Origin of the sequence: Pseudomonas sp. NPDC087346 (genome assembly GCF_044744235.1) — a bacterium.
In the GTDB taxonomy this organism is placed as follows: Bacteria; Pseudomonadota; Gammaproteobacteria; order Pseudomonadales; family Pseudomonadaceae; genus Aquipseudomonas.
In genome coordinates, this window is sequence record NZ_JBIUXX010000005.1 from 1 (window position 1) to 56,199 (window position 56,199).

55 protein-coding genes (1 of these 55 only partly in view) are annotated in these 56,199 nt (G+C 59.3%); 19 read left to right on the forward strand and 36 right to left on the reverse strand.

Annotated elements, in window-relative coordinates:
- The 7 genes from ACIOZM_RS04550 to ACIOZM_RS04580 form a co-directional block, all read right to left on the reverse strand.
- Positions 1-392 (reverse strand): Hcp family type VI secretion system effector (locus ACIOZM_RS04550; protein ID WP_401209928.1); only part of this gene is annotated, 392 nt, incomplete at its 3' end.
- A gap of 335 nt (positions 393-727) precedes the next feature.
- The gene (locus tag ACIOZM_RS04555) at positions 728-2,110 is read right to left on the reverse strand and encodes a VOC family protein (RefSeq protein WP_401209931.1); all 1,383 of its coding nucleotides are present in this window, start codon (positions 2,108-2,110) and stop codon (positions 728-730) included.
- 88 nt (positions 2,111-2,198) lie between these two features.
- A complete protein-coding gene (gene glcF, locus ACIOZM_RS04560; RefSeq protein ID WP_401209934.1) occupies positions 2,199-3,419 on the reverse strand; it encodes a glycolate oxidase subunit GlcF in 1,221 nt (406 codons plus the stop codon).
- 2 nt (positions 3,420-3,421) lie between these two features.
- On the reverse strand, positions 3,422-4,471 hold the full coding sequence (gene glcE / locus ACIOZM_RS04565) for a glycolate oxidase subunit GlcE (RefSeq protein WP_401209937.1): 1,050 nt from the start codon (positions 4,469-4,471) through the stop codon (positions 3,422-3,424).
- Positions 4,471-5,970, reverse strand: coding sequence for a glycolate oxidase subunit GlcD (glcD, locus tag ACIOZM_RS04570; protein ID WP_401209939.1), 1,500 nt, complete (start codon positions 5,968-5,970; stop codon positions 4,471-4,473). The genes glcE and glcD overlap by 1 nt, the downstream gene beginning before the upstream one ends.
- Before the next feature lie 187 nt (positions 5,971-6,157).
- Positions 6,158-7,084 (reverse strand): alpha/beta fold hydrolase, encoded by a 927-nt coding sequence (locus ACIOZM_RS04575; protein ID WP_401209942.1) that lies wholly within the window; start codon positions 7,082-7,084, stop codon positions 6,158-6,160.
- Positions 7,085-7,105: 21 nt separating this feature from the next.
- Complete coding sequence (locus ACIOZM_RS04580; RefSeq protein ID WP_401209945.1) at positions 7,106-8,560, reverse strand: flavin-containing monooxygenase; 1,455 nt, start codon at positions 8,558-8,560, stop codon at positions 7,106-7,108.
- Positions 8,561-8,751: 191 nt separating this feature from the next.
- On the opposite strand from ACIOZM_RS04580, the gene ACIOZM_RS04585 reads away from it, so the two are divergent.
- Positions 8,752-9,822: a diguanylate cyclase gene (locus tag ACIOZM_RS04585; RefSeq protein ID WP_401210412.1), complete on the forward strand. Its 1,071-nt coding sequence runs from the start codon at positions 8,752-8,754 to the stop codon at positions 9,820-9,822.
- 211 nt (positions 9,823-10,033) lie between these two features.
- On the forward strand, positions 10,034-11,266 hold the full coding sequence (locus tag ACIOZM_RS04590; RefSeq protein WP_401209948.1) for a M20/M25/M40 family metallo-hydrolase: 1,233 nt from the start codon (positions 10,034-10,036) through the stop codon (positions 11,264-11,266).
- 154 nt (positions 11,267-11,420) lie between these two features.
- Here the strand turns inward: ACIOZM_RS04590 and ACIOZM_RS04595 are convergent, their stop codons facing one another.
- The 8 genes from ACIOZM_RS04595 to ACIOZM_RS04630 form a co-directional block, all read right to left on the reverse strand.
- Entirely contained in the window at positions 11,421-12,290 is an 870-nt protein-coding gene (locus ACIOZM_RS04595) for an oxaloacetate decarboxylase (RefSeq protein WP_401209951.1), read from the reverse strand.
- A 161-nt stretch (positions 12,291-12,451) separates the two neighbouring features.
- The gene (astA, locus tag ACIOZM_RS04600; protein WP_401209953.1) at positions 12,452-13,486 is read right to left on the reverse strand and encodes an arginine N-succinyltransferase; all 1,035 of its coding nucleotides are present in this window, start codon (positions 13,484-13,486) and stop codon (positions 12,452-12,454) included.
- Positions 13,487-13,508: 22 nt separating this feature from the next.
- On the reverse strand, positions 13,509-14,525 hold the full coding sequence (locus ACIOZM_RS04605) for an arginine N-succinyltransferase (protein ID WP_401209956.1): 1,017 nt from the start codon (positions 14,523-14,525) through the stop codon (positions 13,509-13,511).
- Between the two features lie 118 nt (positions 14,526-14,643).
- On the reverse strand, positions 14,644-15,993 hold the full coding sequence (locus ACIOZM_RS04610) for an APC family permease (RefSeq protein ID WP_401209959.1): 1,350 nt from the start codon (positions 15,991-15,993) through the stop codon (positions 14,644-14,646).
- A 99-nt stretch (positions 15,994-16,092) separates the two neighbouring features.
- Positions 16,093-16,845: an N-formylglutamate amidohydrolase gene (locus tag ACIOZM_RS04615; RefSeq protein ID WP_401209962.1), complete on the reverse strand. Its 753-nt coding sequence runs from the start codon at positions 16,843-16,845 to the stop codon at positions 16,093-16,095.
- A complete protein-coding gene (locus ACIOZM_RS04620) occupies positions 16,829-18,160 on the reverse strand; it encodes a glutamine synthetase (RefSeq protein WP_401209965.1) in 1,332 nt (443 codons plus the stop codon). Before ACIOZM_RS04620 ends, ACIOZM_RS04615 begins: the two co-directional genes overlap by 17 nt.
- Complete coding sequence (locus tag ACIOZM_RS04625; RefSeq protein ID WP_401209968.1) at positions 18,157-18,801, reverse strand: isochorismatase family cysteine hydrolase; 645 nt, start codon at positions 18,799-18,801, stop codon at positions 18,157-18,159. Before ACIOZM_RS04625 ends, ACIOZM_RS04620 begins: the two co-directional genes overlap by 4 nt.
- Positions 18,802-18,803: 2 nt before the next feature.
- Positions 18,804-19,658, reverse strand: coding sequence for a MurR/RpiR family transcriptional regulator (locus tag ACIOZM_RS04630; RefSeq protein ID WP_401209970.1), 855 nt, complete (start codon positions 19,656-19,658; stop codon positions 18,804-18,806).
- 329 nt (positions 19,659-19,987) lie between these two features.
- Here ACIOZM_RS04630 and ACIOZM_RS04635 point away from each other — a divergent pair, with 329 nt between their 5' ends.
- Positions 19,988-20,557, forward strand: coding sequence for a histidine phosphatase family protein (locus tag ACIOZM_RS04635; RefSeq protein WP_401209973.1), 570 nt, complete (start codon positions 19,988-19,990; stop codon positions 20,555-20,557).
- On the forward strand, positions 20,557-21,312 hold the full coding sequence (cobF, locus tag ACIOZM_RS04640) for a precorrin-6A synthase (deacetylating) (protein ID WP_401209976.1): 756 nt from the start codon (positions 20,557-20,559) through the stop codon (positions 21,310-21,312). The genes ACIOZM_RS04635 and cobF overlap by 1 nt, the downstream gene beginning before the upstream one ends.
- Positions 21,313-21,446: 134 nt before the next feature.
- Here the strand turns inward: cobF and ftrA are convergent, their stop codons facing one another.
- Positions 21,447-22,421 carry a transcriptional regulator FtrA gene (ftrA, locus tag ACIOZM_RS04645; protein ID WP_401209979.1) on the reverse strand — a complete coding sequence of 325 codons (975 nt, stop codon included), beginning with the start codon at positions 22,419-22,421 and terminating at the stop codon, positions 21,447-21,449.
- A 102-nt stretch (positions 22,422-22,523) separates the two neighbouring features.
- Here ftrA and ACIOZM_RS04650 point away from each other — a divergent pair, with 102 nt between their 5' ends.
- The 4 genes from ACIOZM_RS04650 (at position 22,524) to ACIOZM_RS04665 (ending at position 26,422) form a co-directional block, all read left to right on the forward strand.
- Positions 22,524-22,952: a rhodanese-like domain-containing protein gene (locus ACIOZM_RS04650; RefSeq protein WP_401209982.1), complete on the forward strand. Its 429-nt coding sequence runs from the start codon at positions 22,524-22,526 to the stop codon at positions 22,950-22,952.
- 331 nt (positions 22,953-23,283) lie between these two features.
- Positions 23,284-24,063, forward strand: coding sequence for an ABC transporter substrate-binding protein (locus tag ACIOZM_RS04655; protein ID WP_401209985.1), 780 nt, complete (start codon positions 23,284-23,286; stop codon positions 24,061-24,063).
- 198 nt (positions 24,064-24,261) lie between these two features.
- Positions 24,262-25,374, forward strand: coding sequence for a succinylglutamate desuccinylase/aspartoacylase family protein (locus tag ACIOZM_RS04660; RefSeq protein WP_401209988.1), 1,113 nt, complete (start codon positions 24,262-24,264; stop codon positions 25,372-25,374).
- Between the two features lie 331 nt (positions 25,375-25,705).
- On the forward strand, positions 25,706-26,422 hold the full coding sequence (locus tag ACIOZM_RS04665) for an alpha/beta hydrolase (RefSeq protein ID WP_401209991.1): 717 nt from the start codon (positions 25,706-25,708) through the stop codon (positions 26,420-26,422).
- Positions 26,423-26,425: 3 nt separating this feature from the next.
- Here the strand turns inward: ACIOZM_RS04665 and ACIOZM_RS04670 are convergent, their stop codons facing one another.
- Both ACIOZM_RS04670 and ACIOZM_RS04675 read right to left on the reverse strand, forming a co-directional pair.
- On the reverse strand, positions 26,426-26,992 hold the full coding sequence (locus tag ACIOZM_RS04670; RefSeq protein ID WP_401209994.1) for a hypothetical protein: 567 nt from the start codon (positions 26,990-26,992) through the stop codon (positions 26,426-26,428).
- Between the two features lie 113 nt (positions 26,993-27,105).
- Complete coding sequence (locus ACIOZM_RS04675) at positions 27,106-27,888, reverse strand: hypothetical protein (protein ID WP_401209997.1); 783 nt, start codon at positions 27,886-27,888, stop codon at positions 27,106-27,108.
- A 149-nt stretch (positions 27,889-28,037) separates the two neighbouring features.
- On the opposite strand from ACIOZM_RS04675, the gene ACIOZM_RS04680 reads away from it, so the two are divergent.
- Together ACIOZM_RS04680 and ACIOZM_RS04685 are read left to right on the forward strand one after the other, a co-directional pair.
- Entirely contained in the window at positions 28,038-28,574 is a 537-nt protein-coding gene (locus tag ACIOZM_RS04680; protein WP_401209999.1) for a chalcone isomerase family protein, read from the forward strand.
- A 193-nt stretch (positions 28,575-28,767) separates the two neighbouring features.
- Entirely contained in the window at positions 28,768-30,087 is a 1,320-nt protein-coding gene (locus ACIOZM_RS04685; RefSeq protein WP_401210002.1) for an Nramp family divalent metal transporter, read from the forward strand.
- A 248-nt stretch (positions 30,088-30,335) separates the two neighbouring features.
- On the opposite strand, the gene ACIOZM_RS04690 is transcribed toward ACIOZM_RS04685, so the two are convergent.
- The 3 genes from ACIOZM_RS04690 to ACIOZM_RS04700 are packed head-to-tail and all read right to left on the reverse strand — an operon-like array spanning position 30,336 to position 32,917.
- Positions 30,336-31,517, reverse strand: coding sequence for an acetyl-CoA C-acetyltransferase (locus ACIOZM_RS04690; RefSeq protein ID WP_401210005.1), 1,182 nt, complete (start codon positions 31,515-31,517; stop codon positions 30,336-30,338).
- 11 nt (positions 31,518-31,528) lie between these two features.
- Positions 31,529-32,194, reverse strand: coding sequence for a CoA transferase subunit B (locus ACIOZM_RS04695; protein ID WP_401210007.1), 666 nt, complete (start codon positions 32,192-32,194; stop codon positions 31,529-31,531).
- Positions 32,195-32,218: 24 nt separating this feature from the next.
- Entirely contained in the window at positions 32,219-32,917 is a 699-nt protein-coding gene (locus ACIOZM_RS04700) for a CoA transferase subunit A (protein ID WP_047300578.1), read from the reverse strand.
- A gap of 232 nt (positions 32,918-33,149) precedes the next feature.
- On the opposite strand from ACIOZM_RS04700, the gene ACIOZM_RS04705 reads away from it, so the two are divergent.
- Positions 33,150-34,028: a LysR substrate-binding domain-containing protein gene (locus ACIOZM_RS04705; protein WP_401210010.1), complete on the forward strand. Its 879-nt coding sequence runs from the start codon at positions 33,150-33,152 to the stop codon at positions 34,026-34,028.
- 55 nt (positions 34,029-34,083) lie between these two features.
- On the opposite strand, the gene ACIOZM_RS04710 is transcribed toward ACIOZM_RS04705, so the two are convergent.
- The 3 genes from ACIOZM_RS04710 to ACIOZM_RS04720 all read right to left on the reverse strand — a co-directional run bounded on the left by ACIOZM_RS04710 (position 34,084) and on the right by ACIOZM_RS04720 (position 36,802).
- On the reverse strand, positions 34,084-34,926 hold the full coding sequence (locus ACIOZM_RS04710; protein ID WP_401210013.1) for an NAD-dependent protein deacetylase: 843 nt from the start codon (positions 34,924-34,926) through the stop codon (positions 34,084-34,086).
- A gap of 189 nt (positions 34,927-35,115) precedes the next feature.
- Entirely contained in the window at positions 35,116-36,162 is a 1,047-nt protein-coding gene (locus ACIOZM_RS04715; RefSeq protein WP_401210016.1) for a class I SAM-dependent methyltransferase, read from the reverse strand.
- Positions 36,163-36,340: 178 nt separating this feature from the next.
- Positions 36,341-36,802 carry a GNAT family N-acetyltransferase gene (locus ACIOZM_RS04720; RefSeq protein WP_401210019.1) on the reverse strand — a complete coding sequence of 154 codons (462 nt, stop codon included), beginning with the start codon at positions 36,800-36,802 and terminating at the stop codon, positions 36,341-36,343.
- Positions 36,803-37,028: 226 nt separating this feature from the next.
- Here ACIOZM_RS04720 and ACIOZM_RS04725 point away from each other — a divergent pair, with 226 nt between their 5' ends.
- Complete coding sequence (locus ACIOZM_RS04725; protein ID WP_401210022.1) at positions 37,029-37,841, forward strand: class I SAM-dependent methyltransferase; 813 nt, start codon at positions 37,029-37,031, stop codon at positions 37,839-37,841.
- A 145-nt stretch (positions 37,842-37,986) separates the two neighbouring features.
- On the opposite strand, the gene pcsA is transcribed toward ACIOZM_RS04725, so the two are convergent.
- On the reverse strand, positions 37,987-38,709 hold the full coding sequence (gene pcsA / locus ACIOZM_RS04730; RefSeq protein ID WP_401210025.1) for a phosphatidylcholine synthase: 723 nt from the start codon (positions 38,707-38,709) through the stop codon (positions 37,987-37,989).
- A 271-nt stretch (positions 38,710-38,980) separates the two neighbouring features.
- On the opposite strand from pcsA, the gene ACIOZM_RS04735 reads away from it, so the two are divergent.
- Positions 38,981-39,739 carry a tellurite resistance TerB family protein gene (locus ACIOZM_RS04735; RefSeq protein WP_401210027.1) on the forward strand — a complete coding sequence of 253 codons (759 nt, stop codon included), beginning with the start codon at positions 38,981-38,983 and terminating at the stop codon, positions 39,737-39,739.
- 86 nt (positions 39,740-39,825) lie between these two features.
- Here ACIOZM_RS04735 and ACIOZM_RS04740 read toward each other — a convergent pair whose 3' ends face one another.
- Positions 39,826-40,284, reverse strand: coding sequence for an REP-associated tyrosine transposase (locus ACIOZM_RS04740; RefSeq protein ID WP_401210030.1), 459 nt, complete (start codon positions 40,282-40,284; stop codon positions 39,826-39,828).
- Positions 40,285-40,526: 242 nt separating this feature from the next.
- On the opposite strand from ACIOZM_RS04740, the gene ligD reads away from it, so the two are divergent.
- Positions 40,527-43,106, forward strand: a complete 2,580-nt coding sequence (gene ligD, locus ACIOZM_RS04745; RefSeq protein WP_401210033.1) for a DNA ligase D — start codon at positions 40,527-40,529, stop codon at positions 43,104-43,106.
- Here the strand turns inward: ligD and ACIOZM_RS04750 are convergent, their stop codons facing one another.
- The 4 genes from ACIOZM_RS04750 to ACIOZM_RS04765 form a co-directional block, all read right to left on the reverse strand.
- Complete coding sequence (locus tag ACIOZM_RS04750) at positions 43,107-43,508, reverse strand: hypothetical protein (protein ID WP_401210036.1); 402 nt, start codon at positions 43,506-43,508, stop codon at positions 43,107-43,109.
- An 80-nt stretch (positions 43,509-43,588) separates the two neighbouring features.
- Complete coding sequence (locus ACIOZM_RS04755) at positions 43,589-43,903, reverse strand: DUF2388 domain-containing protein (protein WP_401210039.1); 315 nt, start codon at positions 43,901-43,903, stop codon at positions 43,589-43,591.
- 246 nt (positions 43,904-44,149) lie between these two features.
- Positions 44,150-44,581, reverse strand: a complete 432-nt coding sequence (locus tag ACIOZM_RS04760) for a nuclear transport factor 2 family protein (protein ID WP_401210042.1) — start codon at positions 44,579-44,581, stop codon at positions 44,150-44,152.
- Positions 44,582-44,900: 319 nt separating this feature from the next.
- Complete coding sequence (locus ACIOZM_RS04765) at positions 44,901-45,125, reverse strand: hypothetical protein (protein WP_401210429.1); 225 nt, start codon at positions 45,123-45,125, stop codon at positions 44,901-44,903.
- Here ACIOZM_RS04765 and mqo point away from each other — a divergent pair.
- A complete protein-coding gene (gene mqo, locus ACIOZM_RS04770; RefSeq protein WP_401210414.1) occupies positions 45,055-46,659 on the forward strand; it encodes a malate dehydrogenase (quinone) in 1,605 nt (534 codons plus the stop codon). The genes ACIOZM_RS04765 and mqo overlap by 71 nt on opposite strands.
- A gap of 175 nt (positions 46,660-46,834) precedes the next feature.
- On the opposite strand, the gene ACIOZM_RS04775 is transcribed toward mqo, so the two are convergent.
- Positions 46,835-47,263 (reverse strand): nuclear transport factor 2 family protein, encoded by a 429-nt coding sequence (locus tag ACIOZM_RS04775; protein ID WP_401210044.1) that lies wholly within the window; start codon positions 47,261-47,263, stop codon positions 46,835-46,837.
- A 453-nt stretch (positions 47,264-47,716) separates the two neighbouring features.
- Between ACIOZM_RS04775 and ACIOZM_RS04780 the strand changes: the two genes are divergently transcribed.
- Positions 47,717-48,163, forward strand: coding sequence for an NUDIX hydrolase (locus ACIOZM_RS04780; RefSeq protein ID WP_401210047.1), 447 nt, complete (start codon positions 47,717-47,719; stop codon positions 48,161-48,163).
- A 7-nt stretch (positions 48,164-48,170) separates the two neighbouring features.
- Here the strand turns inward: ACIOZM_RS04780 and ACIOZM_RS04785 are convergent, their stop codons facing one another.
- Positions 48,171-48,749, reverse strand: coding sequence for a DUF4123 domain-containing protein (locus ACIOZM_RS04785; protein ID WP_401210050.1), 579 nt, complete (start codon positions 48,747-48,749; stop codon positions 48,171-48,173).
- Positions 48,746-50,878 (reverse strand): type VI secretion system tip protein VgrG, encoded by a 2,133-nt coding sequence (locus tag ACIOZM_RS04790; protein WP_401210052.1) that lies wholly within the window; start codon positions 50,876-50,878, stop codon positions 48,746-48,748. The genes ACIOZM_RS04785 and ACIOZM_RS04790 overlap by 4 nt, the downstream gene beginning before the upstream one ends.
- 141 nt (positions 50,879-51,019) lie before the next feature.
- Here ACIOZM_RS04790 and ACIOZM_RS04795 point away from each other — a divergent pair, with 141 nt between their 5' ends.
- Together ACIOZM_RS04795 and ACIOZM_RS04800 are read left to right on the forward strand one after the other, a co-directional pair.
- Positions 51,020-52,231 carry a helix-turn-helix domain-containing protein gene (locus tag ACIOZM_RS04795; protein ID WP_401210055.1) on the forward strand — a complete coding sequence of 404 codons (1,212 nt, stop codon included), beginning with the start codon at positions 51,020-51,022 and terminating at the stop codon, positions 52,229-52,231.
- 31 nt (positions 52,232-52,262) lie between these two features.
- Positions 52,263-52,895: a PQQ-binding-like beta-propeller repeat protein gene (locus ACIOZM_RS04800; protein ID WP_401210057.1), complete on the forward strand. Its 633-nt coding sequence runs from the start codon at positions 52,263-52,265 to the stop codon at positions 52,893-52,895.
- Positions 52,896-53,050: 155 nt separating this feature from the next.
- On the opposite strand, the gene ACIOZM_RS04805 is transcribed toward ACIOZM_RS04800, so the two are convergent.
- Positions 53,051-53,917, reverse strand: coding sequence for a CAP domain-containing protein (locus ACIOZM_RS04805; RefSeq protein WP_401210060.1), 867 nt, complete (start codon positions 53,915-53,917; stop codon positions 53,051-53,053).
- A gap of 300 nt (positions 53,918-54,217) precedes the next feature.
- Positions 54,218-54,982, reverse strand: coding sequence for an alpha/beta hydrolase (locus ACIOZM_RS04810; RefSeq protein WP_401210062.1), 765 nt, complete (start codon positions 54,980-54,982; stop codon positions 54,218-54,220).
- 112 nt (positions 54,983-55,094) lie between these two features.
- Here ACIOZM_RS04810 and ACIOZM_RS04815 point away from each other — a divergent pair, with 112 nt between their 5' ends.
- Positions 55,095-56,039 (forward strand): aldo/keto reductase, encoded by a 945-nt coding sequence (locus ACIOZM_RS04815; RefSeq protein ID WP_401210065.1) that lies wholly within the window; start codon positions 55,095-55,097, stop codon positions 56,037-56,039.
- Here ACIOZM_RS04815 and ACIOZM_RS04820 read toward each other — a convergent pair.
- A protein-coding gene (locus ACIOZM_RS04820; protein ID WP_401210068.1) for a LysR family transcriptional regulator crosses the window boundary here: on the reverse strand, positions 56,036-56,199 show its end. The gene runs 733 nt beyond the window's last position; 164 of the gene's 897 nt are visible here — the last part of the coding sequence; its start codon lies beyond the right edge, outside the window; the stop codon is at positions 56,036-56,038. The genes ACIOZM_RS04815 and ACIOZM_RS04820 overlap by 4 nt on opposite strands.

Below are 56,199 nucleotides of genomic sequence, written 5' to 3' on the forward strand. Positions count from 1 at the left end.
TGGCAGTTGTGCATTTTGTTGTTGATGGCGACGATGATCGAGTCTTCCAGTTTGGTGGTGTAGTAGTGCTCTTGGGTACCTTGAGCAGAAGTGCGATACCACTGGATAACGATTTCGCTCATGCGCTCGCCCGAGGTCAGAGCAGCTTGCAGCAGAGGCGAGGCTTTGTCGTAGACCTTGGTGATGATGACCGGCTTGTGAACGCGCTGGCCGGTTGGCTGACCGGATTGCGGGTCACGCGGGATGATCACGTCGTGCTGGAATGCCTGAACCATGACCTGGTCTTCATGACCTTCCTGGTAGGTGTTGCCAACGGAGTCGGCGGTGAACGCGCCGGCAGTGATCAGGCCTTGTTTTTCGCCGGTGACGGACATGTACGCTGGTGTTGCCATGAGGGTGCTCTCCTTGCTGACTGATTTAGGGTGCCCGGGAGGCGAAATCGCCCGGTGGGTACCTGAATCGTTATCAAGGAATGTGCCAACAGAATGGGCCTCCATAGGAAACAAAGAGTTACCGATTCAGTGCGGTTCACGGGACGAAAATACCGAGAGAATCAGGCCTGAAGTGCGCAAGAAGTTGCGCAGTACTGCGCAACTTCTTGCGCACTTGGCTGCAGGCCGCGTCAATCATGGCCTGTAGCGGTTTTGATGAGGTTTTTCGCGAAACAAGTGCGCAACTTCTTGCGCAGTAAGGCCTGGTGCCATCATTGGCTGGAAAAGCAAAAAATCTACCGATGCGAGAGCAGCGCCAGACACTCATCAATCGAACGCTGCTGTGTCTCGGCATACAACCCCAACTCATCAATCGTCGAACGCCCCAGTGCCTGCTCGAATGCCTGCCGATTCGAGTGTTCACCATAGTGGGTCTGCGCCGCATCCCCGAGGTTCGACTGAAAAATCCCCGCCGCACTGACCGGCAGGAAATCTTCGTACACCAATGGCTCCGCTTTCACATGGCCTTCGCGCAGATGTTCCTGCAGTGACGCACCCGCAACGCCCTGCGCGGCGTGGCCTTTTTCCGTGACGACATAGCGAAAGTACGCCAGATCCTGTTCACGCATGCCTTCGATGCTGTCAGGGAATTCGCCAAAGTGCCGGCTCATCAGTGCGTTGTAGCGGGCGGCATTGGCTTCGTTGGGGAATTCGCCGAGTTCATCGCGGGCAGCGTTCAGCAGGCGGTCATACAACGCACGGCCCTTGGGTGTCAGCGCCGCGCCGCGTTGTTCGATCTCGCCGAAACGCGCGCTGTGGCTGCCCCGGCTGTCGCTCTGGTCGGTAAACGCAATCGGTTCGTCGAGCGCCTTGAAACTGGTCTGGCGCAGCAGGATCGGGCATTGCCGGCGCGGCGGGCCTTCGACCACGGCTTTGGGCGTGATGCCATGCGCCGGCATTTGCGCCTGCACGATGTCGATGTCCAGCGTACGCGGGGTCAGGTGGTTGATGTGCGGGCCTTTGAATGCCACAACATCGGCGATCAAACGGTGCTGGGCGCTGAGCGTCTGGTATTGCGCGGCGGTGACGGTAGCGCTGTGATGCCAGCGAAAGGTTTCCAGTGCCTGCAAGACAAACTCTGCGGCCTCAACCTCGTCCAGTCCGCCCGCCGATTCCGCCTGCGCGATCAAACGCAAGGCCGTCGGGGTGAAGATCGACCGCTGATCCAGCACTGACTGCGCGAACGCCCGCAGCTCGGAGTCTTCGATCAATTCCAGGCGCAACAACGAGGTAAATACCCGAAACGGGCTGACTTGCAGCGCCGTTTCATGCACGGCGCGAAACGCCGTCGAATGCACCGGCACGCCCGCCGGGGTCAGGTCGTAATAACCTACCGGTTGCATGCCCATCACCGCAAACAGGCGGGCGAGGGTGGCCAGTTCCTGCGCGGTGCCAACGCGAATGGCGCCGTGGCGTTCCATGTCCAGGCGTTGGATTTCGCCAGTGCTGTCGAGTTGCCGGGCGATGTCCGGTTCACGCGCGAGCACGTCGCGATTGGTCTGTTCCACCAGTCCCATCAGCGCGCCGTACAGCGGCACTTCTTCGCGGTACATGTCGGACATCGCTTTGGAAAAGCGTTGGCGGATCAGGTCGGGGCTGACGAAACGCTGCTCGGTCATGAAAAAAATTCCTGCCACGGTCATATAGAGGATGGAGGAAAAGATCGCAGCCTTCGCTGACGTCGGCAAACGAAGAATCCTACGGACTTCATTCTGCCAACGACTGATCCACCAGTTCGATCCAGTGTTTAACCGGCGTGCGTCCGGCGCTGGCGAGGTGGCTTTGGCAACCGACGTTGGAAGTGACGATCAGTTCCGGGTGACCGCTTTCCAAGGCATTGAGGCGGCTGTCGCGCAACTGCCGCGCGAGCGTCGGCTGGGTCAGTGAATAGGTGCCCGCCGAACCGCAGCATAAATGCCCGTCCGGCACTGCCGTCAGATTGAAACCCAGTCGAGAAAGCACTGCTTCCACCGCGCCACCGAGTTTCAATGCGTGTTGCAGGGTGCACGGGCAATGCACGGCGATTCGTCGCTCAGTCGCCGCGCAGACCTGCTCCAAAGGTTCTTGCGCAAGTATTTGCACCAGATCCAGCGTCAGTTCGCTGACTCGCCGCGCCTTGTCGGCATAGCGCGGATCATGCTGCAGCAAATGCCCGTAATCCTTGATGAACGCGCCGCAGCCACTGGCGGTCTGCACGATGGCTTCGGCGCCGTTTTGCAGATGCGGCCACCATGCGTCGATGTTCTGTCGGGCACGGTTGAGGCCTTTCTCCTGGGCGTCGAGGTGATAGTCCAACGCGCCGCAGCAACCGGCCTCGCTGACCGCAGTCACGCTGATACCCAATCGGTCCAGGACCCGCGCCGTCGCATCATTGGTATTCGGTGAAAGCCCAGGTTGCACGCAGCCTTCGAGCAACAGCACACGTCGCGCATGGCGTGACACAGGGCGCAGGCCTGATGTCGGCAGATGCTGCGGCAGTTTGCTTTCAAGCATCCGTGGCAGCAGCGGACGAAACGTCGTACCGACCCGCAGCAAGCCTTTGAACAGTGCAGGATTCGGCGCCAACGCACGCAACCCTTCACGCAGCAAACGCTGGGCTGCCGGACGTGGCACGGCCGCATCGACCACTGCCCGGCCGATGTCCAGCAGGTTGTGATAATCGACGCCGGAGGGGCAGGTGGTTTCGCAGTTGCGACACGACAGGCAGCGATCCAGATGCAGTTGAGTCTGCGCGGTGGCCGGTGCGCCTTCGAGCACTTGCTTGATCAGATAGATTCGCCCGCGTGGGCCGTCGAGTTCATCGCCGAGCAGTTGATAGGTCGGACAGGTGGCGTTGCAGAAACCGCAATGCACGCAACTGCGCAGAATCTTTTCTGCCTCGGCGGCGCGGGGCAGGCGTCGGGATTGTTCGCTGAGAGTGGTTTGCATGCCTAGAGCTCCGGGTACATCCGGCCGGGGTTGAACAGTCGCTGCGGGTCGAGTTGCGTCTTCAGTTGCCGGTGATAACGCATCAGCGTCGGGGCCAATGGCTGGAACGGCTGATCGCTGGCGCCGTGGGTAAAACAGGTGGCGTGCCCACCGAGTTCCTGAGCGAGAACCTGAATGTGCTCCGCGTCAGATTTCAACCAGCGTTGCGCACCGGCCCAGTCGATCAGTTGTGCGCCCGGCAGTTCCGCTGGCCCGAGGTTGTTGGGCAATGACAGGCGCCACAGCGGCAGGCCCTCGTCGAAAAAACTCAGACGGTGTTCATTCAGATCGCGCCAGAACGTCGAGTCCAGCGGTTCACCGCCGAGTCGTTGATGCGCGGCAGTCACCGAACCTTCGCCACCCTCCAGACGCAGATACAGACTGTTGCCATCGTGACACGCGGCACTGATCGGCAGCGGTTGCTGGCCCCACTCGGCAAGCTTGGTCAGCGCTCGCGGGCAATCGATATCGAGGCGAATGCTCAAGCATTGCCGAGGTTTGGGCAGCACTTTCAATGAGACTTCGGTGAGCACGCCGAGGCAGCCGAAACTGCCGGCCAACAGCCGCGAGAAATCGTAGCCCGCGACGTTTTTCATCACTTCACCGCCGAAGCGCAGATGCTCGCCATGACCGCTGATGACGCGTGTGCCGAGGACAAAATCCCGCACCGAGCCTGACCATGGCCGCCGAGGCCCCGACAATCCGGTCGCGATCATCCCGCCGACCGTGGCGACTTCGCCGAATGAGGGCGGTTCGCACGGCAGCATTTGCCCGGCGTCATCCAGTGTCGCGAGCAGCTCGGACAACGGTGTGCCGGCGCGTACGCTGACCACCAGTTCGGTCGGCTCATAACTGACGATACCGCGATGGACACGCGTGTCGAGCACTTCACCGGCGACTTCGCGACCAAGAAACGCCTTGCTGTTGCCGCCCTGAATTCTCAGCGGTGTGCCGTTGGCGCGTGCCTGATTGACCTGATCGAGAAGCGCATCGGCGGCATCGAAGTCAGCCATCAGAAACGCTCCAGCTCGGGAAACGGCAGTTGTCCGGCATGAATGTGCATCGCTCCGAACTCGGCGCAACGGTGCAGCGTCGGGATATTTTTCCCCGGATTGAGCAGACCGTGCGGATCGAAAGCGGCTTTGACCGCGTGAAACAGACTCAGCTCCTGGTTGTTGAATTGCGCGCACATCTGATTGATTTTTTCCCGGCCGACGCCGTGTTCGCCGGTGATGCTGCCGCCGACTTTCACACACAGTTCGAGAATCTTGCCGCCCAGTGCTTCGGCGCGCTCCAGTTCGCCGGGGACGTTGGCGTCGAACAGAATCAGCGGATGCATGTTGCCGTCACCGGCATGGAACACGTTGGCCACGCGTAAACCGTATTCCGCGCTGAGGCGGGCGATGCCTTGCAGCACGCCGGGCAATTCGCGGCGGGGGATGGTGCCGTCCATGCAGTAATAATCCGGTGATAAACGGCCAATGGCCGGGAACGCATTTTTGCGCCCGGCCCAGAACCGCACGCGTTCGGCCTCGTCGCGAGCCTGACGGACTTCGCTGGCGCCCGCCTTGGACATGACGTCGCGGACGCGTTGGCAATCGTCATGAACATCGGCTTCGACACCGTCCAGTTCGCACAGCAGGATCGCTTCGGCATCCACCGGGTAGCCGGCGTGAATGAAGTCTTCGGCGGCGCGAATCGCCAAGTTGTCCATCATCTCCAGGCCACCGGGAATGATCCCTGCCGCGATGATTTCGGCTACTGCCCGGCCAGCCTTTTCCACTGAGTCGAAACTGGCCAGCAGCACTTTCGCTACTTGTGGCTTGGGCAGCAGTTTGACCGTGACTTCGGTAATGATCCCCAGCAAACCCTCGGAACCGGTGAACAGCGCCAACAGGTCGAAACCCGGCGAATCGAGGGCTTCGCTGCCCAGCGTCAGGCGTTCGCCCTCGATGGTCAGGACTTCCAGTTTCAGCAGGTTGTGCACAGTCAGGCCGTACTTCAGGCAATGCACGCCACCGGCGTTTTCCGCGACGTTGCCGCCGATCGAACAGGCGATCTGCGAGGACGGGTCCGGCGCGTAATACAGGCCGAACGGCGCGGCAGCCTGGGAAATCGCCAGATTGCGCACGCCGGGTTGAACCCGTGCGGTGCGTGCGGCGGGGTCGATGTGCAGGATCTGGTTGAACCGCGCCATCACCAGCAGCAGGCCTTTCTCCAGTGGCAGTGCGCCGCCGGACAGCCCAGTGCCAGCGCCGCGTGCGACCACCGGGACACGTTGTGCGTGACACAGTTTCAGCAGCGCTTGCACTTGATCCAGCCGCCGGGGCAGGGCGACCAGCATTGGTGTGGTGCGGTAAGCCGAGAGGCCGTCGCATTCGTAGGGTTTGAGTTCTTCTTCGCGCCAGAGGATGTCGAGGTCGGGTATTGCCTGCTGCAAGGCTTTGAGCAATTCGGTTTTGTTGACTTCGGGTAAGGGGCCGTCGAGGCGTTCGTCGTAGAGGATGTTCATTGCCGCCCGCTACTGGTTATAGGTTCTTTTGTGGTGAGGGGATTTATCCCCGATGGCTGCGAAGCAGCCCTGATGCGGACACCACGCTGAACCAGATAGAACGCGTTCACTTGATTGGGGCCGCTGCGCAACCCATCGGGGATAAATCCCCTCGCCACAGGAACCGAGGGGCGGCCACAAAAAACATTCATCGCTGACTTCCCAAGAACTCCCGGTACAGCCGAGCGGTACTCCCCGGTTGTTCAACCATCGGCATGTGCCCGACGTTGTCCCACACCTCCACGCGCAGATTGGCGATACCTTTGCTCCACACCGGTACGCTGCTTACATCAATCAACCGATCCTTGCGCCCCCACAGCAGCAGCGCCGGGCATTTGATGTCGGCCAGTTTCGGCTCCATCGGCGGACTGGCGTGAAAGTCGCGGAAGATCTCCTCCAGCTCATCACGCTGCTGTTCATAGCGCTGGGCAATGGCGTCCAGCACCAGTCCCGGCACCCACGGCGGCGAAGCCATGGTCATCGCGTAGAAGTTGCGGAACTCTTCCCGGGAATTGATCAGGAACGGGTTATGCCCACGGGCCAGATGACGCTCCATGTCGCTCATCTCCGGCGCAGTGACGCCGGCCGGGTCAATCAGCGCCACTGAGGCGATCCGGTCTGGATAAGTCGCCGCCAGCCACGCGGCGATGTAGCCGCCCATCGAATTGCCGATTACATGCACTTTCTCCACGCCGCAAACGTCGAGTAACTGGATCATGCGCTTGGCCTGCAACGGGATGTCGTAACCGCCGCCGGCCTTGAAGCCGGTTTCACCGTGGCCGGCGAGGTCGGGGATGATCACCCGGTATTGGCCGACAAAATGCCGGGCGCAGCGTAGCCAGATGTTTTTTTCGGCGCTGTAGCCGTGCAGCATCAGGATCGCGCTGGCGGCTTCGTAGGGGCCGCCCTGCCAGGTCGAGACGCTCATTTCAGCGATCGGCACTTCGATTTTGTGCAGGCGATACAGCTTGGCCTCGATAGCCATGCTCAGGTCATACAGCCAATGACCGACCGCCGGATAACTCAACCAGCTCCAGGCCACGAAAACTGCGAGGGCGACAAACAGCACAAGCATCGACGTCTTCCTTTTACGTGTTCAGGACAGAATGTGGTCGGCCGGTTTCAGCGCCCGGGTCAACCGGTAATAGCTGAAACTGAACCCCGGAAACATTGCGATCACATGACCGCTCTTGCTCTGATACCAACTGTGGCAACCGCCGGACTTCCAGACCGTGCGCTCCATCTCCTGGTGGATCATTTCAGTGTAGGTACGTTCCGCTTCGGGCCGCACTTCGATGCTGCGCAGGCCTTTGGCGTGCAGGGTGCGGATGCAGTCGAGGATGTAGTTCATCTGCGACTCGATGATGAACAGCGCTGAAGTATGGCCGATCCCGGTGTTGGGGCCGGTGACGATAAACAGGTTGGGAAAGTCCGGCAGACTGGTGCCGAGATAGGCGCGCGGGTATTGCGCCCAGACGTTCTTGAGCTGCACGCCGTGCTTGCCGGTAACCGGATAGGAAATCACCCCATCGGTGGCGTCGTAGCCGGTCGACCAGACGATCAGGTCTGCATCGATGTGCTGGCCGTCCGTGGTGACGATGCCGGTTTCGTCGAGCGCGGCGATGCCTTGTTCGCGAGTGTGCAAGGTCACGTTGGCGCGGGTCAGCGCCGGGTAATAGGTGCTGGAAAGCAGGATGCGTTTGCAGCCGATGGTGAAATCCGGAGTGAGTTTTTCGCGCAAAACCGGGTCGGGCACCTGGCGCTTGAGAAAACGCAGGGCTTGTTGCTGCACCAGATGAATCGCCGGTTTCGAATATTTGAAGGCGATCACCCGGGTTTCGAATTGCCAGTAGATCAACCAGCGCAACAATTTATCGGCCGGTTTCAAACCCAGCAGCCAGCGCTGAAAACGGCCGAAGGTGCGATCGGCACGGGGCAATACCCAATGCGCTGTGCGCTGGAACACATGCAACTGTTCGACCTGCGGCGCAATGGCCGGAATCACCTGCGCCGCGCTGGCGCCACTGCCGATGATAGCCACGCGTTTACCGCGGTAGTCGTAGCTGTGATCCCAATTGTTTGTGTGAAATGTCTTGCCTAGAAAGCGTTCCTGCCCGGGGAATTGCGGGATCACCGGTTGGCTTAATGGCCCGGTGGCATTGATCAGAAACTGCGCGTGAAAGATGCCCTTGGCGCCCGTGTGCACGACCCAGTGCTTTTCCGTGTCATCCCACTCGACGCGCTCGACATTGGCTTGCAGTTCGACGCGCTCACGCAGGCCAAATTTGTCGATCACGTACTCGGTGTATTGATGCAGTTGCGCCTGTTCGGCAAACATCTGCGACCAGGGATACGGCGCGAATGACAGCGAATACAGCGGCGAGGGGACGTCAACCGCCGCGCCGGGATAGGTGTTCTGGCACCAGGTGCCACCGAAGAAATCCCGTCGCTCCAGCAAGCGAAAGTCATTGATACCGGCCTTGAGCAAGTTGACCGCCGCGCACTGGCCACCAAAACCGCTGCCGATGATCAATACCTGGTAGGTCTGCATGGGCCTCCTTCTTATAGTCGTTATTCCGTTTTCCTCCTTTCATGTATAGCTAAAAATTCGCACTGTGCGCGGTCACAATGACGCGGTATTCAGGGCGCTGGTCGGTGATGGCTATTTAGCGGCTCCCTGATAGACTCCCATCACATCCGTCTGACGGTGTGCGCAGGTTCCGTTGAGTGTTCGAGGCCCTTATGGGAAGCACGGGGGGAAAAGGACTTTCATTGGCAAGGAGGCTATATACATCGCGAGCCCTCGGGTTGGTTCTGGGGCTGGTGTGCGTCAGTGTGGCCATGTACCCGCTCGATCCGCCGGCATGGGTCTGGGGTCTGATGCTGTTCAACGGCCTGGTCTGGCCGCATCTGGGCTATCAATGGGCACGCCGTGCGCGAGTGCCGTATCACGCCGAATATCGAAATCTGCTGGTCGACGCCTTCATGGGCGGCTTCTGGGTCGCCGCCATGCATTTCAATCCGCTGCCCAGTGCCACGACCATTTCGATGATGGCGATGAACAACGTCGCCATCGGCGGTTTACGTTTTCTCGCGGCAGGTCTGGCGGTGCAGATCCTTGGGGTCGGCGTCGGTCTGGTGGTGTTTGCGCCGGCGCTGGTCATGCAAACCTCGCCGGCGCAGCTGTATGCCTGCCTGCCGCTGTTGATGCTGTACCCGCTGGCACTGGGCTGGATCTGCTTTCGTCAGGCTTACACCCTCGGGCGACAGAAGCGTGAATTGCTGGCGCTGAGTCGCACCGACAGCCTCACCGGTCTGCTCAACCACGGCGCCTGGAAAGATCAGCTGGACATCGCCTTCCAGCGTTGCAGGCTGCAGAAGCAGGGTGCCGCGATTGCGCTGATCGACATCGACCATTTCAAAGCGATCAACGACACCTACGGCCACGTCGCCGGCGATATCGTGCTGCGCCAGTTGAGCAAAATGCTCAAACAGAACCTGCGGGCTGCCGATGTGGCGGGGCGTTATGGCGGTGATGAGTTCTGCGTGATCCTCCCGGATTTGCCGCTGTTCAATGCGGCGCAGGCGATGGAGTCGCTGCGCGAGCGGTTCTCTACTCTGGGTTATGAACAGAGCCCGGCGCTGACGGTCAGCCTGAGCATTGGCCTGGCGGCTTACGATCCGGCCCATAGCGATGCGACTCGTTGGCTCAATGATGCCGATCAGGCCCTGTATGAAGCCAAGGCCAACGGACGTAACCGGGTGATCTGCAACAGCGATCGGCCACATCACGAGTTGCTCGACTCGGTCTGAACGCTCACCAAATCTCCCCTGTAGGAGTGAGCCTGCTCGCGATAGCGGTGTGTCAGTCACCGAAAATGGTGGCTGACACACCGCTATCGCGAGCAGGCTCACTCCTACAAGGGTTTGTGTTGTTGATTAGGTTTGTGTCGCATCCGGCATGGAGCCTCGTGTCGAAGTCGGGTACGGTTTCAGTCCCCCGACACGAAACAAGGATCGATTCATGACGTTCCATCTCCCGCGTACTCTGCTCGCTGCCAGCCTTGGCCTGAGCCTCGCTTTCTCTACCTCCAGCGCTTTCGCCGAACCACACAAACAAGTGCTCGCCGATGCCGAACAATACAAACCCGAAGCCCTGAAACTGCTGGAACGACTGGTCAACATCGACTCCGGTTCAGGTTATGAACCGGGGCTCAAGCAAGTCAGCGACATCGCCATCGACGAACTGAAAAAACTTGGTGCGACCATCGAACTGGTGCCCAACACCCCAGAAAAATCCAGCCATGTGCTGGCGACTTTCAAAGGCACCGGCAAGGCAAAAATTCTGCTGATGGCGCACATGGACACGGTGTTCAAGGAAGGCTCCGCTGCTGAACGACCATTTCATATCAAGGATGGCCGCGCTTATGGGCCGGGCGTGATGGATGACAAGGGCGGAATCGTCGCCGGCATCTATGCGCTGAAAGTTCTAAAGAACCTCGATTTCAAGGACTACGCGCAAATAACCTTCCTGCTGGATGCCAGCGAGGAAACCGGCTCGGACGTCGCCACCGACCTGATCAAGAAAACCGCGAAACTCCACGATGTGACCCTCAATCTCGAACCGGGCCGTCCGGCCGATGGCTTGGTGGTGTGGCGCAAGGGCAGTGCCACGGCGCTGGTCGAAGTCAAAGGCAAAGCGGCCCATGCCGGGGTCGCCCCGGAACTGGGGCGCAACGCGGCAATGGAGGTCGCGCATCAGATTTTGCAACTGGGCAAACTCGGTGATGAGGAAAAGAAAACCACGATCAACTTCACCGTGCTCAAGGCCGGTGATCGCACCAACGTGATCCCGGATCAGGCCACGGCCAAGGCTGATGTGCGAGCGGCAGTGCCGGAAGAGTTCGACCGGATCGAAAAGGATCTGGCGCGGGTATCGCAGGACAAATTGATTCCTGACACCGAAGTGAAAACCACTTTGCAACGCGGTCTGCCGCCGATGCCGCAAACGGCTGAGTCGGATCGATTGATGGCGATGGCGCAAGGGATCTACGGCGAAATCGGTCGCAAATTGACCGAGGAAGGCAGTGGTGGGGCGGCGGATGCGAGTTTGTCGGCCGGGGTGGGAACGCCGACACTGGATGGCTTCGGGATCGTCGGCGGCAATATTCATACGCCGGAGGAATACGCCGAGGTCGAGAGCGTCGCGCCACGGATTTATCTGCTGTCGCGGATGATCATGGAGTTGGCCAAATAGCCACAGGCTGATCGTGCTTCAGTGTTGTTGCTGCTGGCCTCATCGCGGGCAAGCCACGCTCCCACAGGATTTTGTGGTGATCATGAATTTATGGTCAGACACATAACCTGTGGGAGCGTGGCTTGCCCGCGATGGCGTCAGCCGGGTTTCCACATCACTCTTTGACGCTCATGTATTCCTTCGCCCAGAGAATGTATTCCTCAGGCTGGGTATAGGTGTGCGTCAGTTCGGTCGCGCTCAGGTCCGAAGCCTGAGTGAAGATCTGCCGCTGTTCGCGCAGGCTGTCGTAAGTCGCCTTGATTGCGGCAAAGTACGCGCCGTGGCCATCGATGGTCACGCGCACGCCGAGTTCGGCCAGACGCTTGTCGTCGCGCAGTGCCGGGTTGCCGTAGGTGACCAGCATCAGCGGCACAGTCAGGTGTTCGGCGATCTGTTCGAGGTGGTTGAAGTCTTGTACCCCGACCATGCAGATGCCATCGGCACCGGCCTGTTGATATTGCTTGGTGCGGCTGATGATTTCCTGCACGGGCAGGATGCCGGCGTTGGTACGGGCGATGATCGCCATTTCCGTATCGACCCGGGCTTCGAGTGCTGCGCGGATCTTGCCGACGCCTTCAGCGACGGTGATCAAGTCCGTGGACTTACGACCAAATTGTGCCGGCAGCAGCGTATCTTCGATGGTCAGCGCGGCGACACCGGCGCGCTCCAGTTCGACGATGGTGCGCATCACATTGAGCGCGTTGCCGTAGCCGTGGTCGGCATCAGCAATGAACGGCAACTGGGCGACGCGGCCAATGCGCGTGGCCTGCTCGGCGAATTCGCTAAGGGTGATCAAGGCAAAGTCGGGGGCGCCGAGTACCTGCAACGAGGCTACCGAGCCACCGAGAATCCCTACTTCAAAACCCAGGTCAGCGGCGATGCGCGCGGACATCGGGTCGAACACCGAGGCCGTGTGGTAGCAGGTGTCGGATGCCAGCAGTTGACGGAAGTTACGGCGCAAATCTTGATGGGAAAGCCTGGTCATACGAGTTCCACCAATACAAAGGAATGGAAAGGCTTGAGCAAATGTGTCAACGCCGAAGAATGAAAAGGCTATCACGCGAATGGGTCAAGGATCATGACGAATTTTCTGACGGTGCCAACTGGAGGAGACTGAAATCCTCCCTGTGGCGAGAGAGCGGCGGTTTAGGCCGCCACGGCATGCTGTTGCTGATTGGGCAACAACACCGCCCGCACCGAGTTGCCCGGTTGCAGTTGCAAGCGCTTGGCGGTGAGGCGGTCGACCACCAGACTGTTGCCTACCCGGCGGGCCGGCGCCACGGTGATTCGGCAGTTTTCCAGCCGTCGGTTGTGGATCAGCCATAGCGGCGCCTGATCATCCGGCGTGCCGATGCTCAGGGTCAGCGCCAGGCTGTCACGCACGGTGCGGATGTTCGGAATCGAGGCCTCGATGACCGGCCCGCCATCGAAGATATCGATGTAGCCCTTATGTACAAAACCCTCCTCGCGGAGGATTTTCAGCGCCGGCTCGGTATTGGGATGCGGTTGCCCGATCACCGCTTGTGCCTGTTCGGTCAGCATGCAGGTGTACAGCGGTTGGCGCGGCATCAGTTCAGCGATGAACGATTTGTTGCCTAGCCCGGACAAGTGGTCGGCGTGGCTGAAATCCATTTTGAAGAAGTGCCGGCCCAGACTGTCCCAGAACGGCGAGCAGCCCTGAGCATCGGCACTGCCGCGCAATTCGGCGATCATCCGGTCGCCGAACAACTGCGGGAACTCGGCGACGAACAGCAGACGCCCAAGCGACAGCAGTCGGCCATTGCTGCCATGCCTTTGATCCGGGTGCAGGAACAGCGAGCAAAGCTCGGATTGTCCGGTGAGTTCGTTATTCAGAAAAAGCGTCGGAATTTGCCGTGAAATGCCGAGATCCGGCGCCGAACTGACGGTCAGCCCGACGCGATAGTTGTACCACGGCTCACGCAGGCCGACGGCCCCGGACATGGCGCTGACACCCACCACGCGCAGGTCATCGTCTTCGAGTACAAACAGGTAATCGGCATCGGCACGTTCGATCTGCTCGGCGAAAGCACGCTGTGCCCAGCGCACCCGATGGGCCAGGCGTTCTTCGTTGGCCGGAAGAGTAGTGAACCCCGGGCCGGCTTGTTGTACCAGGTTCATCAGCGCAGGCAGATCACTGACTTTGACCGGACGGACGATCATGCGGTAACTCCTTCGGCACGGTTCACAGAGCAATCAGCCGAATCGGGCTGCCCGCAGTCACGTTCAGCGCGGCACACATGGACGGGGTGAGGGTCAGCGGTTGCCCGGGTTGGTAATCCAGTTCGGCGATGATCGCGCGGAAACCCTGTAATTCGTCGTTGCTCAACAAATAGCGGCCACGGGCATCGATCAACGTGCGCTGCTGAGCGACCGCCGTTTGGCTCCGGGCAATCGAACGGATATTGGCAGTGCGTGCATACAGCGTCGGGCCGGCGTCGAACAGGTCGATGTAGCTGTTGGTTTCAAAGCCTTCGCGTTCCAGGATGTCGAACGCTTCCTGGCCATCCGGGTGGATGCGGCCAATGCAGTCCTGAGCTGCCTGGGACAGCATCGGTACATAAATCGGGTATTGCGGCATCAGTTCAGCGAGAAACGTGCGGCTTTGCAGCCCACACAGGCGCTCGGCTTCAACATAAGGCAGGTCGAAGAAGTGCTTGCCCAGTGCATCCCAAAATGGCGAATGACCGTCCTCGTCGCTGTAGCCGACGATTTCGGTGATCACCGCATCGGAAAAACGCGGTGCATGGGCGGCGATGAACAGCAGGCGCGCCCGTGAGAGCAATTCGGCAAACGGGGTTCGTGTCAGTGCGGCGTCGATGTGAAACCCGCGCAACAGCGTGTGGCCGCTGAGGTCGTGGCACAACGACAGCGCCGGCACGCCGTGTTCGATGTTCAGCTCGCGCGAGGCACTGGTGAAGTGCCGGTTGCGCAAGCTGTAGAACGGTTCTTTGTAGCCGGCAGTGGCGAGAATTTCCGAGCAGCCGAGCAGGCGTTGCTGTTCGGTGTCTTCGAGTACGAAAAAGTAATTTTCCGGGCCCTGAGCCAGCGCCGGGGTAGCAAATGATGCGCAGGAGGCAGCAATTTTTGCCCGCAGGTGCTCGCTGTCGTCCGGCAGGGATGTCACTCCCACCAGGCTGTCGCGGGCCAGTTGCTGCAACTGAGGCAGGTCGGTTAGCTCGACTGGGCGTAAGACCAGCATGGATGCACTCCTGTATCAAAGGGTTCGGCGAATCCGCCGAACCTGACTATCACTGTCTGGTTCCACGCTTTAAAGCGGCGGTCGCCTGATTTGTTGTCAGACGCCGCCCTTTTTCTTGTCAGCCATTGCTCGGGTCAGGCAGCGCGGTGCTGGCGCCGAGCTTGTTCAGGAAGAACAGGTAAACCAGGCCCAGTGCGATCCAGATCAGGCCGAGTTTCTGTGCTTCGACGCCCATGTTGTACATGATGGCCGCGACGATGATGAAGCCGATCACCGGGCAGATCAGGTGACGGATCACCTGGCCGGACTTCTGCCGACGCCAGTAGTAGTTGATGACTGTCAGGTGCAGCAGCATGAAACCGCTGAGCGCGCCGAAGTTGACCAGTGAAGTCAGGGTGTCGACCGAGTCGATGAACAGGTAGCAGATCACCAGCGACAGCACGGCTACCAGATAAATGCTCAGGTACGGTGTGTTGTGTTTCGGATGCACCTTGGCCAGCACTTTCGGCAGCTTGCCGTCACGGGCCATGCCGAACAGCAGGCGCGATACTGCGGCTTGCGAGGTGATCGCCACCGCGACGCCCCAGGCCAGTGCCGTAGCCACGGCAGTCAGCGTTGCCAGCCAGCTGCCGCCAGCGATTTCGGCAACTTCATAGAACGCGGTGTCTGCCGACTTGAAGCCCAGGCCCGCCGCCAGATCGGTGGCGATCCAGGTCTGCACGACAAAAATCACCCCCATCACCACCAGGGTGATCAGCGCCGCTTTGCCGACGCTGCGGCCCGGGTCGCCCTTGATCTCTTCGGCAAGTGTCGAAATCGCATCGAAGCCGAGGAACGACAACACCGCAATCGACACCGCTTGCATCAGCAGCGCGAAGTTGAAATTTTCCGGGTGATACAGCGGCGCCAGGGTCAGTTCGCCGTTACCGCCGCCGTTGTGCAGGGCAGTCCAGGCGTAGAACAGGAAGATCCCCAGCACCACCAGTTGCGCCAGCAGGAAGACGATGTTCATCCGTGCGGTGAAGGTGATGCCGCGCAGGTTGACGAAGGTCGCGCTGACCAAAAACGCCAGGATGAATCCGACTTTCGGAATGTCCGGGTACAAGTGGTTAAGTGCCATCGCCGCATAGACGTAGAGCAGCGGTGGAATCAACAGATAGTCGAGCAACATCAGCCAGCCGGCGATGAAACCAACGTGTTGGTTCAGGCCGCGCTGCGCATAGGAATACACCGAACCTGCTATCGGGAAAGCCTTGGCCATGCTGCCGTAGCTCAATGCGGTGAACAGCATCGCGACCATGCCGATGATGTACGCCAGCGGCACCATCCCCGGTGCCTCGGCATTGACGTAGCCGTACACGCCGAACGGTGCGATGGGGATCATGAAGATCATCCCGTACACCACCAGATCGGTGAGCGTGAGGCTACGTTTCAACTCTTGCTTGTAGCCGAACTCTTCAATTTCCATGAAGCGCAACTCCTTGTCAGCCTGTCTATCGTTTTAGTTGTTATGTCGGTCCATCGTTTACAGCTTCATGAATCGTCAGAGCATTTTTCAGAACAGTGTTTAAAGCAGCGGCGCGAGACGCTCGGCCCAGCGCGATACCGCGTCGGGGCTGCGCAGCAGATCATTGCGCACCTCGATCAGCACCGACTCCAGACCCCGGGCATCGCCATGCACCGGCACGGTCATGTCGCCCAGTGGGTCAATCTTGTATGGCTGGTTTCCTGCTGCGTTCAGCGAATGCTCGCCGAGACCCTCGAGCAGGCGTTGAGCATAATCTTTGGACTGGCCGAATAACACGCCAATTTCCAGGGTGCGCGGCTGGCCGTAATACACCGGGGTGAAACTGTGAATCCCCACCACACGCACCGGCAGGCCTTGGGCGATACGCTCATCGATGAGCGTCTGCAAGCGCGTGTGAAACGGTTTGAACAAACTTTGGCGACGATATTCGCGAGTGGCTTCGTCCAGCTCGCGATTGCCTGGCACCTGATAAATCTCGCTCTGCGGCGGAATGCTGTCAGGGGCGTGCCGAGGGCGATTGAGGTCGATCAGCAGGCGCGAGTAGTTGGCACTTAACAATGTTGCGCCAAGTTTCTCGGACAACTGCTCAGCCAGCTCCAACGCACCGATGTCCCAGGCAATATGCTCGCGGGCGGCGGCATCATCCAGGCCCAGATTGTTCAGGGCTTCGGGGATGTAACGGCTGGCGTGCTCGCACACCAGAATCACTGGGTGCGTCGAGTCTGCTCGGCTCAAGTTGTAGACCGGTCGGGTGTACAACCCAAGCTCGGCGGATTCAGTACAGGCGTGCATAGTGCTCACAAAGGTCGGCGGGCGAGAGCTGTTCCGTCAGCGCCAGTTCCTCGGTTTTAAGGGCGTAGTAAGTGTCGAGTAACGCACTCGGCAGCGCTTCATTCAGCGCAGCGCTGCGGCGCAGGCAATCCAGTGCCTGGGCCAGCGAGGCGGGCAGGGCAACGATGCCCCGGTCCTTGCGTTGCTCGTTGTTGAGTGAATCGGGGATCTCATCGGTAATTGCATTCAGCGCCAGACGCTGTTCGATCCCCAGCCGTCCGGCGATCAGCAGCGCGGCCATCGCCAGGTGCGGCGAGGCGGTGGCGTCCATGGCGCGGAATTCCAAGTTGTATTGCGCCGCCACCGATTTGCCGCTCAGCGTCACGGTCGGGCAGATGCGCAGCGCTGCCTCACGGTTTTGTTGCCCTAGGCAGGCGTAGGACGCGCTCCAGTGATGCGGCTGCAAGCGTTCGTACGAAACCGGCGTCGGCGCGGTGAACGCACACAACGCTGGCAAGTAATGCAGGACGCCCGCCGCCCAATGCTGGCCGAGGCTCGACAGACCATTGCTGGTGCCAGCGTCATACAGCATCGGTTGACCAGCCAGATCCAGCAGGCTGACGTGCAGGTGCACGCCGTTGCACACCGCATCCGCTGCAGTTTTCGGCGCGAAACTCAGGTCGAGTCCCATCTGACGGGCAATTTCACGGGTGATCTCACGCACGTTTACCGCACGATCCGCCGCTGCCACGCCCAGTGTCGGGCGGCAGGTGATTTCGTATTGGTGCTTGCCGTATTCCGGCAGGAACATCTCCGGCTCGACGCCGCCAGCGCGCAGGGCGCTGAGCAGCCAGCCACCAAAACTTGCGCCTTGACGCTGGGCTTCCAGCGAAAACGCCAGGTGTTCGGCAAATCCGGCGTGCAGGTTGAATTCGTGTTCGAACGCAGCGTTGACCTGCAAGCCCAGCTCATCGCGATAACGCTCGACTTCATCGCTCAACAGCGTACGCGGGCAAGCGCCCCACGCTCGACCATCGGTCTCGCGGATGTCACCGTGAATGAAGTCCAGCGCCGACGCTTCGGCATCCGGGCCGTTGCTGACGGTCACGCGACTCGCCAGATCGGGGATCAGGCGTAAATCACCGTAGGCGCCCCACGGGTTGGTCGAGGCGATGACGTCTTGCGGCGTCAACGCGCTGTTGGCCGGTACCCAGCCGCAGCCGGCCGCCAGATAATGTTCCAGCTCATCGGTCGGAAACGAGCGGCCACGGGTGATGCCGATCAGATCAGTGGTGACGATGGTGGTCATCGGTAGCGGCGTCAGGCGTTCGCTCATGGCCGCATCTCCTGCAAGCGGCCAAGCACGGTCTGAGTGTCAGTGATCCAGCAATAACCCTTGATTGCGTTCAGACAGGCGTGATGACGTTCGGCGCTATAAGTGGCGCAGGCGTCCTCCACCAGGGTGACCAGATAACCACGGTCGGCGGCGTCACGCACGGCCATGTCGACGCATTGATCGGTGACGATGCCGGCGATGATCAGGTGCCGGGTTTGCAGATTGCGCAGCACGTAATCGATATTGGTCGAGTTGAAGACCCCTGAAGAGGTCTTCGGCAGGACAATTTCGTTTTCTACCGGGGTCAGGTCTTCAATGATCCGTGCCTGTTCGCAGCCCTTGGGCAGGTGCATGTCCGACAGTTTGTGGTCCAGCGAGCGGTCGCGACCATCGGCTGTCAGGCTTTCAATAATCGTGTGCAGCACATTCTGCCGCGCTTCGCGAAAGGCACTGAGCAACCGGCGTTGATTGGGCACCACCTGCATATGGGCGCGGGTCAGGAAATACTCGGCGTCCGGACCGCTGAGGTGTGGATCGAACTGGGGTTCGAGCCAGGCGCGCTGCATGTCCACCAGCAACAGGGCGGTGTGATCGGTGACAAACGGCAAGTCCCGCGGCGAGCGGTGGGGAAGGCTGAACATCCTTATTTTTCCTCCAGCAAGTGAGTCGCGAAATCGTTGCGCAGGGCGTCGATGCCTTCAAGGCGATCGGCCAGATCCGGGCTGCGCAGGGTCAGGCAGGCAATCAGCGCTTCAACTTGAGCCAGCGCCGGGACCATGGTGTCGAACGGCGAGGCCGATTCCACCGGGGCGCTGATGATCAGGTCGGCCATTTCACGCAGCGGCGAGGCATAGATGTCAGTGAACAGCACCACCCGTGCGTTGTTTTTCTTGGCGGCGCTGGCAACGCGCAGGGCCTGGGTCTGATAGCGGCGATAGTCGAACAGCAAAACCACGTCCTGACGCTGCAGGTCGAACAGCCGATCAGGCAGTTGCGCGTTGTCTTCCAGCGCAAAGCAACCGGGACGCAGCAGGCGCAGGTGATTGAGCAGATAGTTGGCCATCAGGCTGCTGAAACGGCCGCCGAAGCAATACACCTGATGCCGCACATCGAGCAGCCAGTCCACCAGAATCCGCACGTCTTCAGGCTGGGTCAGGGCTTGGGTTTCCACCAGCAGGCGATGACTGTCGGCCAGGTAATGGCTCCAGGCGTCATCCTTGTTCAGGTTCGAGCGCGGTTGCAGCAAGGTGCGCGGCGAGCGCAGGCGATGGTCCATGTCACTGAGCAGCGCATCCTGGAATTCGGCGTAACCGCCAAACCCGAGTTTTTTCACCAGACGCACAATGGTCGGATCGCTGACGCCGGCATGCTCGGCCAGACGCGACATCGGGCCCAGGCCATTGCGAGGATACTGGTCGAGCAAGGCGCGAATCACTTTGCGCTCTGACGGCGTCAGTTCCAGGCCGGGATCGGTGATCAGGTCTCTAAGAGGGGGCATCCGGGCTCCTGCTGGATGGGGATGTTGAATTCGTTTCATAATCCGTTAAAACAGTATTTATGTAACTCACGCTACATGTCTAGTGAATTTTTAGTGGGCACGATTCAGCTTCCAAATACTGTGAGATGCCTGTGTAACAAGGGCTACATAGATGTCTATTGGGCTTGTAGTCCATTGCCCATAGGTGTGTCAGACATTGCCGTTTTTCACCTGCTAGGCAGGTGGCTGACTTTTCAACGATCTGCCCTGAAGCGCCCGGTTTACGGCACAATTGCCAACAGACTGGGCTCTTCCAGCAATTTTCCTGACCTCGGATCGAGTGATTTATTGTGCAAAGCACCCGTTTGACTTTGATTTGCCATGCTCGAACCGTCGCACAGAAATTGGCGAGTTTTCCTACGAACGAACCTGTTGAAAATTCGCAGTACACCTCCGACACACTGGCTATGCGATTCGCTTCCGCATCGCGTCTGTTATGCGGCCCTGAATTACGCACACAACAAACCGCTGGGTGGTTCGGCGTTCAGCCGCAGATTGATCAAGCGTTGCGCGATTGCGATTGGGGGCGCTGGCACGGTCAGTCGATCAAGGATTTGCAACAGATGGAGGCCGACGCATTACAGGCCTGGATCAGCGATCCGCACGCGGTCCCGCATGGCGGTGAGTCGATGGCGCAATTGGGCGCACGCGTCCAGGCCTGGCTGCTCAGTCTGCAAGGAACACCGGGGCATGTTGTGGCAATCACTCATCCGTTCGTGATCCGTGCGGCATTGATGCAGATCGTTCAGGGTACAGCCCCGAATGCTATCGATATCGAGCCATTGGCGGCAGTCGATTTACGATTCAACGGCATCTGGCGTCTACGCTTGCCCGGTATTGACGTGGAAGGAGCGTGCTGATGAAGAAACTCATGGTGATCGGCATCGGCGCCGGCAATCCGGACTACATCACGATGCAAGCGGTGAAGGCTCTGAACGTGGTCGATGTGTTCTTTCTGATGGACAAGGGCCAGAGCAAAGACAAACTGATCGATCTGCGCCGCGAAATCTGCGAGCGCTACATCACTGATCCTGCGTATCGCTTCGCCGAAGCCCACAGCCCGGAGCGCGAGCGTGGCGACGTGGACTACACCGCCAGCATCGATGATTTGAATCGCGCCAAGCAACAGACCTTCGAACGGCTGATCAATGACGAATTGGCTGACGGCCAGTGCGGCGGTTTCCTGGTGTGGGGCGACCCGGCGTTGTACGACAGCACGGTGCGTATTCTTCAGGAGATTCTCGCGTCCGGTCGCTGCGCCTTCGAGTTCGAGGTGATCCCCGGTATTACCAGCGTTCAGGCGCTGGCGGCGCAACACAAGGTGCCGTTGAATACCATCGGCCGCTCGATTGAAATCACCACCGGCCGGCGATTGGCGGCGGGGCAGGTGAGTGATACCGACAGTCTGGTGGTGATGCTCGACGCCGAAGACTCCTACCATCGGGTGGCTGATCAGGAGACGCAGATTTACTGGGGCGCCTACCTGGGCACGGCGGATGAGATTTTGATTAGCGGCAAGCTCAAGGATGTCGCGGACGAGATCGAGCGGGTGCGCAAGGCGGCGCGGCTGGAGCATGGGTGGATTATGGATACCTATCTGTTGCGCAAGCCCTAGATCGTGGGTGTCTGGGCGGGCCCCATCGCGGGCAAGCCCGGCTCCCACAGGGTTCGGTGGTGATTGCGGAATTTGTGAACCACATTAATCCCTGTGGGAGCGGGCTTTCCCGCGATGGGGCCCGCCCGGACACCTCAAGAAATCGCCCTGACTCCACGCCCAAACCGCTCCCGATACACCGACGGCGGCAACCCCACCACACTGCGAAACGCCACGCGAAAACTTTCCACCGAGCGATACCCGCAACGCTGAGCAATCTGCTCGGTGTTCAGGTGAGTGCTTTCCAGCAACTCACGAGCCCGAGCCAGACGTTGTTGCTGCAGCCACGCCTTGGGCGACTGGCCGCTGGCCTCGGTGAAACGCCGCAAGAAAGTCCGCTCGCTCATCGCGGCTTCGCTGGCCAGATCACGCACTTCAAGCGGCTCATGCAAGCGTTCGCGAGCCCATTGCATCACCCGTGACAGATCGCTGCGCGGTGTCGGGCTGACCGGTGTCGGAATGAACTGCGCCTGACCGCCAGTGCGCTGCGGCGACATCACCAGTCGGCGTGCCACCGAGTTGGCGACCTGCGTGCCGAAGTCTCGCGCCACCAGATGCAGGCAGGCGTCGATCCCGGCAGCGCTGCCGGCCGAGGTGATCAACTGGCCGGAATCGACGTAAAGCACATCCGGATCAACCGCAATCGCCGGGAAGCGTTCGGCCAGTTCCGAAGCGTAGCGCCAGTGCGTAGTCGCGCCGTGGCCGTCGAGCAGGCCACTGGCCGCCAGCACAAACACCCCTGAACAAATCGATAACAGCCTCGCGCCTCGGTCGTGAGCGGCGCGCAGTGCAACGAGCAACGCCTGCGGCACCTCGGCCTGACGGTCGCGCCAACCGGGAATGATGATGGTGCGCGCTTCTGCCAACAGTTCCAGACCGCCGTCGGCCAGCACCTGAATTCCGCCCATGGCGCGCATCGGGCCTTGATCGACCGCAGCGATGCGATGCTCGTACCAAGGGAAATCGAACTCCGGCCGGGCCAGGCCGAAGATCTCCACGGCGATGCCGAATTCGAAAGTGCAGAGGCCGTCGTAGGCCAGGATAACGACCAATCCAGGTGAATCAGGCATTTGGCGGAAAATTCCCGGTGAGCGTCTTGTGCGCCACTGTAGCGCTAACCGTTCGCCCGATAAAGTCTGTTCACACCCCTTCAGATGTAGGAGTAATACCCAATGACCAGTCTGGTTCGCGAAATTCCTGCCGCCCCGTCGGCCATTGCCCTGATGCATTTCAGCAACCGTCTGACCTTCGAAACCGATTGTTCCGACGTCTTCAGCAGCCAGGAGTCTGGCACGGTCGATTTTGTTCTGGTCGATGTGCGCGGTCCGTTGGCGTTCGAGCGCGGACATGTGCCGGGTGCGATCAATATTCCGGGGCGATTGATGACGGCGGCAGGGTTGGCGGAGTATGCGAAAACCACATTGTTCGTGGTTTATTGCGCCGGACCACACTGCAACGGCGCAAACAAGGCTGCGGTAAAACTGGCGGCGCTGGGTTATCCAGTCAAAGAGATGATCGGCGGCGTGACCGGTTGGCTCGATGAAGGCTTCTCGCTGGACAAACCTCTAACTACCCCGACACCCATCAACTGCGCCTGCTGACATAACTCCCGGTAGGAGCTGCGGTACGCTGCGATCTTTTGACTTTGCTTCACTAAAACAAGATCAAAAGATCGCAGCCTTCGGCAGCTCCTACAGGGGATTTGTGTGCTGTTTGATGACTTGTCCTACAGCCCTTGCACCGTCGTGGCGCACGCGTTGATCACGGTCAATACGTGCGCCACTTTTCTGTAAGTATTTGTCGCTTCTGAATAATTTACCCTGTGCGAGCCGCCATAGACTGCCGGCCACTTCGGTATTTGCCTGTAAAAAGCCATGACCGAACGCTGAATCGAAAGCTGCCAATAAAAGCCTCCGCACACAGGAGTAATAAATGAAGAAGCTAGTGATGTTTGGTGCCCTGGCACTGTCGATGTTGTCCCTGACCGCTGTGGCTGAAGACGCCAAGCCGATCCGTATCGGGATCGAAGCCGGGTACCCGCCATTCTCGATGAAAACCCCTGACGGCAAACTCACCGGGTTTGACGTGGACATCGGTGATGCGCTGTGTGAGCAGATGAAAGTCAAATGTACCTGGGTCGAGCAGGAATTCGACGGCCTGATCCCGGCACTCAAAGTGAAGAAGATCGACGCAATTCTGTCGTCGATGACCATCACTGATGACCGCAAGAAGAACGTCGATTTCACCATCAAGTACTACCACACCCCGGCGCGCTTCGTGATGAAGGAAGGCTCGGGTGTCAAAGACCCGCTGGTCGAGCTCAAAGGCAAGAAAGTCGGCGTGCTGCGTGCCAGTACCCACGACCGTTTCGCTACCGAAGTGCTGGTTCCGGCCGGTATCAACCTGGTGCGTTACGGCTCGCAACAGGAAGCCAACCTCGACATGACTTCCGGTCGTCTCGACGCCATGCTGGCCGACTCGGTCAACCTGAGCGACGGTTTCCTGAAAACCGACGCCGGTAAAGGTTTCGAGTTCGTGGGTCCGACCTATGAAGACGCCAAGTACTTCGGCGGCGGTGCTGGCATCGCCGTGCGCAAGGGCGATACCGAGCTGGCTGAGAAATTCAACAAAGCCATCACCGAAATCCGCGCCAATGGCGAGTACAAAAAAGTCCAGGACAAGTACTTCGACTTTGATGTGTACGGCCATTAATACGCCGTAGAAAAAAGTGGCCCCGCTGATGCGGAGGCCACTTTTTTTGTGCCCTAATTGTGATGAGAACCTTGTAGGAGTGAGCCTGCTCGCGATAGCGGTTGAACATTCAACGTTTTAGTTGACTGATACAACGCTATCGCGAGCAGGCTCACTCCTACAGGGGATCTTAGTGATCCATTATTCAGGAGTCTTCCCATGCAACGCATTGATCATCTTCTGCCCTGGAGTCATCTGGGCAGCGAACGCTCGCTCAGCGTGTTCCGTTACGGCGCCGGTCCGCGCAAGGTTTACATCCAGGCCAGCCTGCACGCCGATGAACTGCCGGGCATGCGCACCGCGTGGGAACTGAAAAAACGCCTCGCCGAACTTGAGCAACAAGGCCGTTTGCAAGGTGTGATCGAACTGGTGCCGGTGGCCAACCCGATCGGGCTCGACCAGCATCTGCAAGGCAGCCACATGGGCCGTTTCGAACTGGGCAGCGGGCAGAATTTCAATCGCTCATTCGTCGAACTCAGCGCTCCAGTGGCGGCGCTGATCGGCGAGCGTCTGGGCGCTGATGCCGAAGCCAACATCGCGCTGATCCGCCAGACCATGGGCCAGGTACTCGACGATCTGCCGGCGCCGGCCTCGCAACTGCAAGCATTGCACCGGTTATTGCTGCGGCATGCCTGCGATGCCGACATCACCCTCGACCTGCATTGCGATTTCGACGCGGCGATTCACATTTACGCATTGCCGCAGCACTGGCCGCGCTGGCAGTCGCTGGCCGCCCGTTTACAGGCAGGCGTTGCGTTGCTGTGTGAAGACTCTGGTGGCAGTTCGTTTGACGAATCCTGTTCCTCGCCCTGGCTGCGTCTGGCCCGGGCATTCCCGAGTGCAGCGATTCCTCCAGCCAACCTGGCGACGACTCTGGAGCTGGGCAGCATGGGCGACACCCGGGTCGAGCAGGCTCAGGCCAATTGCGAGGCGATTCTGGGCTTCCTCGCCGAGCAGGGGTTCATCAGCGGTGAATGGCCAGCGGCGCCAGAGGAATGCTGTGAAGGCATGCCGTTTGAAGGCACCGAATATCTGTTCGCGCCACACCATGGCGTGGTGAGTTTTCTGCGCAATGCCGGTGAGTGGGTCGAGCGCGGTGATGCACTGTTTGAAGTGGTCGACCCGCTGAATGATCGGGTAAGCACTGTGCGTGCCGGCACCAGCGGTGTGCTGTTCGCCATCGACCGTGGGCGCTACACCCAGCCGGGTATCTGGCAGGCGAAAGTCGCCGGCCGGGAGCCGATCCGGGTGGGCAAACTTATCAACGACTGACAAGTTTTCGCAGGATTTGCCGGCCTCATCGCTGGCAGGCCAGCTCCCACAGTGATTGATGTGATTCACAGGGATTTGCTTCAACACAAATCCTGTGGGAGCTGGCTTGCCAGCGATGGCGGCATTCGCAGCGCCACGATATTTGGATGTCTGGCATAGGCTGTTAGGCTCCCACAGTGATTGATGTGATTCACAGGGATTTTCTTCGACACAAATCCTGTGGGAGCTGGCTTGCCAGCGATGGCGCCATTCGCAGCGCCACAATATTGGGATGTCTGGCATAGGCTGTTAGGCTCACTACCGAACCCTGCACCCAGTGAAGGAAGGCTTTATGTTGAAGGTGTTTGCTCTGTTGACCCTCCTGGCGTCCACCGCCGTCCATGCTCAAACCAATCTGCAAAACGATCTGCCGCTCAAGTACCTCGCGCAGGTTCACCCTGATGCCGAGGCGCATCCGCTGGTGATCTTCCTGCATGGCTACGGCAGTAACGAAGCCGATCTGATCGGTATGAAATTTCAGCTGCCGGCCCAGTACAACTACCTTTCGGTGCAGGCACCGTTGGCGTTGGGTGAAGGACGTTATCAATGGTTTCGCAAAAAAGGCGAAGGTGCCTACAACGGCGAGACCGATGATCTGAAGGACAGTGGCCAGAAACTGCGGGACTTTATCGCGCAGGCGGCAAAGAAATATCACGCCGACCCGGGCAAGGTGTACCTGATCGGTTTCAGCCAGGGCGCGATGATGACTTACGAGGTTGGACTGCGTGAGCCCGTGGTGGTCGGCGGTTTCGCCGCGTTGAGCGGGCGGGTGTTGCCGGTGCTCAAAGCAGAACTCAAATCACAGCAACAACCGCTGCCGGTGAGCATCTTCATCGGCCACGGCACTGCTGATGACCGCGTGCCTTACAAGGATGGCACTGCGGCCGATGAGCTGTTGAAAAAGCTCTCATACAAACCGCAGTTTCATGCCTATCCCGGCGTCGGCCACAGCATCAGCGCGGCCGAACTGCGGGACTTGAACGGCTGGTTGCAGCAGCTCAATCCCTGAGGATCACTTTTCCTTGAGGATGGCTTTAACCAACGCATCGTGGCCAGCCTTGTCGCTGGCCCGGGAAATCACCTGCACCAGCGCCATGTGCGTGCCGGAACCGGCCAGCAGCGTGGTGTTGAGCGTCTGACCACCGCCCTGAGTGGCGGTGCTGTCGACCTGGCGCAGACCGAGGCCCGAGCCTTTCTGCGTCAGGCTTTTTTCGCTGAGTTTGTTGAAGTCCGGCAGCGCCTTGCGCTGGTCTTCGATGAAACTCGACACGCTGCCATCAAGGAACTCACCGTCGTTGTCCTTGACGTTATTGCCCTGGGGAATGGTGTTTTGCGCGGCGATGACCACGGTTTTGGTGTCTTCGTTGCTGTACAGCGTGCCCGTGGCGCCGGTCGGACTGGCCGGCAGCGGATTGGCGGTGAAGCCTTTTGGCAGGACAAAGGTGAACTTGCCGTCGAGCATCGAGACTTTCTCGCTGCTGACTTTTTCCTTGGCCTTGGCAGCCTGAGCGTTGATGGCGCCGAGGCCGGCAACCGCCGCCAGCAACAGGACGACAGCTTTCTTGCTGAGCAATGACATTCGAATCTCCGGTGGATGGTCGCGCTAGGCGGGCGATCATCCCACGCAGTGCCTCGGCACTCCAGCGCGACTCGTCTGAACATGGCTGGATTTTTGTAGTGAGGGAGCCTACCTCAGCCCTGAGTTTGTGGGCGTTCTGCCGCAGCCGGTTTGGCCAGCAACTTGCGGGTGACGCCAAGCATCGCCACGGACACCGCCACCCCGAGAGCAAACCCGCTCAGACCCAGACTTGGCAAGGTCAGCGCCGAGACCAGACAAAACGCCGAAAACGAATACATCCCGGTCGCCGTCGCGCGCAATAGTGCAGCGGTAAAGGCCGGGCCGCGAGTCTGCTGGGAAAACACCGCCATCACGCTGCCGAGCACCGGGAATACCGCGAGCAAACCGCTCCAGCGTTCGCCGACGGTGCTGGCGAGCATGGTCACCACCAGCGTCAGCACCGCGCCGGCGATCATCCGCCAGATCAGTTTGTCGGATTTCGGCACCGGGCCTTTGAGCACCGGTTGCACGCTGGGAAACAGATACGGCGCGGCGAGCAGGGCAGTGGCGGCTGCGGCGAGGGAAAAGCCCAGAGATGGCGGAATCAGCGACAGGATCAGCGCCAGCGATGCCCACACCGCCAGCGAAATCGTCAGCGCCCACGGCCAATTCGCTCGTTGCGCGACCCGCGCGTAGGTCACGCAGAACGCAATCATCGCGAACATCGCCGACAACGCCGCGACAGCCGATTGCGCAGCAAACTGCGGCCCCTGTTCAATCGCGAGGAAAAACAGAATCGGCCCGACCACCACTGGCAATCCCGACAGCCACCCGGCCACGCTCGGCCCCCAGCGTTTGCCTGCCAGCGAAATCAGCAGCAGAAAACCGGGAATCAGCAGCAGTTTGAGGATCAGCACGCGGGGTATCTCCGTCGGGGTGAGGAGCGGCCAAGGTAGCATTGGTCATAGTGGATTGCTGCATTGATCTACAAGTTTTGTATACAAAGTGCTGAGTCATATCCGCGGCTATGCTCTGACTATCAGGATTTACCGGAGTCGATGCCGCGATGAGCAGAACACTAAATGTGATGCGTGGGTGCTGCGGGATCGGCTTGTGGGCCTTGTTGCTGACGCCGACCTGGGCCAACTGGCAGGACGCGGTGCCCGGTGCGCAGATTATCGGTACGGGTGATTTCAGCGTGTTCGGTTTCGATGTGTACAACGCCCGGATGTGGAGTGCTGCGCGACCATTGGCCGACGGGCAGCCTTTCGCGCTGGAGCTTATCTATCGGCGCAATGTTTCCCGCGATGATCTGGTCAAGGCCAGCATCGATGAAATCAAACGCATGTCCGGCGCGTCCATCAGCCCGGCGCAACTGGCCGGGTGGCAGACGCAGATGCAGCAATCGTTCGTCGATGTGCAGGCCGGCACGCGCATCACCGGCGTGTATCTGCCGGGGCAGGGCGCACGGTTTTTTGTCGGGCAGCAATTGCAGCATGAAATTGACGATCCACAGTTTGCCCGGGCGTTTTTCGATATCTGGCTTGATCCGCGAACCCGCAATCCAGAGTTGCGCCAACAATTACTCGGTGTGAAACCCTGAATACAGAAGATCACATACCCCTGTAGGAGCTGCGGAACGCTGCGATCTTTTGACTTGAGCTTTTAGAAGCCAGATCAAAAGATCGCAGCGTTCCGCAGCTCCTACACGAGATCGTGATCTGTTTGCCGGGGTCTACTCCGCACCGGGCGAAACGTCTAAGCTGCGTCTTTCCGAATTGTTTCTGGATGTTTGCGTGAAATTCAGTTTGCCCAAAATCGCCACCGCACCGTTCTGCCCTCCGGAAGTCGCTGGCAGCGTCGAAGTCGATCCCCGTGCCTCGTTCTTCAAGCGCATGCTGCGTTTCGCCGGACCCGGTTTGCTGGTGTCGATCGGTTACATGGACCCGGGCAACTGGGCGACTGCCATCGAGGCCGGTTCGCGTTTCGGCTACAGCCTGCTGTTTGTCGTGTTGCTGGCGAGTCTGGCGGGCATGGTCGTGCAGTGTCTGTGCTCGCGGCTGGGCATCGCCACTGGGCGCGATCTGGCGCAATTGTCCCGCGAACGCTACAGCACCCCGGTCGCGCGGTTGCAATGGGTGTTGGCAGAAATCTCGATCATCGCCACCGACCTCGCGGAAGTCCTCGGCTGCGCCTTGGCGTTTCACTTGCTGCTCGGTTGCTCGCTGACTTTCGGCATTGCGCTGACGGCATTCGATACGCTGTTGGTGCTGGCCCTGCAGAACCGTGGTTTCCGCCGACTTGAGGCGATCATGCTGGTGTTGGTGGCAACCATTGGCGTGTGCTTCTTCGTCGAACTGGTGCTGATCAAACCGTATTGGCCGGACGTCTTCGCCGGTTTCAAACCGTCGTTGTCGGCGATCAGTGATGCCGCGCCGTTGTATCTGGCCATCGGCATCCTCGGCGCCACGGTGATGCCGCACAATTTGTATCTGCACACGTCCATCGTGCAGACGCGGATGATCGGCAAGGACCTGGCCAGTAAACAGGATGCGGTGACGTTGGCGCGTATCGACACCATCGGCTCGCTGGCACTGGCGTTACTGGTCAACGCGGCGATTCTGATCCTCGCTGCGGCAGCGTTTCACCAATCCGGGCATACCGATGTGGTGGACATTCAGGACGCCTATCACTTGCTTGATCCTCTGGTCGGCGGTGCGCTGGCCAGTGTGTTGTTCGGCGTGGCATTACTGGCGTCGGGGCAGAGTTCGACCTTCACCGGGACCATTGCCGGGCAGGTGATCATGGAGGGTTATCTGAACCTGCGGATTCCCTGCTGGCAGCGCCGGTTGATCACCCGTGGGCTGGCGCTGATTCCGGCGTTCATCGGCGTGTGGCTGATGGGCGACAACGCGGTGGGCAAGTTGCTGGTAATGAGTCAGGTGGTGCTGAGCCTGCAATTGCCGTTTGCGCTGTATCCGTTGATTCGCATGACCAACGACAAGCAGTTGATGGGGCCTTTTGTGAATCGGCTGCCGACCCGGGTTTTGGCGTGGGGGTTGTTTGTGGTGATCAGTGGCGCCAATAGCTGGTTGATTCTGCAACTGGCGGCGTGACTGAAAGTTTGTTGTCGTCTGGAATGGCCTCATCGCTGGCAAGCCAGCTCCCACAGTGACTGATGGTGATTTGAAGTTTTGCGTACACACCGACCCCTGTGGGAGCTGGCTTGCCAGCGATGGGGCCTTGAGAAACAACATAAAACTCAGGCAAAAAGAAACCCGGTGCAACGCAAGTCGCACCGGGTTTTTTGTTGCCAGCAAGCAGTAGATGTCGTGGATCTACCGCTTCCTGTTGAACTCTTTGCTTAAGCGCGTTGCAGCGCCAGTGCCACACCTTGACCGCCACCGATGCACAAGGTCGCCAGACCTTTTTTCGCATCACGCTTGATCATTTCATGCAGCAACGTCACCAGCACCCGGCAGCCTGACGCGCCGATCGGGTGACCGAGGGCGATGGCGCCGCCGTTGACGTTGACCTTGTCCAGATCCCATTGCAGATCCTTGGCCACCGCCAGCGATTGCGCGGCGAAGGCTTCGTTGGCTTCGATCAGATCCAGTTGCTCAATGGACCAGCCGGCCTTGTCCAGGCAGCGACGGGTCGCCGATACCGGGCCGATGCCCATGATCGCCGGATCAACACCGGCGTTGGCATAGGCGGCGATGGTCGCCAGCACTGGCAGACCGAGGGACTTGGCCTTTTCCGCGCTCATCAGGATCACCGCAGCAGCGCCGTCGTTCAGCGAAGAAGCGTTGCCAGCCGTAACGCTGCCGTCCTTTTTGAACGCTGGACGCAGTTTGCCCAGCGATGCAGCGGTGGTATCGCCACGCGGTTGCTCGTCGACCTTGAACGCCACCGGATCGCCTTTGCGCTGCGGGATCAGGATCGGCGTGATTTCATCGACAAAACGTCCGGCCTCAATCGCTGCGGCCGCTTTCTGTTGCGAAGCGGCGGCGAAGGCGTCTTGCTGCTCGCGGGTGATCTGGTATTTCTCGACCAGATTCTCCGCAGTGATACCCATGTGGTAATCGTTGAACGCATCCCACAGACCATCGCTGATCATGGTGTCGACGATTTGCGCATGGCCCATGCGCAGACCGGTGCGTGCGCCCGGCATCACATAGTTGGACAGGCTCATGTTTTCCTGGCCGCCGGCAATGATCACCTCGGCGTCGCCGCAACGAATCGCTTGCGCGCCCAGATGCAGAGCCTTCAGGCCCGAACCACAAACTTTGTTCAGAGTCAGGGCCGGCACGGCGAACGGCAGACCGGCCTTGATCGCCGCCTGACGCGCCGGGTTCTGACCGGCGCCTGCCGTGAGGACCTGGCCCATGATCACTTCATCAACCTGCGCACCGTCCAGACCGGTCTGTTCCAGCAACTGGCGGATCACCGCCGCGCCCAGATCCACGGCAGACACGCTGGCCAGAGAGCCTTGGAAACTGCCGATCGCGGTACGCGTGGCGGCAACAATTACGACGTCTTGCATTTTCGAATTCCTCACTGGGCAGCGAACTGCATTTCCGGTACGTGATCCGGGACGATCAGTTTACCAGCGGTTTTGGCGACGATTTCCTCGACGCTGACGCCAGGTGCGCGTTCCTTGAGGACAAAAGCGCCATTTTCGATTTCCAGATAGGCGAGGTCGGTCAGCACGCGCTTGATGCACCCGGCGCCGGTCAGCGGCAGGCTGCATTTGGAGAGCAGTTTCGACTCACCGTCCTTGGACGCGTGGGTCATGATTACGATGATGTTGTCGGCGCCAGCCACCAGGTCCATCGCGCCGCCCATGCCCTTGACCAGTTTGCCCGGAATCATCCACGAGGCGATGTTGCCCTCGATGTCCACTTCAAACGCACCCAGCACAGTCAGGTCGACATGGCCGCCACGGATCATCGCAAAGGATTCGGCCGAGGAGAAAATCGACGCGCCAATACGTGCGGTTACGGTTTGTTTGCCGGCGTTGATCATGTCGGCATCGATGGTTTCTTCGGTAGGAAAAGGACCCATGCCGAGCAGGCCGTTTTCCGATTGCAGCATGACTTCCATGCCTTCGGGAATGTAGTTGGCGACCAGGGTCGGAATGCCGATGCCGAGGTTCACGTAGTAGCCGTCCTGCATTTCGCGGGCGACGCGCTGAGCCATTTGTTCGCGGGAAAGTGCCATGTTTTTATTCTCCGTCAGCTTCAGTTATTTGCGGATGGTGCGCTGTTCGATGCGCTTTTCGAACGTGCCGCAAATGACCCGGTCGACGTAGATACCCGGGGTGTGGATATGCGCCGGGTCGAGCTCGCCGGGTTCGACGATTTCTTCGACTTCGACCACGGTGATCTTGCCTGCGGTGGCGGCCAGCGGGTTGAAGTTCTGGGCGGTGTGACGGTAGATGACGTTACCGAAGTGGTCGGCTTTCCAGCCTTTGACGATGGCGAAGTCACCGGTGATGGATTCTTCCATCAGGTATTTACGACCGTTGAATTCGCGCACTTCCTTGCCGTCGGCAACTGGAGTGCCGACGCCAGTGGCGGTAAAGAATGCAGGAATGCCGGCGCCGCCTGCGCGCATTTTCTCGGCGAGGGTGCCTTGCGGGGTCAGGATGACTTCGATTTCGCCCTTGAGCAGTTGCTCTTCGAACAACTTGTTTTCGCCGACATAGGAGGCGACCACTTTGCTGATCTGACGGTCGGTCAGCAGCACGCCGAGGCCGAAACCGTCGACGCCGCAGTTGTTGGAAACCACGGTGAGGTCACGGGTGCCTTTGCGCTTGATCTCGGCGATCAGGTTCTCCGGGATGCCACACAGACCGAAGCCGCCGGCAATCACGGTCATGCCGTCTTCAAGCCCGGCCAGGGCTTCCTCGTAAGAACTCACGCGCTTGTCGAAACCTGCCATATGCACCTCTTTTATTATTTGCGGGCGGCTGGCTAGCCGAATGGTTTGAGTGTCTCGCCGCTGAATATATTTGTTAAGTTGATTTTTAAGGTTGATTGATAGATAAAACTCAACAATCAACCCGATCCGGTAGGAGCTGCGGCACGCTGCGATCTTTTGACTTTGGATTTTTAAAAACAAGATCAAAAGATTGCAGCGTGCCGCAGCTCCTACCTTAACAAGTGTAGCGATCATGACTATTAAACAGATCCGCGCCTTTCTTGCTGTGGCCCAGAGCCTGAGTTTTGCCGTGGCTTGCGAGCGCCTGCACCTGTCGCAATCGGCGCTCAGCCTGACCATCAAGGCGCTGGAAGAAGGTTTGGGCGGGCGCCTGTTCAGCCGCAACACACGCAACGTGGCACTGACTCCCGAGGGCGAATCGTTACTGCCCTTGGCCCGCCGCCTGATCGCCGACTGGGATAACGCCGAAGACGAAATGCGCCAGCGTTTCAGCCTGCAACGTGGCCGCGTGACGCTGGCGGCGATGCCGTCGTTTGCCGGCAACCTGTTGCCACCGATCCTCAAGACGTTTCGGGCGCGTTATCCGAACGTCAGTGTCACGGTCAACGACGTGATCAACGAGCAAGTGCTGGAAATGGTCCGTGATCGCCAGGTTGAACTGGGCGTGGCGTTCGAGCCAATGCAGAACACTTCGCTGACGTTTACCCCGCTGTATATGGACCGCTTTGTGGCGGTGGTGCCGCAGGATTCGCCGCTGGCCAATCGCACGGATATCGACTGGCAGGATTTGTTGCAGGAGCCGTTTATCACCTTGCAGCGACCGTCCACGGTACGGGTGATGCTGGAGGAACACTTGCAGGCGCGGGGTATGCAGTTGCCGGTGGAGTTCGAAAGCCATCAACTGGCGACGGTCGGGCGGATGGTCGCCAATGGACTTGGGGTCAGCGCGGTGCCGGCGTTGTGCGCGGAGCAGATGCGCGAGTTAGGCGCACGCTGTCTGACGTTGCATGAACCGGCAGTAGAGCGGGCGATTGGTGTGTTGACCGATCCCGGCAATGAACTGTCGGCAGCGGCGCAGGCGTTGTTCGACATCCTCAAGGCCGGACACTGAATGCTGAAGGTCAAAAGATCGCAGCCTGCGGCAGCTCCTACAGGGGATTGTGTGGTCAGGTGGTCAGGTGTTGGGTCAGTAGGGGCAACAAGTGTTCGCAGGAGGCTTCGATTTTCAGGCTCAGTAAATCATCCGCCCGGGTCTTGCCCAGGTTGATTGCCATCAAGGGTTTGCCCCGATCCGCAATCACCCGGCACAAGCGAAACGCCGAGTACGCCATCAACGAAGAGCCGATCACCAATAACCCGCCGGCACTCTCGGCCGCGGCCATGGCTCGCGCCGCTGTGGGCTGAGCCACGTTTTCACCGAAAAATACCACGTCCGGTTTCATCCGCTCGCCATCGCAATGCGGGCAGCGCGGCGTTTGAAACCGAGCTTCGAATGCCGGATCAAGCAGCGTGTCGCCATCCGGCGCCTGCACCGCATCGACCCCGGCCAGATACGGATTCTGCGACTCCATCAACTGCTGAATCGCATCCCGCTCGCTGCGCTGACCGCAATCCAGACACAACACCCGATGCAGGCTGCCATGCAGTTCGATGACATCCTGACTACCGGCCTGATCGTGCAGGGTGTCGACGTTCTGGGTGATCAAGCCGCTGATCCGCCCGTGACTTTGCAGACTCGCCAATGCCTCATGAGCCGCATTCGGCCGAGCCTGACGCACCCGTGGCCAACCGAGCATCGCCCGTGCCCAATAGCGGCGACGTGATTCGGGGGCGGCGAGGAATTCCTGATACATCATCGGCTGCCGGCCACGGCGCACGCCTTCGCTGTCGCGGTAATCAGGAATGCCGGAAGGCGTGCTGATACCGGCGCCGGTCAGCACCAGAAAATCGTCATTGGCCATCGCTTGCGACAGCATGTCGAGGTGGTGGTGGATCGCGCTGTCGAGCATGGCAGTGCTCCGAAGAGGACATGGATGCTTCGCAGATTAGCACTACCTCTGTGGCGAGGGAGCTTGCTCGCGCTGGACTGCGCAGCAGCCCCATCCTTGATTATCAAGAAGGGCCGCTTCGCGCCCCAGCGGGAGCAAGCTCCCTCGCCACAAAAACTTTTTCACCCAATGGCTTTCACACATCAGTGGTTACTTGCGTGCCTCCAGAATCAGGTTGAATGGAGTTTGCGTCGCCCGACGAAACTGGCTAAAACCTGCATCAGTGAAAACCTTGCGCAGCCGCGCCTCGCCCGCCTGAGCACCCAGTCCAAGGCCGACTTCCTGGGACAGCGAATTCGGCGTGCAGATAAACGTCGAGGCCGCGTAAAACAACCGTCCGACCGGTGTGATGTTGTCGTCGAGTGAATCATTGGCAAACGGCTCGACCAGCAACACCGTCCCGTCATCCTTCAGCGACTCGAACGCATGGCGGGCCGCACCGACCGGATCGCCCATATCGTGCAGACAGTCGAAATAGCAGATCAGGTCATAATCATCGCCGGGATAGCTTTTCGCCGTGCCCTGGAAGAACCGCACGCGGTTGCTGACTTTTCCTTCTTCAGCACGTTGGTTGGCGACGGTGATTGACGGTGCGTGGTAATCGAATCCGACAAACCGCGAGTTGGGAAAAGCCTGAGCCATGATCACCGTCGACGCACCGTGTCCGCAGCCGATGTCTGCCACTTTTGCCCCGGATTCAAGTTTGGCCACCACACCGTCGAGGGCCGGCAGCCATTCGGCAATCAAATGGCCCTTGTAGCCGGGGCGGAAGAACCGTTCGGTACCGCTGAACATGCACGGATGATGATCGCCCCAGGGCAGGGCGCCATTGCCGCGCATGGCTTTGACCAGTTTGTCCTTGTCGTGGAAAAACGACGCAACGACGCCCAGGCCACCTGCGACGTACACCGATGAGTCCTCTATGGCCAGCGCCAGTGCCTGTTCTTCCGGCAAACGAAACTGGCCGCTGGAGTGTTCCATATAACCGGACGCGACATGGGCACTGAGCCATTCGCGGACCAGTCGCGGGTTGCAGGTGGTTTTTGCAGCAAGGTTTTCCGGGCTGATCGGCAGGCTGTCGGCCATCGCCCGGTACAGCCCGAGTTCTTCGCCGACGATGACGTTGGCGAGCATCGCTGCGCCACCCATGTCGTTGACGAGTTTGTCCATGAATTGGTTGAGTTTGAGTTCGTCCATGATGCTGCTCCTGTACTGGAACACGATCCAGAGGTCTTGCTGATCCCAGGCACTACACCTCTGGGGGCCATCAGTCTACGAAGCAACGAGGGTGTTCGATACTGTCAGATATGACAGGTATGAAGAGATGGTTTCTTATGCCTTTGCACCCGCTGAGCAGTGCTTTGCAATCAAGGCCTCACAAGTCACGCACCATCAGCGTGTGTTCGTTGTCCCAGGCGTGAAACCGCTCCACAACCCTCCAGCCGCGTTTGGCGTAGTAGTCCTGTTGGTTCTGCGTGTGCAGATACAGGTGCGCCAGACCACGGCTTTTCGCTTGCTGGCAAACCCCGTCGATCAAGCGCTCCGCCAGACCCTGGCCACGAGCCTCGGGGCTGACAAATACACAGGCCAGCCAAGGGCCGAGATCGGGTCGATGCGCCAGATCCTCGCGGGCCAGCGCCGCCCCGCCGAGCAGGCGTCCGTCGTCCAGAGCGATCAGGCACGGCCAATTGCCGTTGCTTTGGCCTTGGGCGAATTCCGCTTGCCACTCTGTCAGTGGCTGGTGCGCGTATTCGTAGTGAAACTGCCGATGAATCCATTCGGCGTAAGTGTCGCTGTGCTGCATGTGCTGCGCGAGCCAGTCGAGGTGCAAAGTCATTGGGGGAATCCGTTCGGAAGGGGTGGCCGACATGAAAAATCATTCCCGGGCGACTGGCAATCCCGAGGGTGTTGCGGCGGCTTTACAAATTCCCGCCACTCATCGGCCAACACGCGGTTTTGCGCGCCTGGCGGACGATCGGCAAAGACGCCGGTCAGGCTCGGCGCGATAGTGGGCGAGCAGGGCGCTGTCGACCTGTTACCGATATGAAACGGAGCTCGAAGCCATGAGTACCCCGATTGATCTGACGGCCCTGAAAGAACGCCAGAAAGTCGCTTGGGCCAGCGGCGATTACGCGGTGATTGGCACCACATTGCAAATTGTTGGTGAAAACCTCGCCGAGGCCTGCGACCTGCGCTGCGATGAAGAAGTGCTGGATGTCGCCGCTGGCAACGGCAATGCGACATTGGCAGCGGCGCGACGCGGTTGTCTGGTGATGTCCACCGACTACGTTGCGGCGCTGTTGGAGCGCGGGCAGGATCGGGCTCGGGCGGAGCATCTGGACGTGACGTTCCAGGTCGCTGATGCCGAAGCGCTGCCGTTCGAAGACGATAGTTTTGACGCGGTGCTTTCGACTTTTGGTGTGATGTTCGCGCCGGATCAGTCGCAGGCGGCTGCCGAACTGGCGCGGGTCTGTCGGCGTGGCGGACGCATTGGTCTGGCCAACTGGACGCCTGAAGGCTTTGTCGGCCAGATGTTCAAGGTCCTCGGCCGGCATCTACCGCCTCCCGCCAGTGCCCAGCCACCCTCGAACTGGGGGACGGAAGCCTGGTTGCACACACACTTCGACGAGCGCGATTTTCTGCTGCAAGTCACCCGCCGTACCTTCAACTTTCGCTATCGGTCGGCGGCACACTTCATCGACATCTTCCGCCACTGGTACGGGCCGGTGCACAAAGCTTTCGCGGCACTCCCGCCGGAAAGCGGGCTGGCGCTGGAGAGCGATCTGGCGGAACTGTTGAACAAGATGAATCGTGCGGGCGAGGGTTCGCTGGTGGTGCCGAGTGAGTATCTGGAGGTGGTGATTACCAAGCGCTGATCTCCACTGAACTTCAAATCAGTGGAGATCTCTGTGGGAGCTGGCTTGCCAGCGATGGCGGAGTGTCTGTCGACATCTTTTTGACAGAAAGATCGCTATCGCTGGCAAGCCAGCTCCCACAAGGTTTCGCGTGTGGCCTAGAGGGTTATTTCGATGGTGATTTATCAAACCACTCCAGCGCCGTGCGCCAGATGCAGATGCCGAGGAAGTACGCCGACATCAGCAGCCACAGCCCCATCACCAGCGGGTTGATCACCGGGTGATTGAGTACCAGCGACAGGCTGCACAGCAACCAGATCGCCGTTACCGCGATGTTGATCGGCATGAACCGGCGCACACGGAATGGATGCAGGAATTTCATCTGCGTCACGGTCAGCAGCGCCAGGCCGATCACGGTCAGAAAAGTGATCCATGGCCCTGGCCCGATGATGTACAGGCACAGCGCGACCACGTTCCATGCGGCAGGGAAACCGACAAAGTAGTTGTCCTTGCTCTTCATGTTGACGTTGCAGAAGCAGAACAGTGACGAGACCAGAATCAGCGACACGGTCAGCAACAGCGTGTAGTCCGGAAGAGGAATGTAGCGATAGATGAACAGCGCCGGGATGAATACATAAGTCAGGTAATCGATCACCAGATCGAGGATCGAACCGTCGAAACTCGGCAGCACCGATTGCACATTGACCTTGCGCGCAAGGGCACCGTCGAGTCCGTCGACGATCAGCGCCACGCCCAGCCACATCAGGCAATGGGTCGGCTGATTTTCCAGCAGCGCCAGGGTGGCGAGAAACGCGGTGACCACGCCGGTCGCGGTAAAACCATGGGCGCCCCATGCTTTGAGTCTGGCAATGTGTACGGTCGATATCACGGGGGCATTCTCCAGAAAATGAAGCCAGCCGGTTGTTACCCTGAAACAGCCCTGAGGCAGCAAGGGCGTCGGCAAACCGGGTCGGGTTGCAGCTATCGACCGGTTTCGCCGGGATAAGGTTCACCATCCTTGAATCTTAGCCTGCCGCAGGAAAAATACTTCGGCGAAATCCGCCGATAACGCCGGGCTTCAGCCGGACGGTGCTGGCGTGATGGTTGCGGCGGTCTATCGTTGTCTGACGCAGTTACTGCCCATGCCTGAGGACGACATCATGAACACCAGTGATTTGCTCGAACAACTGCTTCGCAGCCAGGTTTCGGGAGGACAACAAAGTGGTGCCTCGGCCGGTGGCGGGCTGGGCGGATTGGGAGGCTTGCTCGGCGGTCTGCTGGGCGGTGGCGGTTCGACTGGCGCCGCGAGTGGCGGGGCGGGCGGCGGGTTGGGCGGTTTGCTCGGTGGATTGTTGGGCGGAGGCGGAGGCGGTGGTGGCGGTGGACTGGGTGGCGCACTGGGTGGCGGCACGCAAAGCCGTTCCGGCGGCGGTACCAATTACGCGGCGCTCGCCTCGTTGGGCATGATGGCCTATCAGGCGTACCAGGCCTGGCAAAGCAGCCAGGCCAGCGCCGCGCCGCAACAGATTCCGCAAACCGCGAATCTGCTGGCCGGTCCCGACATCGAAGAACACAGCCACGCGGTGCTGCGTGCGTTGGTTGGCGCAGCCAAGGCAGACGGACGCATCGATGACGCTGAACAGAAGATGATCAGTGCCGAAATCGGCAAACACACTGACGATCCGCAGTTGCAGCAATGGCTTGATGCCGAAGTCGCCAAGCCGCTGGACGCAACTGAAGTGGCCGGCGCCTCAAAGAACGATCCGGCAGTGGCTGCCGAGATGTATCTGGCCAGTGTGATGTTGGTGAACGATCAGGAAGACGCCGAGCGCAGTTATCTGGATGAGTTGGCGGCGGCGTTGCAGATCGACCCGCAATTGCAGGTGCATCTGGAGCAGCAGGCCAAGGGCCAGGCCTGAATCAAAGTCAAAAGATCGCAGCGTGCCGCAGCTCCTACAGGGAACGCATTTCAATGTAGGAACTGCGATCTTTTGATCGTGCGATTTCAAAGCCAAATCGCATCCCAAAGCGGATAGTCGCCCAGTCGAGTTACCAGCCCCGCTCGCAATGGATTCATGACGATATAGCGAGCGGCCGCTTTCAGATCTTCATCCCGGCGCATTGCCCGGTCGTGATAGCCGCGCTGCCATAACCGGCCTTCACGCCCGAGTTGCAAATTGATCGATTGGCAGCTTCTGGATTTCAGATGGCGCATAACGTCTGCCAAGGAGTCTTGTTGTAGCTCAATCAGCCAGTGCAGGTGATCCGGCATTACGACCCATGCGAGTGAACTGGCAGCGGGTGAATCGTCTATAACTCGCATCTGCTCGATTACCAATCTCCCAAGTCGCCAATCGGAAAATACAGGTTTTCGCTGATCCACAACTGCCGTGAGCAAGTAAATTCGACCACTCTCGGAAAATCTTCCTTTGCGCAGATGGCAGGCTTTTGCAGCTTCAGGCATTCCATTGCCCTCCTTTTAATAGTCGCTTTCAAACGTTAGCCGGTTTGCTGCGCTTGGTGAGTTGAAGTCATTACCCGATGTATCAAGATCAAAAGATCGCCGCGCCCCCCTGTAGGAGCTGCGGCACGCTGCGATCTTTTGATCTTCGGACCCCGTCCGTCAGCACAGTTTTTACATCGATTGAATTTTCCCCCCCGCGCAAAGCTCTTCTGCATAACAGAGCCAACTGCACCGGGGGCGTCATGAACAGGAATCTCGACGACTACAACCGCATGCGCGATTTTTCGGCGACGTCAGAGCCTTCGGCCAGCAAGCGCTCGGGGCGTAAGACCGCCAAGGATCACGCGTTGCAGTTCTGCATCCAGAAACACGACGCCTCGCACCTTCACTACGACTTTCGTCTGGAACTCGATGGCACGCTCAAGAGTTGGGCGGTGCCGAAGGGGCCGTCGCTTGATCCTAAGGTCAAGCGACTGGCGATACATGTCGAAGACCATCCGCTCGATTACGCAACCTTCGAGGGCAGCATCCCCGAAGGGCATTACGGCGCCGGTGATGTGATTGTCTGGGATCGTGGCGTGTGGATTCCGCTGGAAGATCCGGCCAAGGCCTATGCCAGTGGCAAGCTCAAATTCGAACTTCAGGGCGAGAAACTCGGCGGCCTGTGGAATCTGGTGCGCACCCACATGCCGGGGAAAAAGCAGCAGTGGTTCCTGATCAAGCATCAGGACAACTCGGCACGCCCGCAGGACGATTACGATGTGCTGGTCGCCGAGCCGGACAGCGTGCTCAGTGAACGCACCATCGTCGACAAACCCAGGCTCGCTGCCGAGCAGGCCAAACCGGTTAAAAAGGCTCCAGCGAAGCCACGCAAGCAGGCATCTGGCACGTTGACCGGTGCACGCAAGGCCAAACTGCCGGCGCAGATCAAACCGCAACTGGCAACGCTGGTCGACAGCGCACCCGAGGGCCAGTGGAGCTACGAGATCAAGTTCGACGGCTACCGGATCATGGCGCGTATCGATCATGACGAAGTTCAGCTCTTCACTCGCAACGGTCACGACTGGACCCACAAACTGCCGAAGCAGGCCGAGGCGTTGGCTGAACTGGGATTGGAGTCCGGCTGGCTCGACGGGGAAATGGTGGTCGCCAACGAGCAAGGTGTACCGGATTTTCAGGCGCTGCAAAACGCGTTTGACTCTGGGAAAAGCGCCAACATCGTTTATTACGTTTTCGACCTGCCGTATCTCAACGGTGTCGATCTGCGCGAAGTACCGGTGCAAGAACGTCGCGCGGCTTTGTCCACGGTCATGCACGCGCATGAACATCCGTTGCTGCGCTTCTCCGACGCATTCGATGAAACGCCGGATGCCTTGCTCAACAGCGCCTGCCAGATGCAGATGGAAGGACTGATCGGCAAGCGCCTCGGCTCGCCGTACGTGTCGCGACGCAGCAGTGACTGGATCAAGCTCAAGTGCAAACACCGTCAGGAATTCGTGATTGTCGGCTATACCGATCCGAAGGGTTCGCGCAGTGGTTTCGGTGCGTTGCTGCTGGGTTTGCATGATCGCGACAGCGGTGAATTGCGCTACGCCGGCAAGGTTGGCACCGGGTTCAACGAGGCAACGCTGAAAAGCATTCTTGCGCAATTGAAACCGCTGCAAGTGAAGAAAGCGGCGGTGGTCAATCCGCCGAGCGGTTTTGAAGCCAAGGGCGTGCACTGGCTCAAACCGAGCCTTCTGGCAGAGGTGGCGTTTGCTGAAATGACCAAGGACGGCTCGGTGCGTCACGCGGTGTTTCACGGTTTGCGCGACGACAAACCGGCCAAGGACATCACTGAAGAGCGAGCCAAAACCGTGAAGACGCCAGCCAAAAAAACCATATCGAAAAAAGCTCCGGCGGAAAAAACCGAAACGGCACCGTCGCAACTCGATCTGGCCCATGGAAAAGTGCGCATCACCCACCCGGATCGAGTCATCGATGCGGTCAGCGGCACCACTAAAATGCAGTTGGCCGAATACTACGCCAGCGTTGCCGAGTGGATTTTGCCGCAACTCAAAGACCGCCCGGTGGCGCTGGTGCGAGCGCCGGACGGAATTGCCGGCGAACTGTTCTTCCAGAAGAATGCCGAGCGCCTGGCGATTCCCGGCATCACCACGCTGGACAAAGAACTCACCGGGCAACCGGTGATGCTCATAAACAACGCCGAGGCATTGATTGGCGCGGTGCAGATGAGCACTGTCGAACTGCACACCTGGAATGCCACCACGGTTGATCTGGACAAGCCTGACCGCTTCGTACTCGACCTCGACCCTGATCCGGCGCTGCCATGGAAAAGCATGGTCGAAGCCACTGCGCTGACTCTGACGGTGCTAGAAGAACTCGGGCTAAAGGCATTCCTCAAGACCAGTGGCGGCAAAGGTATTCACCTCGTCGTGCCGCTGACCCGCAAGCACGGTTGGGACGAAGTTAAGGATTTCAGTCATGCGATTGTCAGCCATATGGCCAAGCTGTTGCCGGAGCGTTTTTCGGCAGTATCCGGGCCGAAGAATCGGGTAGGGCGGATCTTCATCGACTATCTGCGCAACGGTTTGGGCGCCACGACAATCTGTGCATATGCAGCGCGCACTCGCGAGGGGCTACCGGTTTCTGTGCCGTTATTTAGAGAAGAGGTTGCAGAGATCAAGGGCGGCAATCAATGGACTGTGCACAACGTCCATGAGCGACTGGCGGAAGTCGGCGATGAGCCGTGGGCCGATCTGAAGAAGACTCGCCAGACCATCACTGCCGCCATGCGCAAACGCCTGGGCATGAAAAAATGATCAAGTGCCGCGCAGCAAGTCGTGGGAGTTGAGGAGTTCGTAAGCGATCTCGGGCTGGTTCTTCAAGCCTCGGCGGATGGCCGCCGGAATCGCTTGGCGGGTCTTGCGGCAAAGGCCTGGCAGATCGTCGATATGAATTTCGATGCCGAGCATCGTGCGCACTTCGTTGAACCCCGGTGCAACGTCGACCCGGACGCCCAACTGTTCATACATGCGCTTTTGCAAATGCTCAAGATCAGCAAGGTCTTTGAGTTTTTCCAGACGCGCCAGCAGGTGTTTTTCTTCTTCGCGGGTCAGACGCAGAATGCGCAGATCCGCGCCGGGCGTTTCCAGCAGCGGATCGCGCCCGCAAATGCAGGCACCGGGAGGGCAGGGGGAGCGAAGCGGCGCAGTCGTCGTCATGGCCTCCATCATAGAGGCCGTTCGACGGTTTTGCCCATGGCCGCTCAGTTGCCATCCATCGGCAGCTTCGTTCCCATCAGTTACTGAGCCTGACCTTCATAGTGCGCGAGAATCGCGTTGGCCAGGTCTTCATCGCTGGCGTTGAGGCCGGGATTGTCCTGACGAACCTGTTGCAGCACCGATTCCAGATACACGCCACGGATGGCTCCGCCGCTGGCGACGAATGCAGTCAGGTCGTCACGGGCCGGAATCACCATTTTGTGATCCTTGAAAGTCGAATACAGCGACGCGGAAACACCTGCCGAGGTGGCGACATCCCCCGCATCTACGCGGGCAAAAGCCGAACCGAAGGGCAGGCACAACAAAAGAGACGAAACGAGTACTAAACGGCGCATGACGGTGTTCCTCCAGCAGCGTAAAGCGAAAAGGAAGTACCACATAATGTGAGAGCGGTGCCGTGTCCCGGGAGTTCCCTAACGATGGGTTTGTTGGTGTCGGGACGGGCCCCCTTAGCGGGCAAGCCCGCTCCCACAGGGATTAATGTTGGAACACAAATGGTCTTCCAACACAAAAACCTGTGGGAGCTGGCCTGCCAGCGAAGGGGCCAGTGCAAGCAACAAAAATTCAGGATCAGTCAGACATCAAAACTTGTACGCCTGACGCCCCACCAACAGCCATTGCCCATGTTGCTTCTGCCAGACCTGAAAGTTCTCGATCTCGGTCGGCACCACTTCGGTTCCCTTCAACGCCTGCGCGGAAAAGTGGTGACGCACCAGCGCAGTATCGCCAGACAAGGTGATGGTCTGGTTCTGCATCTCCAGCGTCTTGAACGCACTCTTGCCGGTTTCGATATCCGAAATGAAAGCCTGCTTGTCCTGAATCTTCCCGTTCGAATGCCCGTAAGTCAGGTTATCGGCAGTCAGAGCGTTCAGCTCGGTGATGTTCTTGTGCAGCATGGCCTGGGTCAAATGGTCGACCGCTTGTGCCACGTCCTGTTCCGCCGGAGCAGGGGCGGCAGCAACGTAGCCGCTGAAGGCGCAGAGAAATCCGATCAGCAATTTGGCGTTTTTCATGGGTATTCCTTGTTGTTGTAGGTTATCGATTCGACTGTGTCATTTGTCAGTCGTCGTACAACGTAGCAGGTTTAATTCCGATGAAGAAAGCCTGTCTTGAACCAAAGCGGAACTAACAGGTCGCGAACGGACGCGCTGGTTTGCCTGACGTGATATTCTGCGCGCCAACTTGGTTTGACCTAATTCGGTTTGCTGGCCTTCGGGCGGGCTGACGGAATCCCTGTCGCTCAAGTAGCTGAAGCCAATAATGATAAAAAGTCAGTTCAGAAGGGACATTAACTGAGGTCGATGCAGCACGTCGGCCTTGTGTGCCCACCCGTCAAAATTGAAGTGTGCCGGAATCCGCGACGCCAGCCTGAGTGTCATCAAAGCGGATCGCATACTGATAACAGCGGCGGGCGGAAGGCGTTTTATCATAGGTGCAACGGATGTTTAAGAAAGTGAACACGGCCTTGTTGGGGCTGGCTTTGGCGATGGGGATGTCTTGCGCCAATGCTGCAGAAGCAAAGAAAGTTGATGTACTGCTGATCGGCGGCGGCATCATGAGCACCACCCTGGGTGTGTGGATCAATGAGCTGGAACCGAGCTGGTCGATGGAAATGGTCGAGCGCCTCGATGGCGTCGCCCTCGAAAGCTCCAACGGCTGGAACAACGCCGGTACCGGTCACTCCGCACTCGCCGAGCTGAACTACACCCCGGAAGACGAGAACGGCAAAGTGTCGATCCCGAAAGCCGTCGAGATCAACGAAGCGTTCCAGGTTTCCCGTCAGTTCTGGGCCTGGCAGGTTCAGCAAGGCGTTCTGAAGAACCCTCGCTCGTTCATCAACACCACGCCGCACATGAGCTTTGTGTGGGGTGATGACAACATCAAGTTCCTGAAAAAGCGCTACGAAGCCCTGCAAGCGAGCCCGCTGTTCGCCGGCATGCAGTACTCCGAAGACCCGGCTGTGATCAAGAAGTGGGTTCCGCTGATGATGGAAGGGCGTGACCCGAACCAGAAAATCGCGGCCACCTGGAGCCCGCTGGGTACCGACATGAACTTCGGCGAGATCACCCGCCAGTTCGCCGGCTACCTGCAAACCAAGCCTAACTTCGACTTGAAACTGTCGAGCGAAGTGCAAGACATCACCAAGAATGCCGATGGCACTTGGCGTGTCAGCTACAAAAACCTGAAAGACGGCAGCAAAACCGAAACCGACGCCAAGTTCGTGTTCATCGGTGCTGGCGGCGGCGCTCTGCACCTGCTGCAGAAGTCGGGCATTCCAGAAGCCAAGGAATACGCTGGCTTCCCGGTAGGCGGCTCGTTCCTGGTGACCGATAACCCGGCCATCGCCGAGCAGCACCTGGCCAAGGCTTACGGTAAAGCTTCGGTTGGCGCACCACCGATGTCCGTTCCGCACCTGGACACCCGTGTTCTGGACGGCAAGCGCGTCATTCTGTTTGGCCCATTCGCGACCTTCAGCACCAAGTTCCTGAAAGAAGGCTCGTACCTGGACCTGCTGACCAGCACCACCACCCACAACATCTGGCCTATGACCAAGGTCGGCATCAAGGAATACCCGCTGGTCGAGTACCTTGCCGGTCAACTGATGCTGTCGGATGAAGATCGCCTGAACGCGCTGAAGGAATACTTCCCGAACGCCAAAGCCGAAGACTGGCGCCTGTGGCAAGCCGGCCAACGCGTGCAAATCATCAAGCGTGATGAAGCCGCTGGCGGCGTGCTGAAACTGGGCACCGAAATCGTTGCTGCACAAGACGGCTCCATCGCCGGCCTGCTGGGCGCATCGCCAGGCGCGTCGACCGCTGCACCGATCATGCTGACCGTGCTGCAGAAAGTCTTCAAAGACAAGGTCGCCACGCCAGAATGGCAATCCAAGCTGCACCAGATCGTTCCAAGCTACGGCACTCAGCTGAACAGCGATCCAGCCAAAGTGGCTGCAGAGTGGGCTTACACCGCCAAGATCCTCGAACTGCCGACGCCTCCGGTGATCGGTCAGGTTGCTGCTCCGGCAGTCGATGCAGCAGCTGATAAAGCTAAAGCACCGAAGGACAATGCTGCACGTGATATGGCTCTCTAAAGTAGAAGCCTGACACACAAAAGCCCACTGAATCGGCAACGGTCAGTGGGCTTTTTTACGAGCGGAAATCCTGTAGGAGCTGCCGAAGGCTGCGATCTTTTGATCTGGCTTTTGAAAAACAAAGTCAAAAGATCGCAGCGTGCCGCAGCTCCTACATGTTTGGTGTGGTGTGGTGTCAGGCTTTGGCGTTGGCGAGGTAGGCGCCCAGGCGGCGGCCCATTTCTTCGCCGAGGGCTTGCAGGCCGCTCAACGGGCGGACCATGACTTCGAATTCGACAATCTTTCCCTGTTCGTTGAAGCGGATCATGTCGATGCCTTTCAGCTGTTTTTCACCGACTTTGGCGCTGAACTCGAGAATGACGTTCAGGCCATCCGCCGTCGCCAGTTCACGGTGATATTCAAAATCCTGAAATACATCGAACACGGTATTGAGGATCATCGAAACCACCGGCGCGCCCGGGTAAGGCGTGTGCGCCATCGGCGAGCGGAATACCGCTTGAGGGTCGAGCAGTTCGGGCAGGGCCTTGAGGTTGCCGGTGCGGATCATGTCGTGCCAGCGGTTCAGGGACTCGGCGGCATTCGGGTGCAGATTGAGCTCGGACATTGTTCCACTCCTGGATTTTTGTTGTTGTTCAACAGTCGGCACTGACTGTAGATCAATCAGCCAAAAGGGGAATCATCCTGTGTCGTTCTGAATGGCCCGATATACAAGGCGAATCGCACGCAAAACGACACAGTTCCCATCTGATCCGTATTTTTTGATCTCATCTGCGTCTGTAACGGCAGCAGCCATCGGCTCAGAATGCGCCTGCCTTTCGGGCATCTGCGACGAGTCTTCATTCCGAAGCGTCCGGTGCACCGCAAACGCTTCTGGAGACTTGTATGGCGAAGATGGGTTATTTCCTCGGTGGCTTTCTGGTGTTGACCATTTTGCTGGGCATTCTGGCGACGATTTCTCCGGTTTAAGGAGGCGTTTCAAGACTTGAAGTTGAAGCTCTGAGGCGCAGGCAATCCATGATCTAATGCCGCGCCTTTCATCTGTAAATGGACTTCAACCATGGCCGAACAACGTATCCGCGCGCTCGCACTTTGTGTCTTTCATCACAAAGGCAAGATTCTGGTTAACGAGTTTCCCGACCTGATCAATCAGCAAACTTTCTTCCGGCCCATTGGTGGCGGCATCGAATTTGGTGAGACCAGTGCCGAAGCCGTTGTAAGGGAAGTGCAGGAAGAGTTGGGCCTGGCGATAACGGACTTGCAGTTACTCGGTACGCTTGAAAGCCTGTTTATCTATAACGGTAAACCGGGGCACGAAATCGTCCAGGTGTACGACGCTCGATTTGTTGATTCGAGTGTTTACCAGCGTTCTCAGATGCTGGGACACGAAAGTAACGGTACGCCTTTCACCGTGCGCTGGCACGACAGCTCAAGTTTCAGCGAGCAATCGCCGCTGGTGCCAAAGGGTTTGCAGGCATTGCTGAAGAGCTGCGGTTTGCTTGATTGAGCAGGTCTCAGGCAAGTTCCTCTGCCGAAGGCCAACCACTCGCCCTCGCACTCGGCCCACCAGCGGGGTCTGCCGCGTAGACAATCAATGAATGCCCGGTGCCGGTTTCAGCAATCAGCTTCATGGTCGGGCCGAATATCGCGGCGCGTTCCTGCGGCGTGCACGTCGGCAGATAGACGCGCAGCACTCGCGGGTCGTAGAAGCGAAAAACCAGCAGGTTGCCATCCGGGTCAGTCACCCGCAGTAAAGTGCGGAAGTGGCTACGTAGTTCCTCCAGCGCAACTTGCGCAGGAGCGACGGCGAAACATCCCCAACTTTGCTCCCAACTCTGTTCGAGCAGTTGCCAGGTGTAGGGCAGTTGCGGATCGAGATGCAGCAGATAAGGCGCTGCGGCCGACAGGTCGGGTGAGAGTTCGCCGGCATACAAACAGGTGAATTCGGCACCACTGTTACGAACCAGCCGTTCAATGCCTGGATCGCGGGCGCCATCGAGCAAGGCATACACCTTTGGAGCGGCGTTATTAAAACCTTGTGGCCAAAACTCGGTGGTTAGCCATTCGTTCTGGCTGGGGCGAAATTGGGTCATTTGTTGCAGATCTCGCAGAAAGGCACGCCACTTTTCGCCGCTGCTACCAAGGTTTGTGCCTGCATGTTTTGCTGGATCAACCGGGTTTCAGCAGCGGTCGGAGCGGACTGCGTGGCCGCTGCGGTTGCTGTGGAAGTCGCCGCCGGCATGGGCGCATTGGCCGCCGCCGTGCCGAGGGTTTTCCCGGCAGCATCGGTGTCGGCCGGAGTCAACGGCGTCGGCAACTTGATAGCGATGCCGGTTCCGGTTCCCGCCGTTCCACCAGAATTGGTTTTCACCTCAGCGCCGCTGATGGTCACGCCACCCGCATCCACTTTCACAAAACTGCCGCCAGCCTTGGCCGTCAGTTCCATCCCGCCCTCGATCACTACCTTGTTTCCGGCGTAGTAGTGGATCTCCGTCCCGGCCTCAACAAACTGCGCAGTGCCGACCTTCAGATGTCGAGTCACGCCGACGCTCAGGTGATCATCCGCCCGCGCTTCGGTTTTACGGTCGAAATACGTCAGCCGATGCTCCTCAACCTTGAATTCACTCAGCGTATTGGCTTCAACGGTGTCGTGTCGTTCGTTGCCGACGCGGATTTTCTGGTCGTGCTCGATGTTTTCGTCCCAGTCGCGCTGGGCATGGACATAGATCTGTTCAACACCCTTTTTGTCTTCAATGCGGAATTCGTTGTAGCCCTTGCCGCCCGGGGAACTGAGGGTCTTGAAGGTGCTGCGGGTCTTGTTTGCCGGCAGGTCGTAAGGAACGACGTTTTCCTTGTGGTACAGGCAACCGGTCACCAGCGGTTGATCGGGGTCGCCTTCAAGGAAAGTCACCAAGACTTCCATGCCTACGCGCGGGATAGCGATGCCGCCGTAGGCTGCGCCCGCCCAACCGCTGGCGACGCGCAGCCAGCAGCTGGTTTTGTCGTCGGACTGAGCGTCGCGGTCCCAGTGGAATTGCACTTTGATCCGGCCGTACTGGTCGCAGTGGATTTCTTCACCGGGCGGGCCGGTGACGATGGCGGTCTGGCTGCCGAGGACTTTTGGTTTCGGGTGTTCCAGGGCAGGGCGGAAGTGCGCGTCCCACGGGGTCGCGAGAAAGCTGTTGCGGTAGCCCTGATGGAAATCGCTTTTGTCGTCGGTGACGTCGCTGGTAACGTTTTCACCGAGCACTTGCGGTTGTTTGCCTTCGTGGAGGACTTCCAGCAGCAACCACATTTCATTCCATTCTGCGCGTGGATGTTCGGCCAGGGTCATGAAGTGGCCACTGGTGAGGGTCGGTTCGTCACCTTTGCCTTCAACCAGTTTGTAGTCGCTGCGATGGCGTTCGAGGGCGCGGGTCGACAGCTGCTTGCCACGTTCACGATTGGTAAAGCCGCCCGGATAGTCGTAATCCTCCAGATCCGGGGCGAATGCACTTTTCGCAGCGCCTTCGGGCAGGATTTTTGGCTTCTCGAAATCGTAATCGCGCCGACTGGTACGGGACGTACGGGTTTCCAGGCGCAGATTGAAACGCTTGATCACCGGTTTGTCCGCAGCCATGCCGGAGTCTTGCTGGTAGATCACAGGCTTGAGTTTGCGGAACACCGTCTGGTCATCGCCAAACACCAGTGTGTGGCCGCTGCTGCTGTGCTGGAAGTGGAAGTGAATGCCTTCTTCTTCGCACAGGCGCTGAATGAAATGCAGGTCGGATTCGTCGTACTGCACGCAGTAATCGCGTTGCGGATACTCGGCGCCAAGCTGGAATTTGTAGGCGTCTGCGAGAATCCCGCGATCTTCGAGCACTCGCGCGATGATCTTCGGGACACTTAACTGTTGGAAGATCTGCTGATCATGGTTATGCCGCAGATAGGCCAGTTGCGGCACCAGACTGATGCTGTAACGGGTCAGAGTCTTGCCGGAATCGCCCTGCTCGATGCGGTACACCAGACCATGGATCTTGCCTTCGCCGGTGGCGCCAAAGGTCAAGACACCGGGCTTGTGCAGCAACTCTTCGAGTTTCAGGTCGGGGCGGGTGCTGACCAGTTCGAGGTCGAAACGGAAGGGCTGATTGAGCGCTTCGCGACCGACGAAGCTCAATACTTGCAGATCGGTGGAAACGCCTTCGAGCGCGACGGTAATGTGGATAGCGTTTGCGTCCAGCATGCCTGACTCCTTCCGTGGAAAAGCTTCGCCGATGGTGCAGCAATACTAATGTGCTATCAAGAGAATTAAACGCGACTAAACGCCAAGGTTAAACCCGTTTTCACGCTCGTGCTCTGGGAGTACCACCGAGATGAATTCAGCATGGATTCGTTGATCACCGCCGCAGGCCGCGCACTGGCTGCCGGCGATCCGTTGAGCGCGTTGAACTTCGTCGCCCGACGTGACGATCCGCAGGCATTGGCGCTGCGCGGGATCGCCATGGCTCAGCTCGGCGACCTGCCACGGGCCAAGACGCTGTTACAACGGGCAGTCAAAGCGTTTGGTGCCAATGAGCCGCTGTCTCGCGCCCGTTGTGTGGTGGCCGAGGCGGAAGTCGCTTTGGCAACGCGTGACTTGGGCTGGCCGCTGAAGGCCCTGGAAGCGGCGCGTCAGTTTCTGCAGGATCACGGTGATCGGTTGAACGCCGCCCATGCGCGTTATCTGCAGATCCGCCGATTGCTATTGATCGGTGAGCTGGATGAGGCACAGCGACTGCTCGACGAACTCGACCCCGCACCGTTGCCTCCGGCCTTGCATACCGCGCATCAACTGATTACGGCGGGGATCGCGTTGCGTCGGGTTCAGGCGCACAGCGCAAGGGCGGCGTTGGTTCGCGCGGCACGCGTGGCGCAGCAAGCCGGTATTGCCAGCCTGACGGCGGAGGTCGAACACGCCATGCAGATGCTGGATTCGCCAGCCGCACGTTTAACGATCGCGGGGCAGTCGCGCACGGTGAAACTCGATGAAGTGGAAAGCCTGTTTGCCTCTCAGGCACTGGTGATTGATGCTTGTCGCTACAGCGTACGCGGCGCCGGAATGACCCTGTCACTGGCCACGCGTCCGCTGCTGTTCAATCTTGCGCGGAGCCTCGCCGAAGCCTGGCCGGGTGATGTGTCGAGGGAAGTGCTGATCGCCAAGGCTTTCCGTTTAAAACTCAGTGATGAATCCCATCGTGCGCGGCTTCGGGTCGAGATCGGGCGACTGCGCTCGGTGTTGGCACCATTCGCCAGCATTACTGCAACAACCCGGGGTTTTGCTCTGGGCGCTGCGGACGTGGCGCTGTTGACCTTGCCGGTCGAGGATAACCACGCGCCATTGTTGGCCTTGCTCGCTGATGGCGAAGCCTGGTCGAGTTCGGCACTTGCGCTGGCGCTGGACAGCAGTCAACGGCAGGTGCAGCGTGCGCTGGAGGCTCTGGCGTTGGACGGTAAAGTGCAGGCGTTCGGTCTGGGCCGTGCACGGCGCTGGATGACGCCACCGGTTCCGGGTTTCGCGACGATCTTGTTACTCCCGGTATCGCTGGGCAATGGCTAGGCTGGACTCACCAACCAACGAGGAAGCCAGCATGAAACAGCTAAACGCAGAAGTCCTTCGCGAGTACGGTCCGTTTGAAGGCATCAGCGGTATCCACGGTGTGACGTTCGATGGTCAACAAGTCTGGTTCGCCAGTGACGGCCAGCTCAATGCGCTCGACCCGGCCAGCGGTGAAACCGTGCGCACGATCAAGGTCAATGCTGACGGCGGTACGGCGTTTGATGGCAAGCATCTGTTTCAGATTGCGGATCGGCGCATCCATAAAATCGACCCGGCCACCGGGCAGATACTTCACACCATTCCGGCGCCGGGTGAGGGGGGCGATTCTGGCATGGCCTGGGCTGAAGGCTCGTTGTGGGTGGGGCAGTATCGCGCCCGGAAGATTTATCAGATTGATCCTGAGACCGGCAAGATTCTGCGCACGCTGGAATCGAACCGCTTTGTCACGGGTGTGACGTGGGTCGATGGAGCGCTGTGGCATGGCACCTGGGAAGCGGACGAGAGTGAGCTGCGGCGGATCGATGCGGCGAACGGCGAGGTGCTGGAAAGCCTGAAGATGCCGGACGGGATGGGCGTTTCAGGGCTGGAGGCGGATGCTGGGGATCGGTTTTATTGCGGCGGCGGGGATAGCAGTTGCGTGCGTGCGGTACGGCGGCCGAAGTGATGTAGATGTTGTCTGTCATGGCCCTATCGCTGGCAAGCCAGCTCCCACAGGTTTGATGTCATTCACAAATGTTGAATTTCACACAAAACACTGTGGGAGCCGGGCTTGCCCGCGATGGGGCCGGCCTTGTCAGCACCAATCCAAAAGACTGCCGCTCAAGGCGCCCCAAACACCATCGTCCAATAAACCCCTTCATCACTGCGCGCTTCACTGGCAAACCCCGCACCAACCTGGGTGAACATCGGGTTCATCAGATTGGCGCAATGCCCCGGGCTCGCCAGCCAGCCGGCCATAGCCTTGCCCGGTGAGCTCTGCCCGGCAGCAATGTTTTCGCCGATCTGCCGCCCCCGATAACCCGCCGCCCGGGCGCGATCCGCCGGCAGGTCGCCATCCGGGTCCTGGTGCGCGAAGTAGTTGCCGTAAGCCATGGCTTTGCTGTGCCCTTGAGCGGCGGCGCCGAGGGCCGGGTTCCAGCTCAATGCCCGCGCCGCTGCGAAGCGCTGGCGCCCGCACATCCGTGGTCGCGCACGGGCGGCGTTGACCTCGGCCAGCAGGGCTTTGCCGACGCTGCGGTTATCGCCGACGCGGCTGTCGAGTACCGGTTGCGCCAACACCACTTGCCATTCATTACGGGCGCGGCTGATGCCGATATCGGCGTACTGCGCATCCAGCAGCGCGCCGCAATAATGGCCCTGTAACTGTTCGAACGCCTCGTCGGCATCCTGCGCACCAACGATCCGGATGCTGCGTACCGTCACCGCCGAATACCCGGAAGACTTCAACGCCTCGCGCATTCCGCCGCCGTAGCCATAGCCGATCGGCAGGGCCAGATTGGACTTCAAGGCCAGCGGTGACAGGCGTTGCGCGGGCCGCCGATCACAACGCTGTGGATGCGCGCGGTAATCGTTGATGGCGGCCACCAGTTGCCGCTCCGCGCCAGCATGGGCGGTCTCGGCGAACAGGGGCGAAAGAATCAGCAGGCACAGCGAAACCAAATGAGGCGAACGAACGGCGTGGCGCATGGTGCGGACAGCTCTGAAGAGGACAGCGCTAAAGTGAGGTGAACCGCAGCAAGCGGCGCGAGTAGGACTGGGCTTTTCGGACTTGGTTCAGGGGTGGCGTGCGGCTTTTGTGGCGGGGCGACGAAGGGCCGTTTCTTCAGCAATGTTGATACCGGATTTGCCGGCCTCATCGCGGGCAAGCCCGCTCCCACAGGTTCTGTGTTGTCTGCAATTGCTATGTTCAACAAAAATCCCTGTGGGAGCGGGCTTGCCCGCGATGAGGCCAGTGAATGCACGACAAAAATATCTGTAAAACTCTAATCAGCGATTCAACACATCCCCCATCCACTGCAAATACTCCCGACGCTCGGAAATCGAGTTATGCCCCGAATCCGGCACCACCCTGATCGTCGCCACGCCTTTGGGGAAATGCCCCAGCAAGCGTTGGGTACTGGCCCGCGGCACCACCTGATCATCACTCGCCGCCAGCAATAACGTCGGCACGCTGATATGCGCTGCGTACTTACCCGATTCGAAGCGATCCTTGAGCAGCCACTGCACCGGCACCCATGGATATTGCCGTGTGGCGATTTCCACCAGGCTGTTAAACGGCGTCACCAGAATCAACTGCGTCGCCGGCCGTTGACTGGCCAGCCGCACCGCGACCCCGGAACCCAAACTGCGGCCGATCACGGTGATCTGCGGATGGCTGGCGTACACCTGATCGAACAGCGCCAATGCATCCTCGGCAATCGCCTCTTCCGACGGCGAGCCACCGCTGCCGCCAAACCCTCGGTAATTCATCAGATACAGCGCGTAATCGGGAAACGCCTCGGCAAACCCCGGCAGATTGCGCGACACGTCCTCGGCATTGCCGCCGAAGTAAATCAACGCCTTTGGCCCGGAGTGCTCGCGGGTGCTCACGTGGATATCGGCATCCGGCATTTTCACGAGCGTATCGGCGGCATTGAGCGTGCCCGGCTGCGGAAAGTAGATCAACGAGCGCTGAAATACGAACAGTGCCGCGCACAGCACCAAGTACACGATGACGATCAATGCGACGAGTGACATCAGCTTTCGGGACATTCGGCTAACTTTAACGGGACGCGAAGGTGCGTCGTCGCAGTGTAGTTCAGCGTTTTCCTGCGGTGGCCGCGGCACACACCGTGCAACAGAACCGCGCAGCAGAGGAGCCAGCATGGACCACACTGAGGGTTACTCGCGTCGCAGATTGCTGACGTTGGCGGCCGGGGCTTCGGCGCTGTTTACTTTTAATCGGGCGCTGGCGGTTGCCACGTCGCCGGGCATCTCAGGAGGCCAGACCATGCAGACCCGCGCCATTCCTTCCAGCGCCGAGGCATTGCCCTTGGTGGGACTCGGTACCTATCGCGGCTTCGACGTCGCTCCGGGCGAACCGGCCTACAAACAGCTGTCGGATGTGCTCGACGAGTTGTTCAAAAAGGGCGGCAAAGTGGTCGACAGCTCACCAATGTACGGTCGCGCCGAAGAAAGCGTCGGTGAGTTGCTGTCGATCCACCAACCGCGTTCGCCAGCGTTTCTGGCAACCAAGGTGTGGACGCGTGGTCGCGAGGAGGGCATCGCGCAGATGGAGCAATCCTTCAGGCTGCTGCGCACCGACTGCATCGATCTGATGCAAATCCACAATCTGCTGGACTGGCAAACCCACCTGCCGACTTTGCGCGAATGGAAAGCCCAGGGCCGCATCCGCTATATCGGCATCACGCATTACACGCCTTCGGCCTATGACGAAGTTGAAGCGGTGTTGAAGGCTGAACAACTGGATTTCCTGCAAATCAACTACGCCCTCGATGATCGCGGCGTGGAGAAACGCATCCTGCCGTTGTGTCGCGAGCGCGGGGTAGCGGTGATCTGTAACCGGCCGTTCGGCGGCGGTGGCTTGCTCGCCCGGCTCAAGGGCAAACCACTGCCGGGCTGGGTCTCGGATGTGCAGGTCAATAGTTGGCCGCAACTGGCGCTGAAGTTTCTGCTGGCGCATTCGGCGGTGACTTGCGTGATCCCCGGCACCGGCAATCCGCGTTACATGGCCGACAATGCCGGCGCCGGATTCGGGCCGATACTCACCGATGCGCAGCGTCAGCAGTTGATTGCGCTGGTGAGTTAAACCAGCGTCTGTTGCGGAAACAGATGCTCTTTGAGGAAGTCGATAAACACCCGCAGCTTCAGTTGTGGATGTTTACCCGAGGGCCACATGATCCGGTAGACGCCAGTCTCCGAACAGTCGGGCAAAATCTGCTGCAAACGGCCGTCTTCCAGTGGTTCGC

Coding starts and splice junctions, on each gene's coding strand:
- ACIOZM_RS04555 (WP_401209931.1), bottom strand. CDS start 2,110: ATGACCGAGCAGCGTTTCGTCAGCCCCGACCTGATCCGCCAACGCTTT.
- glcF (WP_401209934.1), bottom strand. CDS start 3,419: ATGCAAACCACTCTCAGCGAACAATCCCGACGCCTGCCCCGCGCCGCC.
- glcE (WP_401209937.1), bottom strand. CDS start 4,471: ATGGCTGACTTCGATGCCGCCGATGCGCTTCTCGATCAGGTCAATCAG.
- glcD (WP_401209939.1), bottom strand. CDS start 5,970: ATGAACATCCTCTACGACGAACGCCTCGACGGCCCCTTACCCGAAGTC.
- ACIOZM_RS04575 (WP_401209942.1), bottom strand. CDS start 7,084: ATGCTTGTGCTGTTTGTCGCCCTCGCAGTTTTCGTGGCCTGGAGCTGG.
- ACIOZM_RS04580 (WP_401209945.1), bottom strand. CDS start 8,560: ATGCAGACCTACCAGGTATTGATCATCGGCAGCGGTTTTGGTGGCCAG.
- ACIOZM_RS04585 (WP_401210412.1), top strand. CDS start 8,752: ATGGGAAGCACGGGGGGAAAAGGACTTTCATTGGCAAGGAGGCTATAT.
- ACIOZM_RS04590 (WP_401209948.1), top strand. CDS start 10,034: ATGACGTTCCATCTCCCGCGTACTCTGCTCGCTGCCAGCCTTGGCCTG.
- ACIOZM_RS04595 (WP_401209951.1), bottom strand. CDS start 12,290: ATGACCAGGCTTTCCCATCAAGATTTGCGCCGTAACTTCCGTCAACTG.
- astA (WP_401209953.1), bottom strand. CDS start 13,486: ATGATCGTCCGTCCGGTCAAAGTCAGTGATCTGCCTGCGCTGATGAAC.
- ACIOZM_RS04605 (WP_401209956.1), bottom strand. CDS start 14,525: ATGCTGGTCTTACGCCCAGTCGAGCTAACCGACCTGCCTCAGTTGCAG.
- ACIOZM_RS04610 (WP_401209959.1), bottom strand. CDS start 15,993: ATGGAAATTGAAGAGTTCGGCTACAAGCAAGAGTTGAAACGTAGCCTC.
- ACIOZM_RS04615 (WP_401209962.1), bottom strand. CDS start 16,845: ATGCACGCCTGTACTGAATCCGCCGAGCTTGGGTTGTACACCCGACCG.
- ACIOZM_RS04620 (WP_401209965.1), bottom strand. CDS start 18,160: ATGAGCGAACGCCTGACGCCGCTACCGATGACCACCATCGTCACCACT.
- ACIOZM_RS04625 (WP_401209968.1), bottom strand. CDS start 18,801: ATGTTCAGCCTTCCCCACCGCTCGCCGCGGGACTTGCCGTTTGTCACC.
- ACIOZM_RS04630 (WP_401209970.1), bottom strand. CDS start 19,658: ATGCCCCCTCTTAGAGACCTGATCACCGATCCCGGCCTGGAACTGACG.
- cobF (WP_401209976.1), top strand. CDS start 20,557: ATGAAGAAACTCATGGTGATCGGCATCGGCGCCGGCAATCCGGACTAC.
- ftrA (WP_401209979.1), bottom strand. CDS start 22,421: ATGCCTGATTCACCTGGATTGGTCGTTATCCTGGCCTACGACGGCCTC.
- ACIOZM_RS04650 (WP_401209982.1), top strand. CDS start 22,524: ATGACCAGTCTGGTTCGCGAAATTCCTGCCGCCCCGTCGGCCATTGCC.
- ACIOZM_RS04655 (WP_401209985.1), top strand. CDS start 23,284: ATGAAGAAGCTAGTGATGTTTGGTGCCCTGGCACTGTCGATGTTGTCC.
- ACIOZM_RS04660 (WP_401209988.1), top strand. CDS start 24,262: ATGCAACGCATTGATCATCTTCTGCCCTGGAGTCATCTGGGCAGCGAA.
- ACIOZM_RS04665 (WP_401209991.1), top strand. CDS start 25,706: ATGTTGAAGGTGTTTGCTCTGTTGACCCTCCTGGCGTCCACCGCCGTC.
- ACIOZM_RS04670 (WP_401209994.1), bottom strand. CDS start 26,992: ATGTCATTGCTCAGCAAGAAAGCTGTCGTCCTGTTGCTGGCGGCGGTT.
- ACIOZM_RS04680 (WP_401209999.1), top strand. CDS start 28,038: ATGAGCAGAACACTAAATGTGATGCGTGGGTGCTGCGGGATCGGCTTG.
- ACIOZM_RS04690 (WP_401210005.1), bottom strand. CDS start 31,517: ATGCAAGACGTCGTAATTGTTGCCGCCACGCGTACCGCGATCGGCAGT.
- ACIOZM_RS04695 (WP_401210007.1), bottom strand. CDS start 32,194: ATGGCACTTTCCCGCGAACAAATGGCTCAGCGCGTCGCCCGCGAAATG.
- ACIOZM_RS04700 (WP_047300578.1), bottom strand. CDS start 32,917: ATGGCAGGTTTCGACAAGCGCGTGAGTTCTTACGAGGAAGCCCTGGCC.
- ACIOZM_RS04705 (WP_401210010.1), top strand. CDS start 33,150: ATGACTATTAAACAGATCCGCGCCTTTCTTGCTGTGGCCCAGAGCCTG.
- ACIOZM_RS04710 (WP_401210013.1), bottom strand. CDS start 34,926: ATGCTCGACAGCGCGATCCACCACCACCTCGACATGCTGTCGCAAGCG.
- ACIOZM_RS04715 (WP_401210016.1), bottom strand. CDS start 36,162: ATGGACGAACTCAAACTCAACCAATTCATGGACAAACTCGTCAACGAC.
- ACIOZM_RS04720 (WP_401210019.1), bottom strand. CDS start 36,802: ATGACTTTGCACCTCGACTGGCTCGCGCAGCACATGCAGCACAGCGAC.
- ACIOZM_RS04725 (WP_401210022.1), top strand. CDS start 37,029: ATGAGTACCCCGATTGATCTGACGGCCCTGAAAGAACGCCAGAAAGTC.
- ACIOZM_RS04735 (WP_401210027.1), top strand. CDS start 38,981: ATGAACACCAGTGATTTGCTCGAACAACTGCTTCGCAGCCAGGTTTCG.
- ACIOZM_RS04740 (WP_401210030.1), bottom strand. CDS start 40,284: ATGCCTGAAGCTGCAAAAGCCTGCCATCTGCGCAAAGGAAGATTTTCC.
- ligD (WP_401210033.1), top strand. CDS start 40,527: ATGAACAGGAATCTCGACGACTACAACCGCATGCGCGATTTTTCGGCG.
- ACIOZM_RS04750 (WP_401210036.1), bottom strand. CDS start 43,508: ATGACGACGACTGCGCCGCTTCGCTCCCCCTGCCCTCCCGGTGCCTGC.
- ACIOZM_RS04755 (WP_401210039.1), bottom strand. CDS start 43,903: ATGCGCCGTTTAGTACTCGTTTCGTCTCTTTTGTTGTGCCTGCCCTTC.
- ACIOZM_RS04760 (WP_401210042.1), bottom strand. CDS start 44,581: ATGAAAAACGCCAAATTGCTGATCGGATTTCTCTGCGCCTTCAGCGGC.
- mqo (WP_401210414.1), top strand. CDS start 45,055: ATGGGGATGTCTTGCGCCAATGCTGCAGAAGCAAAGAAAGTTGATGTA.
- ACIOZM_RS04765 (WP_401210429.1), bottom strand. CDS start 45,125: ATGATGCCGCCGCCGATCAGCAGTACATCAACTTTCTTTGCTTCTGCA.
- ACIOZM_RS04775 (WP_401210044.1), bottom strand. CDS start 47,263: ATGTCCGAGCTCAATCTGCACCCGAATGCCGCCGAGTCCCTGAACCGC.
- ACIOZM_RS04780 (WP_401210047.1), top strand. CDS start 47,717: ATGGCCGAACAACGTATCCGCGCGCTCGCACTTTGTGTCTTTCATCAC.
- ACIOZM_RS04785 (WP_401210050.1), bottom strand. CDS start 48,749: ATGACCCAATTTCGCCCCAGCCAGAACGAATGGCTAACCACCGAGTTT.
- ACIOZM_RS04790 (WP_401210052.1), bottom strand. CDS start 50,878: ATGCTGGACGCAAACGCTATCCACATTACCGTCGCGCTCGAAGGCGTT.
- ACIOZM_RS04795 (WP_401210055.1), top strand. CDS start 51,020: ATGGATTCGTTGATCACCGCCGCAGGCCGCGCACTGGCTGCCGGCGAT.
- ACIOZM_RS04800 (WP_401210057.1), top strand. CDS start 52,263: ATGAAACAGCTAAACGCAGAAGTCCTTCGCGAGTACGGTCCGTTTGAA.
- ACIOZM_RS04805 (WP_401210060.1), bottom strand. CDS start 53,917: ATGCGCCACGCCGTTCGTTCGCCTCATTTGGTTTCGCTGTGCCTGCTG.
- ACIOZM_RS04810 (WP_401210062.1), bottom strand. CDS start 54,982: ATGTCCCGAAAGCTGATGTCACTCGTCGCATTGATCGTCATCGTGTAC.
- ACIOZM_RS04815 (WP_401210065.1), top strand. CDS start 55,095: ATGGACCACACTGAGGGTTACTCGCGTCGCAGATTGCTGACGTTGGCG.